54 protein-coding genes, 7 tRNA genes and 2 rRNA genes (2 of these 63 running past the window's edge) are annotated in these 57,671 nt (G+C 45.9%); 50 read left to right on the top strand and 13 right to left on the bottom strand.

The features are described from left to right. The 4 genes in view from isdG to MKY75_RS20790 are tightly spaced (at most 9 nt apart) and all read right to left on the bottom strand, a layout consistent with a single transcriptional unit that may run on beyond the window. Window positions 1-232, bottom strand: partial view of a heme oxygenase gene (gene isdG, locus MKY75_RS20805; protein ID WP_029519194.1) — the 5' portion only. 119 nt of this gene lie to the left of the window's left edge; only the first 232 of its 351 coding nucleotides appear in the window; it begins with the start codon at window positions 230-232; its stop codon lies beyond the left edge, outside the window. Between the two features lies 1 nt (window position 233). Beyond that, window positions 234-1,025, bottom strand: a complete 792-nt coding sequence (locus tag MKY75_RS20800; protein ID WP_069012157.1) for an ABC transporter ATP-binding protein — start codon at window positions 1,023-1,025, stop codon at window positions 234-236. Then, window positions 1,022-2,020 carry a FecCD family ABC transporter permease gene (locus MKY75_RS20795; RefSeq protein ID WP_029519191.1) on the bottom strand — a complete coding sequence of 333 codons (999 nt, stop codon included), beginning with the start codon at window positions 2,018-2,020 and terminating at the stop codon, window positions 1,022-1,024. Before MKY75_RS20795 ends, MKY75_RS20800 begins: the two co-directional genes overlap by 4 nt. A 9-nt stretch (window positions 2,021-2,029) precedes the next feature. Next, the gene (locus MKY75_RS20790; protein ID WP_340886376.1) at window positions 2,030-3,010 is read right to left on the bottom strand and encodes an ABC transporter substrate-binding protein; all 981 of its coding nucleotides are present in this window, start codon (window positions 3,008-3,010) and stop codon (window positions 2,030-2,032) included. Window positions 3,011-3,407: 397 nt separating this feature from the next. On the opposite strand from MKY75_RS20790, the gene isdC reads away from it, so the two are divergent. From isdC to MKY75_RS20750, 8 genes are all read left to right on the top strand, one after another. Beyond that, window positions 3,408-3,923, top strand: a complete 516-nt coding sequence (isdC, locus tag MKY75_RS20785) for a heme uptake protein IsdC (protein ID WP_029519188.1) — start codon at window positions 3,408-3,410, stop codon at window positions 3,921-3,923. A gap of 72 nt (window positions 3,924-3,995) precedes the next feature. Then, window positions 3,996-4,463: an NEAT domain-containing protein gene (locus tag MKY75_RS20780; protein ID WP_029519187.1), complete on the top strand. Its 468-nt coding sequence runs from the start codon at window positions 3,996-3,998 to the stop codon at window positions 4,461-4,463. Window positions 4,464-4,495: 32 nt separating this feature from the next. Continuing rightward, window positions 4,496-4,993 (top strand): NEAT domain-containing protein, encoded by a 498-nt coding sequence (locus MKY75_RS20775; RefSeq protein ID WP_039273678.1) that lies wholly within the window; start codon window positions 4,496-4,498, stop codon window positions 4,991-4,993. A gap of 98 nt (window positions 4,994-5,091) precedes the next feature. Further along, complete coding sequence (locus MKY75_RS20770) at window positions 5,092-9,075, top strand: NEAT domain-containing protein (protein WP_318628072.1); 3,984 nt, start codon at window positions 5,092-5,094, stop codon at window positions 9,073-9,075. Window positions 9,076-9,355: 280 nt separating this feature from the next. Next, the gene (isdE, locus tag MKY75_RS20765) at window positions 9,356-10,315 is read left to right on the top strand and encodes a heme ABC transporter substrate-binding protein IsdE (protein ID WP_165149420.1); all 960 of its coding nucleotides are present in this window, start codon (window positions 9,356-9,358) and stop codon (window positions 10,313-10,315) included. A gap of 14 nt (window positions 10,316-10,329) precedes the next feature. After that, window positions 10,330-11,313, top strand: a complete 984-nt coding sequence (locus tag MKY75_RS20760; RefSeq protein ID WP_241113419.1) for a FecCD family ABC transporter permease — start codon at window positions 10,330-10,332, stop codon at window positions 11,311-11,313. Continuing rightward, complete coding sequence (locus tag MKY75_RS20755) at window positions 11,303-12,082, top strand: ABC transporter ATP-binding protein (protein ID WP_029517161.1); 780 nt, start codon at window positions 11,303-11,305, stop codon at window positions 12,080-12,082. Before MKY75_RS20760 ends, MKY75_RS20755 begins: the two co-directional genes overlap by 11 nt. A gap of 283 nt (window positions 12,083-12,365) precedes the next feature. Beyond that, window positions 12,366-13,994, top strand: a complete 1,629-nt coding sequence (locus tag MKY75_RS20750; protein WP_013311942.1) for an ABC-F family ATP-binding cassette domain-containing protein — start codon at window positions 12,366-12,368, stop codon at window positions 13,992-13,994. Between the two features lie 182 nt (window positions 13,995-14,176). Here the strand turns inward: MKY75_RS20750 and MKY75_RS20745 are convergent, their stop codons facing one another. Continuing rightward, the gene (locus tag MKY75_RS20745) at window positions 14,177-14,362 is read right to left on the bottom strand and encodes a hypothetical protein (RefSeq protein ID WP_029517162.1); all 186 of its coding nucleotides are present in this window, start codon (window positions 14,360-14,362) and stop codon (window positions 14,177-14,179) included. A gap of 454 nt (window positions 14,363-14,816) precedes the next feature. Here MKY75_RS20745 and MKY75_RS20740 point away from each other — a divergent pair, with 454 nt between their 5' ends. Both MKY75_RS20740 and MKY75_RS20735 read left to right on the top strand, forming a co-directional pair. Then, window positions 14,817-15,686, top strand: coding sequence for a cation diffusion facilitator family transporter (locus MKY75_RS20740; protein ID WP_340886375.1), 870 nt, complete (start codon window positions 14,817-14,819; stop codon window positions 15,684-15,686). A gap of 191 nt (window positions 15,687-15,877) precedes the next feature. Then, window positions 15,878-17,044 carry a C40 family peptidase gene (locus MKY75_RS20735; protein ID WP_029517165.1) on the top strand — a complete coding sequence of 389 codons (1,167 nt, stop codon included), beginning with the start codon at window positions 15,878-15,880 and terminating at the stop codon, window positions 17,042-17,044. A 126-nt stretch (window positions 17,045-17,170) separates the two neighbouring features. Here MKY75_RS20735 and MKY75_RS20730 read toward each other — a convergent pair whose 3' ends face one another. Further along, window positions 17,171-17,338 (bottom strand): DUF1328 domain-containing protein, encoded by a 168-nt coding sequence (locus tag MKY75_RS20730; RefSeq protein ID WP_029517166.1) that lies wholly within the window; start codon window positions 17,336-17,338, stop codon window positions 17,171-17,173. Between the two features lie 260 nt (window positions 17,339-17,598). Here MKY75_RS20730 and MKY75_RS20725 point away from each other — a divergent pair, with 260 nt between their 5' ends. The 11 genes from MKY75_RS20725 to MKY75_RS20675 all read left to right on the top strand — a co-directional run bounded on the left by MKY75_RS20725 (window position 17,599) and on the right by MKY75_RS20675 (window position 29,646). Next, on the top strand, window positions 17,599-18,120 hold the full coding sequence (locus MKY75_RS20725) for a DUF948 domain-containing protein (RefSeq protein WP_029517167.1): 522 nt from the start codon (window positions 17,599-17,601) through the stop codon (window positions 18,118-18,120). A 51-nt stretch (window positions 18,121-18,171) separates the two neighbouring features. Next, window positions 18,172-18,690 carry a hypothetical protein gene (locus tag MKY75_RS20720; RefSeq protein ID WP_029517168.1) on the top strand — a complete coding sequence of 173 codons (519 nt, stop codon included), beginning with the start codon at window positions 18,172-18,174 and terminating at the stop codon, window positions 18,688-18,690. Window positions 18,691-18,786: 96 nt separating this feature from the next. Next, window positions 18,787-19,128, top strand: a complete 342-nt coding sequence (locus MKY75_RS20715; protein WP_023990277.1) for a general stress protein — start codon at window positions 18,787-18,789, stop codon at window positions 19,126-19,128. 234 nt (window positions 19,129-19,362) lie between these two features. Next, window positions 19,363-20,544 (top strand): PP2C family protein-serine/threonine phosphatase, encoded by a 1,182-nt coding sequence (locus MKY75_RS20710; protein ID WP_340886373.1) that lies wholly within the window; start codon window positions 19,363-19,365, stop codon window positions 20,542-20,544. Continuing rightward, window positions 20,528-24,247: a response regulator gene (locus MKY75_RS20705; protein ID WP_340886371.1), complete on the top strand. Its 3,720-nt coding sequence runs from the start codon at window positions 20,528-20,530 to the stop codon at window positions 24,245-24,247. Before MKY75_RS20710 ends, MKY75_RS20705 begins: the two co-directional genes overlap by 17 nt. Before the next feature lie 79 nt (window positions 24,248-24,326). Next, window positions 24,327-25,196 carry a CheR family methyltransferase gene (locus tag MKY75_RS20700; protein ID WP_029517171.1) on the top strand — a complete coding sequence of 290 codons (870 nt, stop codon included), beginning with the start codon at window positions 24,327-24,329 and terminating at the stop codon, window positions 25,194-25,196. Window positions 25,197-25,215: 19 nt separating this feature from the next. After that, the gene (locus MKY75_RS20695; RefSeq protein ID WP_029517172.1) at window positions 25,216-26,886 is read left to right on the top strand and encodes a response regulator; all 1,671 of its coding nucleotides are present in this window, start codon (window positions 25,216-25,218) and stop codon (window positions 26,884-26,886) included. A gap of 99 nt (window positions 26,887-26,985) precedes the next feature. Beyond that, window positions 26,986-27,324, top strand: a complete 339-nt coding sequence (locus MKY75_RS20690; protein ID WP_023990272.1) for an STAS domain-containing protein — start codon at window positions 26,986-26,988, stop codon at window positions 27,322-27,324. A gap of 18 nt (window positions 27,325-27,342) precedes the next feature. Beyond that, the gene (gene rsbW, locus MKY75_RS20685; RefSeq protein WP_013311930.1) at window positions 27,343-27,795 is read left to right on the top strand and encodes an anti-sigma B factor RsbW; all 453 of its coding nucleotides are present in this window, start codon (window positions 27,343-27,345) and stop codon (window positions 27,793-27,795) included. Beyond that, on the top strand, window positions 27,792-28,565 hold the full coding sequence (locus MKY75_RS20680) for a sigma-70 family RNA polymerase sigma factor (protein WP_013311929.1): 774 nt from the start codon (window positions 27,792-27,794) through the stop codon (window positions 28,563-28,565). The genes rsbW and MKY75_RS20680 overlap by 4 nt, the downstream gene beginning before the upstream one ends. Before the next feature lie 121 nt (window positions 28,566-28,686). Beyond that, entirely contained in the window at window positions 28,687-29,646 is a 960-nt protein-coding gene (locus MKY75_RS20675) for a magnesium transporter CorA family protein (RefSeq protein WP_029517173.1), read from the top strand. Between the two features lie 113 nt (window positions 29,647-29,759). Here MKY75_RS20675 and MKY75_RS20670 read toward each other — a convergent pair whose 3' ends face one another. The 4 genes from MKY75_RS20670 to MKY75_RS20655 all read right to left on the bottom strand — a co-directional run bounded on the left by MKY75_RS20670 (window position 29,760) and on the right by MKY75_RS20655 (window position 31,871). Continuing rightward, a complete protein-coding gene (locus MKY75_RS20670; protein WP_307353656.1) occupies window positions 29,760-30,236 on the bottom strand; it encodes a DUF5665 domain-containing protein in 477 nt (158 codons plus the stop codon). 94 nt (window positions 30,237-30,330) lie between these two features. Then, the gene (locus MKY75_RS20665; protein ID WP_039273640.1) at window positions 30,331-30,732 is read right to left on the bottom strand and encodes a YtxH domain-containing protein; all 402 of its coding nucleotides are present in this window, start codon (window positions 30,730-30,732) and stop codon (window positions 30,331-30,333) included. Between the two features lie 41 nt (window positions 30,733-30,773). Beyond that, the gene (locus MKY75_RS20660; protein WP_013311925.1) at window positions 30,774-31,031 is read right to left on the bottom strand and encodes a GlsB/YeaQ/YmgE family stress response membrane protein; all 258 of its coding nucleotides are present in this window, start codon (window positions 31,029-31,031) and stop codon (window positions 30,774-30,776) included. 135 nt (window positions 31,032-31,166) lie between these two features. Next, entirely contained in the window at window positions 31,167-31,871 is a 705-nt protein-coding gene (locus MKY75_RS20655; protein WP_069011993.1) for a phosphatase PAP2 family protein, read from the bottom strand. Between the two features lie 231 nt (window positions 31,872-32,102). On the opposite strand from MKY75_RS20655, the gene MKY75_RS20650 reads away from it, so the two are divergent. Further along, complete coding sequence (locus MKY75_RS20650; protein WP_340886368.1) at window positions 32,103-32,822, top strand: pirin family protein; 720 nt, start codon at window positions 32,103-32,105, stop codon at window positions 32,820-32,822. Between the two features lie 192 nt (window positions 32,823-33,014). Here the strand turns inward: MKY75_RS20650 and MKY75_RS20645 are convergent, their stop codons facing one another. Further along, window positions 33,015-33,242, bottom strand: coding sequence for a DUF1128 domain-containing protein (locus MKY75_RS20645; protein ID WP_029517178.1), 228 nt, complete (start codon window positions 33,240-33,242; stop codon window positions 33,015-33,017). A gap of 120 nt (window positions 33,243-33,362) precedes the next feature. Here MKY75_RS20645 and yyaC point away from each other — a divergent pair, with 120 nt between their 5' ends. After that, window positions 33,363-33,953 (top strand): spore protease YyaC, encoded by a 591-nt coding sequence (gene yyaC, locus MKY75_RS20640; RefSeq protein WP_039273804.1) that lies wholly within the window; start codon window positions 33,363-33,365, stop codon window positions 33,951-33,953. A gap of 88 nt (window positions 33,954-34,041) precedes the next feature. Further along, on the top strand, window positions 34,042-34,836 hold the full coding sequence (locus MKY75_RS20635; protein ID WP_029517180.1) for an alpha/beta fold hydrolase: 795 nt from the start codon (window positions 34,042-34,044) through the stop codon (window positions 34,834-34,836). A 154-nt stretch (window positions 34,837-34,990) separates the two neighbouring features. Here MKY75_RS20635 and MKY75_RS20630 read toward each other — a convergent pair whose 3' ends face one another. Further along, window positions 34,991-35,557, bottom strand: a complete 567-nt coding sequence (locus MKY75_RS20630; RefSeq protein WP_069011999.1) for a pyridoxamine 5'-phosphate oxidase family protein — start codon at window positions 35,555-35,557, stop codon at window positions 34,991-34,993. 394 nt (window positions 35,558-35,951) lie between these two features. On the opposite strand from MKY75_RS20630, the gene MKY75_RS20625 reads away from it, so the two are divergent. Both MKY75_RS20625 and MKY75_RS20620 read left to right on the top strand, forming a co-directional pair. Further along, a complete protein-coding gene (locus MKY75_RS20625; protein ID WP_069012001.1) occupies window positions 35,952-36,608 on the top strand; it encodes a DUF6483 family protein in 657 nt (218 codons plus the stop codon). Beyond that, window positions 36,595-37,809 carry a class I SAM-dependent methyltransferase gene (locus MKY75_RS20620; protein ID WP_029517183.1) on the top strand — a complete coding sequence of 405 codons (1,215 nt, stop codon included), beginning with the start codon at window positions 36,595-36,597 and terminating at the stop codon, window positions 37,807-37,809. The genes MKY75_RS20625 and MKY75_RS20620 overlap by 14 nt, the downstream gene beginning before the upstream one ends. Before the next feature lie 80 nt (window positions 37,810-37,889). On the opposite strand, the gene MKY75_RS20615 is transcribed toward MKY75_RS20620, so the two are convergent. Next, the gene (locus MKY75_RS20615) at window positions 37,890-38,213 is read right to left on the bottom strand and encodes a hypothetical protein (RefSeq protein ID WP_029517184.1); all 324 of its coding nucleotides are present in this window, start codon (window positions 38,211-38,213) and stop codon (window positions 37,890-37,892) included. A 145-nt stretch (window positions 38,214-38,358) separates the two neighbouring features. Here MKY75_RS20615 and MKY75_RS20610 point away from each other — a divergent pair, with 145 nt between their 5' ends. The 24 genes from MKY75_RS20610 to MKY75_RS20495 all read left to right on the top strand — a co-directional run. Then, window positions 38,359-38,973, top strand: coding sequence for a DedA family protein (locus MKY75_RS20610; protein WP_029517185.1), 615 nt, complete (start codon window positions 38,359-38,361; stop codon window positions 38,971-38,973). Window position 38,974: 1 nt separating this feature from the next. After that, window positions 38,975-39,544 (top strand): thioredoxin family protein, encoded by a 570-nt coding sequence (locus tag MKY75_RS20605; RefSeq protein WP_029517186.1) that lies wholly within the window; start codon window positions 38,975-38,977, stop codon window positions 39,542-39,544. Between the two features lie 3 nt (window positions 39,545-39,547). Continuing rightward, entirely contained in the window at window positions 39,548-40,177 is a 630-nt protein-coding gene (locus MKY75_RS20600; RefSeq protein ID WP_069012005.1) for an MBL fold metallo-hydrolase, read from the top strand. Between the two features lie 241 nt (window positions 40,178-40,418). Further along, window positions 40,419-40,628: a hypothetical protein gene (locus MKY75_RS20595; RefSeq protein WP_069012007.1), complete on the top strand. Its 210-nt coding sequence runs from the start codon at window positions 40,419-40,421 to the stop codon at window positions 40,626-40,628. Window positions 40,629-40,708: 80 nt separating this feature from the next. Further along, window positions 40,709-41,095, top strand: a complete 387-nt coding sequence (locus MKY75_RS20590; protein ID WP_025675434.1) for a hypothetical protein — start codon at window positions 40,709-40,711, stop codon at window positions 41,093-41,095. A 304-nt stretch (window positions 41,096-41,399) separates the two neighbouring features. After that, the gene (gatC, locus tag MKY75_RS20585; protein WP_013311910.1) at window positions 41,400-41,687 is read left to right on the top strand and encodes an Asp-tRNA(Asn)/Glu-tRNA(Gln) amidotransferase subunit GatC; all 288 of its coding nucleotides are present in this window, start codon (window positions 41,400-41,402) and stop codon (window positions 41,685-41,687) included. Between the two features lie 27 nt (window positions 41,688-41,714). Next, a complete protein-coding gene (gene gatA, locus MKY75_RS20580; RefSeq protein WP_023990257.1) occupies window positions 41,715-43,172 on the top strand; it encodes an Asp-tRNA(Asn)/Glu-tRNA(Gln) amidotransferase subunit GatA in 1,458 nt (485 codons plus the stop codon). A gap of 26 nt (window positions 43,173-43,198) precedes the next feature. Then, entirely contained in the window at window positions 43,199-44,644 is a 1,446-nt protein-coding gene (gene gatB, locus MKY75_RS20575; protein WP_013311908.1) for an Asp-tRNA(Asn)/Glu-tRNA(Gln) amidotransferase subunit GatB, read from the top strand. A gap of 129 nt (window positions 44,645-44,773) precedes the next feature. Then, the gene (locus MKY75_RS20570; protein WP_029517189.1) at window positions 44,774-45,235 is read left to right on the top strand and encodes a GNAT family N-acetyltransferase; all 462 of its coding nucleotides are present in this window, start codon (window positions 44,774-44,776) and stop codon (window positions 45,233-45,235) included. Between the two features lie 95 nt (window positions 45,236-45,330). Next, window positions 45,331-46,044, top strand: a complete 714-nt coding sequence (locus tag MKY75_RS20565; protein ID WP_029517190.1) for an MgtC/SapB family protein — start codon at window positions 45,331-45,333, stop codon at window positions 46,042-46,044. 83 nt (window positions 46,045-46,127) lie between these two features. Beyond that, window positions 46,128-46,781 carry a hypothetical protein gene (locus MKY75_RS20560; RefSeq protein ID WP_029517191.1) on the top strand — a complete coding sequence of 218 codons (654 nt, stop codon included), beginning with the start codon at window positions 46,128-46,130 and terminating at the stop codon, window positions 46,779-46,781. 7 nt (window positions 46,782-46,788) lie between these two features. Next, window positions 46,789-48,192 (top strand): DUF4097 family beta strand repeat-containing protein, encoded by a 1,404-nt coding sequence (locus tag MKY75_RS20555; RefSeq protein WP_029517192.1) that lies wholly within the window; start codon window positions 46,789-46,791, stop codon window positions 48,190-48,192. A gap of 108 nt (window positions 48,193-48,300) precedes the next feature. Further along, the gene (locus MKY75_RS20550; RefSeq protein WP_029517193.1) at window positions 48,301-48,732 is read left to right on the top strand and encodes a Fur family transcriptional regulator; all 432 of its coding nucleotides are present in this window, start codon (window positions 48,301-48,303) and stop codon (window positions 48,730-48,732) included. A gap of 184 nt (window positions 48,733-48,916) precedes the next feature. Then, the gene (locus MKY75_RS20545) at window positions 48,917-50,635 is read left to right on the top strand and encodes a glycosyl hydrolase family 18 protein (RefSeq protein WP_340886365.1); all 1,719 of its coding nucleotides are present in this window, start codon (window positions 48,917-48,919) and stop codon (window positions 50,633-50,635) included. A gap of 112 nt (window positions 50,636-50,747) precedes the next feature. Next, window positions 50,748-51,626: a nucleotidyltransferase-like protein gene (locus MKY75_RS20540; RefSeq protein ID WP_029517195.1), complete on the top strand. Its 879-nt coding sequence runs from the start codon at window positions 50,748-50,750 to the stop codon at window positions 51,624-51,626. 456 nt (window positions 51,627-52,082) lie between these two features. Next, window positions 52,083-53,638, top strand: a 16S ribosomal RNA gene (locus MKY75_RS20535). A gap of 402 nt (window positions 53,639-54,040) precedes the next feature. Then, window positions 54,041-56,966 (top strand): 23S ribosomal RNA (locus tag MKY75_RS20530). Together the 16S and 23S rRNA genes with 7 tRNA genes alongside form the textbook arrangement of a ribosomal RNA operon. Before the next feature lie 67 nt (window positions 56,967-57,033). Continuing rightward, window positions 57,034-57,109: transfer RNA gene (locus tag MKY75_RS20525), tRNA-Asn, on the top strand. Window positions 57,110-57,112: 3 nt separating this feature from the next. Continuing rightward, window positions 57,113-57,204, top strand: a tRNA-Ser gene (locus MKY75_RS20520). 17 nt (window positions 57,205-57,221) lie between these two features. After that, a tRNA-Glu gene (locus tag MKY75_RS20515) sits at window positions 57,222-57,293 on the top strand. A 69-nt stretch (window positions 57,294-57,362) separates the two neighbouring features. Then, window positions 57,363-57,438, top strand: a tRNA-Val gene (locus MKY75_RS20510). A gap of 26 nt (window positions 57,439-57,464) precedes the next feature. Then, window positions 57,465-57,541: transfer RNA gene (locus MKY75_RS20505), tRNA-Met, on the top strand. Between the two features lie 15 nt (window positions 57,542-57,556). Then, window positions 57,557-57,633 (top strand) — tRNA-Asp (locus MKY75_RS20500). A gap of 37 nt (window positions 57,634-57,670) precedes the next feature. Then, window position 57,671: transfer RNA gene (locus MKY75_RS20495), tRNA-Phe, on the top strand (it continues 72 nt past the right edge of the window).

Here is a 57,671-nt window from a genome sequence, read left to right as displayed (position 1 = left end):
GGCTATGGGATTCGCGGAATGCTTCGCTTTTCGTCCAGCCTTGGAAGTTCTCTTTTTCTTTCCAGCGTGTACTGATCGTTACTTCCTCATAATCCTCCGTGTTTTCAGTCAGCAGCACTTCCAGACCGAGAAAGCCTTCCATTTTTTCAACTTTTCCTTCTTTGTTAAATCTTTCGATGAGTAGATGTGCATTGCCCGGTGTGATTTTAGATGTATTTGTTACGATAACCATATTAAATTCCTCCTGAATGATGTGGTATGGTCGGTATAATAACCGGATAGCCATCCTCAAATTTGATGGTAGCGTTCATTTCATAAATGTCGCGAAGAAAAGCAGACGTCAAAATCTCATGGGGTTCGCCGACAACGGCGATTCGTCCCTTTTTAAGCGCAATCATATGATGACAATAGGCCGCAGCTTGCTGCAAATCATGTAGTACCATAACAATCGTCAAGCCGGACTCGTGATTGATACGCCGCAGCATATCCATAACTTCAAATTGGTGGGCGATATCCAGAAAAGTGGTCGGTTCATCGAGCAAAAGAATACCCGTTTGTTGGGCCAAGGCCATTGCAATTCGCGCTTTTTGTTGTTCACCTCCCGATAGAGTATGGAACATCCGATCCGCATAGGGCTGGATACCCGTGATCTTCATGACATGGTCCACGATTTGCTGGTCCTGTCCGGTATAGCGTACCTTCAAGCCCTTGGCATGAGGAGATCTTCCGTAAGCGACCAGCTCGCGGACCGTCAATAACGGCAGCATATCCTTCATTTGCGGTAGCATTGTAATCGTCTGGGCAAAATCACGCCGCTTGTATTCCTGCACGGGCTTGCCCAATACGGAAACCTGACCCTGATCCTGCTTGAGCAACCGGGTCATAATCCGCAAAAGCGTGGATTTGCCTGAACCGTTCGGCCCGACGATCGCGGTGAGCTGACCAGCAGGCAAGGTGATATTCACATCGACCAGCTTGAAATACCCACGTTGTAAGGAGATATGCTCACCCTGAATGGCTGTCATCCGAAATTCCCCCGTTTCTTGAGTAAGATTAAGAAGAACGGTGCCCCAATGACGGCCAGCAAAATACCTACAGGCAGTTCAATCGGGTCAAACCAGGATCGCGCCACCGTATCTGCGAGAACAACCAGCGTTCCGCCGCCCACAATGGAAAGGGGAAGGAGGAAACGATAATCTTCCCCGATTAGCAGCCGTATGACATGGGGAACGACCAGTCCTACAAAGCCGATCAACCCGGCTACACTGACTGCTGTACCGGCCAGCAGGGCAGAAAGCAGGATAATGAGCATACGTTGAAGCTCTACTCGCTGGCCCAGCAGCTGTGCTGAATCGTCGCCCAGTAGCAGTAAATTAGCAGGTTTAATCGCAAAGAAAGAGGCGATTAATCCAATGATGGCGTAAGGCGCCATGAACTCCAGATGATGCCAGCTTCTTCCGTTTAATCCGCCGGATAGCCAAGGAAGAACGGCCTGTACGCGGTCGCTGAACATGACCATTACGCCGTTGGTGAGTGCGCCCAGCAGCGCATTGATCGCAACGCCAGCCAGCACAATTTTGACAGGCGACGCCCCTCGGTCCCAAGCCAGCAGATAAATGACGATTGCGCTCAGAAAGGCTCCCAAAAAGGCGGTTATCGGAAGAAGGTAGCTAAGCTGGGGAAGCATCACCATCGTAATGACGGCGGCCAGTCCACCTCCAGCCGATACACCAATAATGCCAGGGTCAGCCAATGGATTTTTCATGACACCTTGAAGAAGGGCTCCGGAAGCTGCAAGACAAGCTCCTACCAGTAAACCTACTAATACTCTGGGTAGCCGGAGATCCATCAGGATCGTGCGATATGTAGATTCATCATTATGTAGCAAAACATGATTGATTTCTTGAAGTGGAATCGACACCGAACCGTAGGCCAGACCGTACACAGAGACGGTCAGCAGTAGAATCGGAAGGGTGATCCAGGCGATGGTGCGTCTTCTGGCGCGCTGTAGTTTGTTCATTGCCATCGCCTATTTCGCCGGATACAGCTTTTGATGCATCAAATCCAGCGCTTTAGTGACCCGTGTGCCCGGATTCGTACCGAATAGATCTGAAGGTAAAACCTCGACCTGATTGTTTTTGACTGCTCGGATTCCGTTCCAAGCTGCATTTTCCTGCATTTCCTTTATAAATGCAGCTTTAACATCTTCTGTATTGCCATGAGTTATGATGAAGATGTAGTCAGGGTCAGCCTGTATGATGCGTTCTGTGTTCAGCTGCGCATATTGCGGGAAATTTTGCAGGCCCGGAAAATCAGCGGCGATGTTAGAGCCACCCGCAGCTTCCAGAATGTTTCCACTCAGTGAATTCGGCAGTGCCGCCATGTACGTAGCCGGGGCTCCGTAGACGAGCAACACCTTCGGTTTGGAGGCAGAAGCGGTTTCCTTTTGTAGCTTGGTTACTTGTTGGTCAATTTGCTGGTTCAGCTTTACGGCCCCGGCTTGCTTTTGTAGTAATTGTCCGAACAGTGTAATTTGTGTCTGGATATCCTGAACTGAATTGGCACTAGTCAGCAGCAGCTGTGAACCTACTCCTTCAATGGCTGGAATGTCTTTTTCATTCATAGGATAATTGCCTAGCACGACATCCGGTTTGAGCATCGTAATTTTCTCCAAATCTACTTCATGAGTGGAGCCTATTTGCTGAACGTTCTCAGCAGCAGGTACGACGACAGGTCCATTGGAGTTGGGTCTTCCTACGGCTGTCCCGCCCAATGCGTATATAATATCCAGATCGCCATTGCTGAGCGCAACGATATGTTGAGGAACCTTTTGAAACGCCAACGTCCGTTTTGAAAAATCAGTAACTTGGATGGCTGCACTGCTTGTCGTGCCAGAAGTGGCAGATACGGAGGCACTGGTTGGTTTATGATCTGTGGTCGGGGCACCATTACTACATCCGGTAACTGCCAATAAAAGCACTGCGGACGACCACAACATATAAGATTTCATGTTATTCCTCCTGCAATTTTCGAGTTAAACAATAATGATAATCATTTTCAATTATATATAAGAGAATGATAATGAATATCACTGGGCAATGTCAATTAAAAAAACAAAATTTTTAAATAAATTTTGAACTAAAAATAAAAGGGATATATTCGAATTAAAGAAGAAGGAACTACAAATTTTTCTTAAAAAATAGCATATATCAAGGGATTATGTACACGCAAATACATATTGACATTTTCGAAAAGTGTAAGATATATTGGTGATGGGTTTACTTTATTTTGCGAAATTATGGAATAGGGAGGTGGGGAGACAAGCTCGAAAAGAGCTATTTTTTTAAATTATCAATTGAGAATGATAATCAATTAGTTTATTCTCGTGGGGAGGGACTGCTGTCAAAATGAAGAAGGGGTATTCTGCAATTATTGCTGTGTTTCTGCTGGTGAGTGTGCTGAGCTTTTGGCCAACTTCGTCATCTGTAGGAGCCGCTACGGCTTCTCCAAAATTGGCGGATGGTACATACACGCTCAAATACAATATCCTCAAGGCAGAAAATGACTCGGTGTCCATGGCTAATGATTATTTTGAAAAACCAGCTAAGTTGTATGTGAAAAAAGGTCATATGACCATGCAAATTAAGCTGAATCATAGCGAATGGACAACCGGGTTTAAAGTAGATTACAAAGGCAAAATCATCGATACCAAGGTCATCCATAAGGATGCCAAAACCGATACCCGCACCGTACAATTTCCAATTACGAGTGTGAACAGCCCGCTAATCTCTAAAATCCATGTTACTGTCCCTGCGTATAACTACGATCATGACTATACGATCCGCTTCGCTTTTGATTCCAAAAGTGCCAAAAAAGTAGCAGCCGTCCAGTCAGCAAAATCAACTAAATCTTCCAAGAAGTAAATTCAAGCCATCTCTATCGTTCATAAAATCAACACAAATTCAAGCATAAAAAATGGAGGAGTGTGTGTAGATATGAATATGGTAATGAATCGCTTTGAGCAATTTTCTTTTAAGAAGGTATTCGTAGCATTGATCATGACAGCGCTTGTTTTTGCACTTGTTGCTCCATTCTCAGCTAAAGCGGCAGCAGCCGACGGCACGTACAACGTAGACTACACCGTTCTGAAGGATCAAACCAATGAGACTTCTCGATTGGATAGCTACCTGACGAAGCCTGCTCAGGTTACGGTAGCTAACGGCAAAAATGTCGTTCGTCTGACTGTGAAAAGCAGCAATCTGATTACAACGTTCAAAGTAGAGCAAAATGGCGTACTGCAAGATGCGACTGTAGTGAGCACAGATACTGCTAGCAACACTCGTGTAGTGGAATTCGAGGTTGCTGATCTGAATGCAAAAGTGAATGCTTACGCTGAAATCACAATCCCAGTAATCGGCTACACAGGCAAGTATGATGTACAACTGCAATTCGACGAAATATAATCCAAAAATAAAACGTAAAGGAGATTAAGAACATGAACATGATTATGAATCGTATGGAAAAATTGTCTTTGAAAAAAGTAATGCTTACTGTACTGATGGCAGCGCTTGTTTTTGTGGTACTGGCCCCATTTTCTGCCAATAAGGCGAATGCGGCTTTGCCTAATGGAACGTATCAATTGCCTTATACCGTTTATAAAGATGGAACCACTCAGCCATCTTACATGGATACAAATGGTTATGTGAAAAAACCAGCCACACTGATTGTTACGAATGGTCAATATAAAGTGAGAGTAGCTATTACCAAGAGTGCATGGGTTACTGAATTCAAAACTCAACAAAACGGTCAGTATGTGAATGCGACTGTGGTAAGCACATCAGGGGATACAAGAATAGTCGAATTCCCTGTAACTAGCCCGTCTCAAAAATTGAACGTTAAACTGCATGTAAGTGTGCCTGCAGAATACACTGGTGGTATTCCGTACGATCACGACTATGTTGTTCAATTCCAATTCGACGACAGCGATATCTAAGGCTTCTTTTTGAAAATATAATTTTGAATTGAATACTCATTTGGAGCTTACTTTCAATGCCCCAAATGAGTATATTTTAAGTAGGGGGATACATCACCTTGAAAAGCCGATTTAACAAATACATTACGACATTCGCTGCTATTCTAATGTTGTTTTCTTTATTTTCACCATACGTAGGAGCAACCCCTGAAGTTGATTCCACTTCCCAAAATTTGCCCGATTCAAGCACTACAGTCACTAGTGCTACTTATGCTACTTATGAGATGCCGGTAGAAGTACCTAGCACATATGCTGAGCCTACCAATGCTGTAACTACCACAGATGCGACCTATGCAGATGGAGAATACCTGATTGATTACAAACCTTTAAGAAAGACAGTCAGCGGTAACACCAGAGATTCGAGTTTCAAAACAAACTATACCTATCCTGGAGATTTGATCATTAAGGATGGAAAATACCATTTTTCATTTAAGTTTGCGGAAACTCAAGGGCTATCGAAATTTTTAGTAGAACAAAACGGGGAAACAGTTCCCGCAAAAATAGAGGTGGATTCTGGGAAAGCTTCCGGTACTGTAAGCTTCGATGTTTATGATTTTCATCAAAATGTAAATACGGAGTTTGGATTTAATAGCAGTTCTCCGTGGTATGTAGATACCGATCCAGATCGTTCAGTGAAGGAATGGATTGAGTTTGATCCTTCCAGCTTGAGACTTAAAAACTCAACGGAGAATCCAACGGTTCCACCTGTAACACCACCGGTGACGCCTCCTAATGCAGGAGAAAAACTTTCTGATTTGGACTTTACCCTTTTGAAAGATGGAACCAATGAAAAGTCTATGATGGATGGGTATACGGAGAAACCAGGCTCACTAATTGAGCGTGGAGGTAAACAATATGCCCAGTTCACATTAAAGAACAGCAAACAGATTGATGGTTTTAAGGTAGAGCAAAATGGGGTGTTAACCGACACTTCTGTTGTAAGTGAAGATCAAACTGCGAATACACGAGTGATCGAGTTTGAAGTGAAAGAACTGCCTGCCAAGCTCAACGCATGGGTGAGCATCAACTGGCCTGAGCTGGGCTACGTGCATACTTATAATGTAGATCTTCAGATGTCTTCTGCACCCGCCCCATCAGATTTGGCGGATGGAACGTATTCTATTAATTTTAATACCCTGCACGCCACAAAAGATCAGCCATCAGCCATGGCACAGTATCTGTTGTCTCCGGCAACTTTGACGGTAGCGAAGGGACAAAAAGAAGTTTCCTTCACCATTAAAGACAGCACTACAGTGACGGAATTCAAAACTGAACAAAATGGAACGTTGACGGATGCAGATATTGTAAGTGTGGACAAGACCGCCAATACACGTATTGTGAAATTCAAAGTAGCGGATTTGGACGCGATTTTGAATGCGCAGGTACATGTGAGCACGACCTATCCAGGTGGGGTTTATGAGATGGACCATAAACTTCGGCTTCAGTTCGATAAAAACAGTATCTCGGGAACGGACAACGGTTCAACTCCAGTAACGTCAAATCTGGACTTCACGCTGTTAAAAGACGGTTCAAGTGAAAAGTCTATGATGGATGGATATACAGAAAAACCGGGTACTCTGGTTGAACGTAAAGGCAAGAAATATGTACAGTTCACTTTGAAAAACAGCAAACAAATTGACGGCTTTAAAGTAGAACAAAATGGAGTATTGACCAACACGACCGTAGTAAGTGAAGATCAAACGGCGAATACACGTGTTATCGAATTTGAGGTTAAGGAAGTGCCTGCCAAACTGAATGCATGGGTAAGCATCAACTGGCCTGAGCTGAACTATGTAGAAACCTATGATGTCGATCTTCAATTAGGAGCGGCAACAACCCCGGTTGATCCTGGGACGCCAGGCACACCAGGCACGCCCGGAAAGAATTTAGCTGATGGAACGTATTCAATCAACTTCGATGCGCTGCACGCAATCAAAGATCAAAAATCGGCCATGGCGCAATATTTATTGTCTCCGGCCACACTGACGGTATCAAAAGGCAAGTATGAAGCCTCCTTTACCATCAAAGACAGCACCACCGTGACAGAGTTTAAAACAGAACAAAGCGGGACACTTACGGATGCAGATATCGTTAGTGAGGACAGGAATGCTAATACACGTGTTGTGAAATTCAAAGTGGCGGATTTGGACGCTATTCTGAATGCACAGGTACATGTGAGCACGACCTATCCAGGTGGGGTTTATGAGATGGATCATAAGCTTCGTCTGCAATTTGACCGCAGCAGCATTACAGCTAAAGGACCGGATAACGGAACCACAACCCCAGTTGAAAATGGCAGATACAGCATTGATTTCTCCGTACTCAAAAACGGAAGCAATGAAATATCTGTGATGGATGGATATATGCAAAAGCCAGCCACACTGTTAAAACAGTCTGGTAAAAATATCATTCAGATCAAAATGGACAAGAGCAGCTGGATCAAAACGTTCAAAGTAAATGGTGCAGAGGCTCAGGTTGTCGATCAATCAAGCTCCGCAAATACAAGAACAGTACAATTTGAAGTGCCAAATCTGTCGGATAAAGTGACAGTGAATACGCATGTCATCGTACCTGGATTGGATTTGAGTGGTATCCCATATGATCACGTGTATGATGTGCAGTTCCAATTCGAGCCTGCTACCATTCGAAGCTTTGTTGAGCCTACCTCTTCAGGGGCGGCTGATCCCATGATTAAACTGGATTTTGACAAGCTTGCCAATGGTAAATATGCTTTGAAATTCAGTATTGTTTTGTCAGATGGCTCAACAGCAGCAGATTCACAGGCTCAACGCTTCATCACTGACGAACCGGCGCAATTGGTCGTGGAAGGCGACAAACGGTTTGTAGGTCTGAAGCTGCAAAACAGCAATGAAGTGAAGGCGCTGCGTATTTGGGACAACGCAAGCGGGGACTACCGAGATGCAGAAGTGACCCAGGAAGATGCAGCAAGCAATACGAAGCATGTTCGTTTTAGCGTAAGTGACTTTAAGAGCAATGTAAAAGGCCAACTGGTTGTCTACGAAGCTCCTAAAGTGGCAAGTAGCGCTCAGATGGTTTTCAAGGCGGAGGATCGAGTAGAAAAGGTATATGATTTTGAATTTAAATTCGATACCAGCAATGTATCTTATCACAACGAAACCAAAGCAGACGAAGTAGAACAGGGGAAAAATAACTTGGCCGATGGAGAGTACACTGCGAACTTCCGTGTACTGGCGAACGGAACAGACAAGGATTCTCTAGTGGCTCCTTTTGTGCAGAGTCTAGCGAAGTTGATTGTGAAAAATGGCAAGGTTCAGGCTCATGTAACCGTTACGGACAACCAGGCTTTGAAGCTATTCCAAACGGATTTTGAAGGCCGTTATGCCAATCCGATGATTATGGGTTCGGACACTAAAGGTGACACGCACACGATTGCGTTCGAAGTACCTGATCTGGATAAGAAGTTAAGTGTGTACACACAGGTATATCTGCCTGAGAAATACATTCTAAATGAGAAATTCGGCGGACAGATTCAATTTGACCGTGCATCGCTTAAAGGTGAGGGGGTCAATACAGCTACAACCGTAACCCCTACTGAACCGATAGTAGCTTCTACGGACAAGGCAGCAGAAACAACTGCATCTGTAGCTGAAACCAAACCAGTAGTTGAGCAACCGGTTCAAATGGCTTCCGAGAAGCAATACACGATTAATTACAACGTATTTAAAGACAAAACGAGTGAAGCTTCCGTTATGGACGGTTATCTCGACAAGCCAGCCACACTGATTGAAAAGGGAGACAAGCGCTATATCCAAGTGACATTGAAAAATAGTTCTTGGATGCCAACTTTACAAGTGGAGCAAAACGGTACCCTGAAAGATGTAGAAGTGATCTCGACATCCGGCGATACACGTGTCGTTCAATTCGAGGTAGGGGACTTGTCCCAGAAAATCAGTGCTTACACACACGTTATTGTGCCTGGCTTGGTTCTTGGCGGAGTGCCGTATGATCACTGGTATACAGTTCAGTTCCAATTTGATGAAGCAAGCCTGAAAGCGAAGTAGCCTCAGGTTGTGACCTCAATGAAGCCCGAATAACAGCAAAGTTTGTATGCAAGCAAGTCTTGGTGCCTCGGCGTCAAGACTTGTCAGCATTTACATACCCGAGGAATTTGCAAAAATCCAATAAGCGACTTCTAGTGAACAATATGTAGATCAAACAGTCTAGTTCGTCTATATATTGCACTTTGGAGCGACTGGAGTCGAATTTTGCTAAATCCTGATACCCGAAAAGTTAGGGTTCCTAATGCAGTTCTATATTTTGAATTGAGGTGACTGGATTTTCATGAAACGATATATAGCATGGGCTCAAGGAAGATCGTTTTGTTTGTATATGTTAATCGGCATCGTGATCTTGTTGCTGGCCGGATGTTCGGGAGGAGGACAGGCTGGACAGAATCAGAGCGATGGTTCGAAATCAGCGGCAACATCTGATGCAACCGGAAAGTCGTCTGACGGTAAAGCTCAAGCTCCTCGTATTGTGGCGACTACGGTAGCCATTGCGGAAATCACGGATGCGCTGGGCCTGGATTTGGCAGGTAAGCCGACAAGCACGAAAGTGCTGCCTGACCGTTACAAGGATGTGCCTGATGTGGGTAATCCGATGAGTCCCGACATGGAAAAAGTGATGTCACTGAAGCCGACGGATGTACTGTCGGTGACGACACTGAAATATGATCTGGAGCCTAAATTTAAAGATTTGAACATCAATGCCGAATTTTTGAATTTTGAAAGTCTCGCGAATATGCAAAAAGAAATTCAAAAGCTGGGAGACACGTTTGGCAAAGCCGAAAAGGCTAAAGAGATTAATGGAGCGTTGGATGCCAAAGTAACTGAGATTCAACAAAAGATCAAAGGGAAGAAATCTCCTAAAGTATTGATTTTGCTGGGAGTACCGGGAAGCTATCTGGTGGCTACCGAGCATTCCTATATTGGGGATCTGGTTAAAATTGCAGGCGGAACAAATGTGGTTCAGGGCGAGAAGGTGGAGTTCATTGCCCACAATACCGAAGCCTTGCAGCAATCCAACCCTGATATCATTTTGCGCGCTGCACACGGGATGCCGGATGAAGTAGTGAAAATGTTCGATGAAGAGTTCAAAACCAACGATATCTGGAAGCATTTCAACGCTGTGAAAAATGGGCATGTCTATGATCTGCCTGAACCGTTGTTTGGCACAACAGGGAATCTAGCGGCAAACTCGGCGCTAGATGAGCTGATGAAAATGCTGTATCCTTCGAATTAAAGGAGGCTGATGACATGTCCAAAAAAGGTTGGAGTCTTATTGTTGTAATGGTCTTGCTCGTCGGCGTCATGTTATATTCAGCGATGACAGGTAGTCTCAAGGTGGATTTGAGTCAGTTGGTCACCGGATTGTGGACAGGTACAGATGATCAGGTAAATGTGGTCAAGGACCTGAGACTACCGAGAATTATCGTAGCCGTGATGGCAGGTGCAGCACTTGCAGTGGCGGGTGTCTTGCTGCAAGCTGTTATGAAAAACCCGCTGGCAGATGCCGGAGTTATCGGCATTTCTTCGGGAGCAGCATTGATCTCGCTGATTGCGGTGACGGTCTTTCCAATGCTTTATTTCTGGATGCCGTTCTTTTCATTTATTGGCGGTGCGATAGCTTGTTTAATGGTTTATGGATTTTCATGGAGATCCGGCTTGCATCCGATTCGTCTCATTCTGATCGGGGTAGCTGTGAATGCCATTTTTTCTGGTTTAGGTCAGTCATTTAATTATCGAGGCAGCTATGCGGTCACCAGCATTAACCAGGTTACTACTTCAACCTTGTCTATGAAAAAATGGGTAGATGTCGAGGTTATTGTGACCTATGGCGGGATTGGACTAATTTTGGCCATGCTCGTGTTCTCTTGGTGCAATTTCTTGTCCCTTCAAGATAAAACAGCTAAAAATCTGGGATTCAATGTAACACGCGCACGACTTTTGATTTCTGTGATTGCAGTGCTGCTTGCAGCAACGGCTACAGCCATCGCAGGAGTGATTGCCTTTATCGGCCTGCTCGTTCCGCATTGTGCCCGCTACCTAGTTGGCTCGGATCATAAGTGGTTGATTCCATTTTCAGCCTTATGCGGTGGCTTGTTGCTGCTGCTCGCGGATACTCTGGGGCGGACGGTGCTTGCTCCCAATGAAATCCCGGCTTCTATTATTATGGCCGTCATTGGCGGGCCGTTCCTGATATTCCTGATCAGAAAGGCGGATCGCAGCTATGGACATTAAGGATATAACCTTCTCATATGATCGGAAAACAGATCGTCTGCACGCTATTCATGCTGTTATTGAGTCAGGACGGATTACGACCATTATTGGTCCCAACGGATGCGGCAAATCGACGCTGCTCAGCGTGATGTCCAACAATGCTGTTCCCCGCTTGGGACAGGTGATTCTGGACGGCAAAGAAATAGCCCACTACAAGCCCAAGGAGCTGGCCCGTCAATTGGCGGTAGTCCATCAGCAGAACGAGGCACCTTCCGACCTGACTGTAGAAAAGCTCGTAAGCTTCGGCAGGTTGCCGCATAAGAACATGTTCACAGCGAGGCGTGACGAGGATGAGGAGGCGATTGAGTGGGCGATAGCCTGTACTAACCTGAACGAACGTAGAACTCGCACGTTGGATCAACTCTCAGGAGGAGAACGGCAGCGTGTATGGATTGCAATGGCCTTGGCACAGCGGACTCCCATTTTATTTTTGGATGAGCCGACCACCTATTTGGATATGTACTACCAGCTTGAAATTTTAGAGCTCATTCGGCAGTTAAACCAGGAACATGGACTGACAATCGTGATGGTGCTGCATGATATCAATCAGGCTATTCGGTATAGCGATGTAATGATTGCCATGAAGGAAGGGCGTATTATAGCGAACGGCCCACCTACAGAGGTCGTTACATCTGAACTGATCCAGGCAGTTTATGATGTGGAGGTCGTAATCAAACAGGATGATGAAGCGGGCATGTATCTCATTCCGATAGGAGTCGGGGCTTCCTGACATTTACAAGCATACGGAACATTATTGCTGCGACTGAATAACGCGTTTGTCCTCACGGCATTTCAACGAATTTAAAACATGAAAATGGCTCTGGTCCATGTGTTTTGTCAGGTGACAACCGTGGAGACAGAAGCATTTTTTATTTTATTTATAAGATATTGGATGAGATTCAGGGACGGTTATGCTTATACTACGGTTCGAATCCGATCTTTTGTGTGTTATACTATTGCCGTCGGTAATTTTGTGTTTAGCACTTAACTAATGATAAGGATGGTATGCTTATATGATCAGTACAAGCGGCGTAACGCTTCGTTATGGGAAACGCCCACTTTTTGAAGACGTAAATATCAAATTTACTCCTGGGAACTGCTACGGCCTGATTGGGGCGAATGGCGCGGGCAAATCCACTTTTTTGAAAATTCTTTCCGGTGAAATCGAAGCCAATTCAGGCGAGGTTCACATGACACCGGGCGAACGGATGGCAGTGCTCAAGCAGAACCATTATGAATACGATGAATTCCCGGTTCTGGAAACCGTTATTATGGGTCATACGCGTCTGTATGAAATCATGAAGGAAAAAGATGCGCTGTATGCCAAAACAGAATTTACTGAAGCAGACGGCCTGCGTGCCGGTGAACTGGAAGGCGAATTTGCGGAGCTGAACGGTTGGGATGCTGAGCCGGATGCAGCTTCCTTGCTGATCGGTCTTGGTATTCCTCGCGACCTGCATGACAAGAACATGTCTGAGCTGAGTGGTAATGACAAGGTACGTGTTCTCCTGGCTCAAGCGTTGTTTGGTCGTCCGAACAATTTGCTGCTTGATGAGCCTACCAACCATTTGGACCTCGAATCCATTCAATGGCTGGAAAATTTCTTGATGGACTATGAAGGCACCGTCATCGTCGTATCCCATGATCGTCACTTCCTGAACAAGGTATGTACGCATATTGCGGATATCGATTTTGGCAAAATCCAGATGTACGTCGGCAACTACGACTTCTGGTATGAGTCCAGCCAGCTTGCGCTTGCCTTGACGCGTGATGCCAACAAGAAAAAGGAAGAGAAGATCAAGGAACTGCAAGCCTTTATTCAGCGCTTTTCCGCGAATGCTTCCAAGTCCAAACAAGCTACTTCACGTAAAAAACAACTGGATAAAATTACGCTGGACGACATCCGTCCATCGAACCGTAAATATCCTTTCCTGAACTTCAAGCCTGAACGCGAAGCAGGCAAACAACTCTTGACAGTAGACCGCCTCAGTAAAACCGTTGAAGGCGAGCAAGTGCTGAATGAGTTCAGTCTGGTTGTGAACAAAGGCGATAAAATCGCGTTTGTTGGGCCGAACGGTTTGCCTAAATCGACGCTCTTCCAAGTATTGATGAACGAGATCGAAGCAGACAGCGGAGAATTTTCTTGGGGGATTACAACTAGCCAAGCTTATTTCCCGAAAGATAATTCCACCTATTTTGAAGGTGTGGACATGAATCTTGTGGAATGGCTCCGTCAATATTCCAAGGATCAGGACGAAACGTTCCTGCGTGGTTTCTTGGGACGTATGCTTTTCTCTGGTGAAGAAGCACTTAAGAAAGCAAGTGTACTGTCCGGGGGCGAAAAGGTTCGCTGTATGCTGGCGAAAATGATGCTGAACGGTGCCAATGTGCTGTTGCTGGAAGAACCGACCAACCACTTGGATTTGGAGTCCATTACAGCGCTGAACAATGGTCTGATTGATTTTGACGGTACTATATTGTTCACATCTCATGACCATCAGTTTATTCAAACGATTGCGAACCGCATTGTGGAAATTACACCAAACGGCGTAATCGACCGTACGATGAGCTATGATGAATACTTGGAAAATGAAGAAATCGCGAAATTGCGTGAACGTATGTATCCGGTAGAAATCGGCTAAAATTCCAACCGGCTATCTTCAACAACTAGATAAACGAAAGAGGAGCTCCTTTAGGCCATTGAGATGGCAGGGAGACTCCTCTTTTTCGTTTTTGTGCCATGCCCATAGCTTACTTGGCTCTGGCCGTGAGGTAAGATAGACCTCGCCAGACCTTTGGTACCCTATAAAGGCTATGAGGTGGCTTATGATCCGCCTGTACGACGGCGTTGGTTGTTCGGCTTCTTCGTATTTTGGCTTTTCAGTGTTTTGGTGGAACCGCCTTGAAAGCCGCCCTGCTGTGAAGCACCGGACTGCTGTTTTTTTTGTGCCAGCTTTTCCCGAATGGCATCTGCGAGATTAACTTTACGTGGTTCATTGGCATCGCTCATGAATAAATTCCTCCTGTTGCCGCCAGATTCATGTCAATCATGTTGGATTGAAGAAAAACGCGGCTGTGTCCTCATTTTATACGTTTTTAAAAGAAGGGACAAGGGCAACAATGATAACACCCATCTGGGGTGGGGCGGGAGAGAAAACGTCTGTTTTTTGTGTGAAGGAAAAAATGTTTTGTGTAACCTACAGGAATGGGGCCTGGCAATACTTTTTCGTTGTTCCTACAGCGATGCAGAGCGGAAAGACTGTTTCTCTAGACCCACACAAAGTTCGTCTGCTATCCTGAAAATAACAGTTACCCAAAGGTGAATTGTTATTTTCAGGATAGCTACGCTGCTTGTTTGAAAAGTTAATGTTGAGGGTTCAAGGCAGCGATGCTGCTATTTTTATTTTTGGGCCCGGTGAGGTCGTTCTGCTGGGAACTATATATTTGAAGGAGTGTCCTACGTTGTGGTAAATGTCTATGATGAAATCCGAAAAGGTGAGCGTGGGGCGTGGGTAAGCATTGCTGCTTATCTCTTGCTGTCCGCCTTTAAGCTGATTAGCGGGTATATATTTGCTTCTAGCGCATTGCGGGCGGATGGCTTCAATAATGTCACCGATATTGTAGTGTCGGTTGCTGTACTGGTTGGACTGAGAATTTCCCAAAAGCCACCGGACTCTGATCATGCCTATGGACATTTTCGGGCAGAAACGATCGCGGCGCTGCTGGCGTCCTTTATTATGGCTGTCGTCGGTTTGCAGGTGCTTATTGATGGGATCGGCAGCATTTTCAAGGGCGGAAAGCAAATACCGGATATCACCTCCGCGGGTGTAGCTGTGATTTGTGCCATGATTATGCTGGGAGTGTACTTGTACAATAACAGGCTGGCACGGCAAATTAACAATAAGGCTTTGCTGGCAGCGGCCAAGGATAATCTATCGGATGCACTTGTCAGTGTTGGGGCAGCAGTTGGCATTATCGGCGCACAGTTCGGGCTACCCTGGCTGGATACTGTAGCTGCGATCGCGGTAGGATGTATCATTTGCAAAACAGCGTGGGATATTTTTAAGGATTCCACACACAGCTTGACCGATGGATTTGATGAGCAAGAACTGTCTGACTTACGAAGTACGATTGCCCGTATACCTGGAGTAGAGGGGATTCGGGACGTTAAGGCACGTGTACACGGCAATCATGCACTAGTGGATGTGGTCATTGAGGTGAATCCGCAACTCAGCCTGATTGAAGGGCATCGGATCAGCGACCGGATTGAGGAGCGCCTACAAGAGGTTCATAATACGATGCATGTCCATGTCCATGTAGAACCCAAATTATAGATTAATTATTAAATAGTTAGTATTAAAAGTGACTTTAGACCTATATGTAAAAGGCGTATACGCTTCCTTTTGTGACGTTTGGATTATATCTCTCTTCCTGCTGCTTTTACTATAATGAAGGCATGTCCGGCTATATTCGTCGGAATTGGATATGCTCTTCAAATTCGTAAAAACAGCCAGGAGGTGCAACATTGAGAAGACGCGTGATGGGAATGCTCATGACGTCAGCCGCGCTGTTGACAGCAATTCATGTGGCGCCGGGTCAGGTTGACGCAGCGGCATCAACAGCATCCACGGGACAGAAGGCGGTTATTCAGGCGGCTGTAAAGCTTAGATCCGGTCCTTCGACTACAGGGGATGTAGTCAGCTTTATGAAGCAGGGAGAGGCCGTAACGGTATTGGAGAAAACCAACAGCTATTGGTATAAGATCAAGACTTCTGATGGAGTAACCGGATACACTAGCAGCTCCGACAAGTACATAAAAGTTGGCGCTACCAGCGTCGCTGCTGCTGTCACCCCGTCTACCACTCGTAAATCGGAAGCCACAGAGTCAGTTAAAAATGTTTCAGCTAAAGAGGCTGTGGCCTCAGTGAATAGTTCTGCCGGTCAAACGAAAGCTACGATTCAAACGTCCGTTCGTTTGCGGGCGGAGGCATCCACTTCTTCCGAGGTCTTGGGCTATTTGAATGCAGGGGATGTCGTTACGATTACCGATCCAAGTAATGCCTATTGGTTCAAGGTTACCAATGCTGGTGGTACGGTGGGTTACGTCAGCTCGTCTCCACAGTATATTCGTATTGGTGAGGGCGTTGTTGTGCAGCAGCCTGTGTCTGCTCCGGTGACAACCACTCCTGATACTACTGCAATACCTGTGACAGCCTCTCCTGCGTCAACTATGAACATATTTTCCGGTGATGCAGCGGCTGCAATAGAGCAGGTTATTAACACGGGGATGACTTATCTCGGAACTCCATATGAATATGGTTCGGATCGTAGCAGTACGGCTACTTTTGATTGCTCGGCATTTACCCGTCAAATTTTCCGTCAGGCTGTAGGTATCCAGCTTCCGGCAGATTCTCGTTCACAGGGTGAGTGGATCAAGCAAAACAGTCAGCCGAATACGGACATGACTACGCTGAAGCGTGGCGATTTGCTCTTCTTTACAAATTATAATGCATCTTCCGGGGCGTACACGTCCTTGGATAACTCCTCCCAAACGATTACACACGTAGCTGTATATTTGGGAGACAACAAGCTTCTCCATACGTTTTCTGTAGCGGGTGGCGGTGTAAAAGTTACGGATTTCAGCAAGCCTTGGCAGGACCGTTTCCTGTTTGGGGGCAGCGTGATTCAATAAAAGCGCCGCTAACTGTTAAAAAGCTGCATCAAAAAAGGATGTTCCACAGCCCTGTTGACCAGGGTGGGAACATCCTTTTTTTATAGACATTTAGAATATTGCTTTTGTGCAGCTAGCATCCGATAACTATGAAACCCGTTTTCTTCTGGTGAAGAGTGAAATGACGAACAACACCAGAAATATCACAAATAATATTTTAGCGATTGTAGCAGCTACGGACACGACGATACCAAAAAAACCTAAGATACCGGCGATCACAGCAAAAATTAAGAATAAAGCGGACCATTTTAGCATGTTCTGTATCCTCCTTTAATTGTATATAATGTGGCATACTCACGCCCCGATAGAGCATGGTTGCAGATGATGGAGACTTCTATAGAATATTCGTGTCTGTGCCATCGTTATACGTTGTTTTAAACGGTGTGAGAGTCCGTGAATCATAACGTTTGGAGCGGAGAAGAAGCCAGCCTGGACGTTGTTTCGTGTCTGAATCTAAAGGGTAACTATGCAGTAATCATAAACATCATCGTGAAAGACGAAAGAGAGGTTACGCTATGTTAACACAGGTCAGCATTTTTATTATTGCTATCGCATTTGCAGTTCTCGTTATTTTCCTCATTAAAACGTTGAAAGCAGCACAAGGCTCTTTGGATAAGGTGACTCAAACCTTGCAGGATGTACAAAAAACGATTGATGAACTGAGTTATGAAGTAAAACAAACGGTTCGACATGCGAATGACATCACCGCAGATGTTGATCATAAATTGAAGCAAGTGGAGCCAGTGATGGAATCGGTTAGAAATTTGGGGGAGGTACTCAGCGAAGTGACGTTGGCTGCCAAGCAGGCTTCAACAGCCTTAATGACACGGTTTCAGAAATCGCATAGCGCTGCGAGTAATACTTCCAGAACGGATAACGCGATCAAGGCAACGACATCGAATAGACCTTTGACCGCAACGGAGCGGACGGTTCAGAGCTACAATGCGACTTATGAGGAGCCTGCGGCCAAGCCAGGTAAAAACTGGTTGGGTTATGTAGACATCGCTGCTGGGGTGTGGCAGAAAATGCGTCAGTAGCATAGTGGCTGAACCGTAAACTACAGGAAATTCATTGAAAGGGTGAGATTTATGATGAAGACGTTATTACTAGCTGCTGGTTTGCTCACTCCCTTTTCTGGACAGGATACGGTTCAGCAAACCGTTTCCCCGCAAATAGCGGGACATGTGGTTAGGACTGTGCAGACGATACCCGCTCCACATGCTGTACCAGCAGATTTTCATACCTTAAATGGCATATCTTTGGATGATACACGTGCTGATGTATTGAAAAAGCTGGGCAAGCCACAGCGAGTCAAAAAGGATAAGTTGCTGCTTTCTACAGAATACCAATATCCAGATGTTGTGGTAGGTATGCGTGAGGACGTCGTTTCTTATGTGCATGTAGATCCTGCTGCCGGTCGAATCAAGGTGAATGATAAGTGGCTGCCGCTGCAACGGAAAACGCTCGATCAGGCGCTGGGTGGCTCGCAATTCACGGCGGAAGACGGAGAGGTATATGTACGCGGACAACGTGCAATCAAAGTGTTTATGGATGAGACGTCTGATAAACCTAAGTATGTTGAGTTTTTTGATGAAACGGAATGGTAATTGATTTTTTTAAGGCATGACATAACATGGAAGTTTCAAATGGATATGTGAAGTGTAATAGTCAGAGAAGTCAATCCTTAAAGGAGCGTGAGAAACATGAATCAGACCAATCATAAATCTTATGCCAAAGTGGTAGATAACGGTGTACAAGCCGTTGAAGCAGTAAATGAGTTGCGTAACACAGGCTATCGTTATGAGGATGTGTTCGTGCTCGCTCATGATCAGGATCGGACAGATCGTATTGCCGATACGGTGGATGCCAAGGAAATCGGGATTAAGGAAGAGGGCGTTTTCGATTCATTAGCCAACTTGTTCCGTTCCCGCGGCGATGAGCTTCGCGCTAAAATTACTTCCTTGGGATTTACAGATACGGAAGCTGACTTTTATGAAAAAGAACTGGATCAGGGGAAAGTGCTGGTCATTGCTAAAAAAGCGTGATATCGCTGTTCACTATAAGAGCAGCGTGACATTAGATTCGAAAAAGAGGAAGTTGACCGCAGCACAAGTGTTTCGCGGGTCCTCCAAAAACATAGATAAGGAATGGGGTTCAGCCTCATTCCTTATCTATGTTTTTGGAATGCCTTCTTACGGAAACACTACTACTAATCAACAAGGGTGTTGCCGTTTAAGTAGGTATAGTATAATACATGAGTTACAGATAAGGAGAAGCCAATGAGAATTCTAATTGTTGACGATAACCCGACGAATATCATTATTATTCGTGAGATACTAAAAAAAGAAAATTATCGGGATGTGATCTCTGCTAACTCGGCCGCAGAAATGTTAGAGCATCTGGGAATAGGCGATCGTACCATTAGTCTCAGGCCCCGTTCTTCAGATATTGATCTGGTGCTGCTGGATATGATGATGCCTGAAATGGACGGCATTGAAGCTTGCAGTATTGTGCAGGAATATGAGCATTTAAAAGATATCCCGATTATTATGGTAACGGCTGTAGGTGATTCTAAAAAATTGGCTGAAGCTCTGGATGTGGGAGCCGTCGATTACGTCACGAAGCCGATCAACAAGGTAGAGCTAATGGCGCGAATCCGATCTGCCTTGCGTCTCAAATTGGAGAAGGACTGGCATAAGGATCGGGATCAGCGAATTCAGGATGAGTTGAAGCTGGCCGCGATGGTGCAGCAAGCGGTACTTAGTCCTGCCATTCAGGACCCGGTGCTGCAAGTAAATGCGCTCTATCAGCCTTCCTTTGAACTGGCAGGGGATTTATATTCTTGGTATCCGTTAGGGGAGGGGCGATATGCCATCATTTTGCTGGATATGATGGGACATGGCATTTCTTCTTCGCTGTTCTGCATGTTCATTGCATCTGTACTTAAGGACACGGTGACCACGTATGTGGAGCCTGAGAAGGTCATACAAGAGCTGAATCGTCGTTTTAATCAACTGGATCTGGGCAAACAGCTGGTACAGTATTATTTTACGGCGATTTATATGGTGATTGATACCCGTGCACGGCGAATTGACTATGTAAATGCGGGACATCCTCCCGGTTTGCTGTTCAACCAGGATGGTAGCATTACCAAATTTGACCGTGCATGCAGCCCGGTTGGTTTATTTGATAAGATTGATGCAGAAATGCACACGATTCATTATGAAGGAACAGGGCATATCGCTTTGTATACGGATGGCTTGCTGGAGGCGGTGGAAGGTGAATATGAGGAGCAGTTGGAGTATCTGACTGAGTGTCTGCGTAAATATGAGCAATGGAATGAAGAAGCGATGCTGGATGCTTTTTTTCGTAAAGAGGCGCCACAAGATCGTGATGATGATAAATGCCTGATCTGGATTTCGTTGAAAGAGGGAGAGAGCTTGCATGAAAATCAGAAATAAACTGCTGATTGGCTTTGGATCGCTTATGGCGATCCTCCTTGTGCTGACACTAATCAGCTATGACCGGATGGGGAGCCTGAATGAGCAGTTGAATCAGGTTTATCAGGATCGATATATGAAAGTCCGGAAAACAACAGCTATTCGCGGGCAGGTGAACGATATGGCCAAAGTGATGGCCAATCTGATCTTGAATCCAGGTTCCTCCGTTAGTGAGACCAAACGCGAGCTGGACGATATTTCGGCTACTGGAACGAAAGTGCTGGCTAGTCTGCAAACGAATTCCGGCACCAGTGAAGAGCAACAGCAGGTTGATCGGGTAGCCGTCGCGTGGAATGAATTTTTAAGTTACGAACAAAGACTGGTCTCTTTGTTGGGGCAAGATCGTATTGATGAGGCTAACGCTTTCCGCAATAGTACTGGTTTGCCTGCCCAAGAGGAGGCGATGGATAGTATTAATGCCCTTGCCGTTTTTCAGGATCGGGAAATTGATAGCGACATGAAGCAAGCCAATTTGGCGTATGAAGAATCTGTGCAGATTACCACAATTCTGATGGCCGCCGGCCTGATCATGGGCTTACTGGTTATTTTGTGGGTGCTCCCAAGTATTGCCAAAGGTCTAAATGTCGTGAATCTCATGATTAATGGTTTTGGCAAGGGAAAGTACAGGGCCATCAGCCGAATGAGTGTTGCCTCCAAAGATGAAATCGGTGAGGTCGCTCGTGTATTTCAACAAATGGCCGGAGACTTGGAAGAAAAGCGGAAATTTGAACATTCCGTCCTTCAAACGCAGAAGGACCAAACTTGGCTTAATGCCAATACTGCTCGAGTGACTGAGTTGTTCCGTGGCGTAAATTCACTGGAGCAGGTTGCTCAGATGTTCATTAGTGAGTTTACGCCCATCTTGGGAGGCAGTTATGGAGCCATCTATTTGCAAGGAAAAGATGTAGAAGACAACCGATTTAAGTTATACGGCTCCTATGCAAAGGTGACTGGCGAAAATTCGATTAGAGACGTTATCCAGGTAGGCGAAGGGTTGCTCGGACAATGTGTTTTGGATCGTAAGCCGATCTTGATTACAGAGGCTCCTGACGGATATTTGTCCATAGGCTCTGCCTTAGGAGAAAGTAAGCCAGTGGGAATTATGATTTTCCCTATTTTGTTCGAAGATGAGTGCATCGGTGCTATAGAAATAGCGTCACTTGATCGCTTCAGTGATCTGGAAACGAAGCTGTTTGCTCAATTAGTAGAGAGCATGGGGATCATTCTGAACAATATCAAGGGACGGATGCGTGTAGAGCAATTGCTGCGCGAGTCCCAGGCACTTACTGAGGAATTGCAATGCCAGTCCGAGGAGCTACAAACTCAGCAAGAGGAACTCAAGCGCTCCAACGAAAATTTGGAGGAGCAAACAGAGGAACTCAAGCGTTCAGAGGAATTGTTACAGCGTCAACAAGAAGAATTGGAGCATTTTAATACTGAACTAATTGCCAAAACCAGAGCGCTAGAAGAACAGGTACGAGAAGTGGAAGAAAAGAACGACGAGATTGAACATGCACGAGCTCAGTTGGAACAACAGGCCATGCAGCTAGGAATCACAAGCAAATACAAATCTGAGTTTTTGGCCAATATGTCTCATGAGCTGCGTACTCCGCTAAATAGCTTGCTCATTCTTTCTCAGCTCTTGTCTGAGAACAAGGAAGGCAATCTCAAGCCGAAGCAGGTGGAATATGCACAAACCATTTATATGTCAGGCGCGGATTTGCTGAAAATGATTGATGAAATTCTGGATTTATCCAAAGTGGACGCTGGAAAAATGGATATTAACCATGAAGCGGTCCACTTGAAGGAACTGGAACTGTTTGTGGAGCAGAATTTTGCTCCGGTCGCAGCCCAACGTGGGCTTCAACTGCATACCGAGATCGAAGAGAACTTGCCAGATGCCATTATCAGTGACGGTTATCGTCTCAAACAAATTTTACGTAATTTGTTGTCCAATGCATTCAAGTTCACCACGGAAGGATCTATTCGTTTCAGTGTATCTCGGGCAAATGGAGAACAGCTTCCGGGTCTGCTAAATCCACGAAGATCCTATCTGGCTCTATCTGTGCATGATACGGGCATTGGGATTGCTTCCGATAAAACGGATCTGATCTTCGAAGCCTTCCAGCAGGTAGACGGTACAACCAGCCGGAAATATGGGGGGACAGGACTAGGTCTGTCAATCAGCCGCGAGCTTTCCAGATTGTTGGGCGGTGTGATTACGGTGGAATCCGAGCAGGGACAGGGCAGTTGCTTCACACTGTATTTGCCGGAACAAACGCCTACGGCTGAGGATATGGATTCTCATTCGAGAGAGGAATTTAACGGTACGGATGTGAATTCGAATTTTGAGAATGTTGCAGCCTCGGCAGAAACGGACCTTCCCATGATTATGCCTGCTAAACAGTTGCCATTATATCAGATACCTTCGAAAAACAAAGCGGAGGACATTATACATCCAGGGGACGACCGAAACGAGATTACCTCGCAGGATAAAGTGCTGCTGATTATTGAGGATGATATTAATTTTGCTAATATTTTGTACGATATGGCTCGTAGCCGGGGCTTTAAGGCACTGATCGCTCTCCAAGGAGACGATGGGCTCAACATGGCTCAGTCTTATTTGCCGGACGCTATTATATTAGATATTCAATTACCTGTGATGGATGGCTGGTCCATTTTAGGCGAGCTAAAAGGAAATTCATCGACACGTCATATTCCAGTGCATGTTATTTCAGTCATAGATGATGTGAAGCAGGGCTTAATGATGGGCGCGATTGCCTATCTCAAAAAGCCTTCCTCGAAGGAAAGTCTGGATAAGGCATTTTCACATATAAAATCGTATACAGACCAAATGGTCAAACGTCTTCTTGTGGTTGAAGATGACGATAATCAGCGTAAATCCATTATTGAGCTGATCGATCATGATGATGTTGCCATTACGGCGGTATCGACAGGTCAGGAAGCACTGAATGAGCTGGCCACTCAGCGGTATGACTGCATGGTACTGGATCTGATGCTGAGCGACATGACTGGTTTTGAGCTGCTGGATCGTATTCGAGAGAACGAGCAGCTAGCTGATCTGCCGATCATTATTTATACAGGCAAAGATCTGGATAACAAAGAAGAAACGCAACTTCGCAAATATGCAGAGTCTATTATTATTAAAGATGTTAAATCGCCGGAACGGCTTTTGGACGAAACAACGCTGTTCTTGCATCGTGTAGAGGCGAATCTTCCTGAGGACAAACGCAAAATTTTGCAAAAGCTATACAACAAGGAAGAGCTGTTTGAAGGTAAAAAAATATTGTTGGTAGACGATGATATTCGCAATGTATTTGCTCTGTCCAGTGTGCTGGAAAGCTATCGTATGGATGTTACCTTTGCGGAAAATGGAAGAGAAGCACTGGAACTGCTGGAACAGACACCTGATTTTGATCTGGTGCTGATGGATATGATGATGCCGGAAATGGATGGATATGAAGCGATGCGACGTATCCGGCTAATGCCACAATTCGAGAAGATGCCTATTATTGCCCTGACAGCCAAGGCCATGAAGGATGATCGTTCCAAGTGTATTGAGGCAGGCGCTTCCGATTATGTGAAAAAACCGATTCAAACCGAACAACTTTTATCATTAATGCGGGTGTGGTTGTATTCGTAACCCAAAAAAATGGGTAATATAAATCGACACATGATGGGAGCGGCACAGGCAAAACCTATTTAGGAATTGGAGAGAGATTATGACATCTAAGGATATGGCGGATAATGCTGCTAATGAAGTGAAATCGAATGATGCTGAGCGGGAATTGATTGAGATTGAGCTGTTGCTGGAAGGTATACATCGGCTGTACGGCTACGATTTCCGTAACTACGCTCTGCCTTCGATTAAGCGGCGTGTTTATTATCATGCGCAGTCCGAGAATGTAAGCACGATATCAGGACTTCAGGAGAAGGTGCTGCATGATCGCAGCGCCTTCGATAGGCTGGTTCAGAGCCTTTCCATTCCGGTGACCGAGATGTTCCGTGACCCGGAGCTGTTTCTGAATTTTAGACAGAAAATCATTCCTATTTTGCGAACGTATCCGTATATTCGAATATGGCATGCAGGTTGCTCCACGGGTGAGGAAGTATATTCTATGGCGATCTTGCTGCATGAGGAAGGCTTATATGATAAGGCCCGCATTTATGCGACGGATATGAATAACCTGTCTTTACAGCAGGCGAAGGAAGGCGTATACGGGATCGACCGAATGAAGCTGTATACCAAAAATTATTTGGAGTCCGGGGGCACACAATCGTTCTCTGAATATTATACAGCCAAGTATGATTCAGTGATGTTTCATCCTTTTTTACGGAAAAATATTATTTTTGCGGAGCACAACTTAGCGACAGACCGGTCCTTTAACGAGTTCAATGTTATTTTTTGCCGGAATGTCATGATCTATTTTAACGACGAACTTCGCAACCATGTACATGGGTTGTTTTATGATAGCTTGAGTCATTTTGGCGTGTTGGTGCTTGGGGCCAAGGAATCCATACATTTTACCGATTATAGTGATTCCTACGAGCCGCTGGACCGGATAGAAAAAATATACCGGAAGATTAAATAGAGATGCTTAGGAGGATTCCATGGGGCTTCATGAACCGATTCATATATTGCTGGTAGATGACAGACCTGAGAACCTGCTCGCTCTTGAGGCGGTGCTGGAGAGTGAACAATATAATCTGGTAAAGGCCACATCCGGGGAAGAAGCGCTGCGATGTCTATTAAAAGATGAATTTGCACTCGTAGTCCTGGATGTGCAGATGCCGGGTATGGATGGTATTGAGACCGCAAAGCTAATCAAGGCCAGAGAGAAAACGAAGGATATTCCGATTATCTTCATTTCAGCTAACAGCAAGGAAGCGGAGCATTTATTTGCGGGATATTCAGCAGGCGGTATTGATTATATGGTTAAGCCGTTCATCCCTCAAATTCTCAAGTCCAAAATTGAAGGTTTCGTGCAAATGTATCTGACAAATAAGCGTTTGAAGACACAGTCCCATCTGCTTCATCAGAAGACCCAGCAGCTGGAGAAGATGAACAGCGAACTGATTGCCGCCAAGGAGGCAGCGGAGATTGCTGCCAATGCCAAAACGGAATTTCTGGCGATGATGAGCCATGAGATCCGCACACCTATGAACGGCGTCATTGGAATGATTGATTTGCTGATGGAGACGGAGCTGCAAAGCGACCAACAGGAATATGCCGATATCATCCGTCGTAGTGCAGACGCACTGGTAGCAGTCATTAATGATATTCTGGACTTCACTAAGCTGGAGTCAGGCAAAATGGAGGTAGAGGAATATCCTTTTGATCTGGTTTCCTGTATCAAGGAAGTTTTCAGCCTATTTACGGTAGAAGTGAACCGAAAGAACTTGGAACTGGTTTATTTTCTCGATGAACAGATGCCTCCTGTGTTATATGGAGATATGGGAAGATTGCGTCAAGTACTGATTAACCTGATATCCAATGCTGTCAAATTTACAGACCGGGGCGGGGTGTATGTCTTCGCATCTGTCAAAGAGCAAAGCGATAATGGACTTACCGTTGAGTTTTCTGTGAAGGATACAGGCATTGGTATTGATCCGGCTAAGGTTGGAAGGTTGTTTCAGCCCTTTTCCCAACTGGATTCTTCAATGACACGTAAATATGGTGGAACCGGGTTAGGACTCGCCATTTGTAAAACCTTAGTGAATATGATGGGCGGAGATATCCGTGTAGATACGAGCGGAGAACAGGGCGTGACGTTTCATTTCACAATGAAGCTTGGCTTTGCTCAGGAAAATGAACTGGAGGGAGAGTCCAGCCACGATTGGGAAATTCCACATCAGGAATCTCCAAGTCGTAGACCTGTACTGGTCGTTGATGATCATCCGATTAACCAGAAGCTGATGGTTAATATACTGGATAAGCTCGGTCTGGCTTCAGATGTGGCAGCAGATGGACAGCAGGCGCTTGATATGGTCACGGCTAATCAGGACTATGACTATATCTTTATGGACTTGCAGATGCCTGTGATGGACGGTCTGGAGTGCACAGGGAGAGTGCGTGAACAATTGGCGGGAAGATCGCAACCTGCCATTATCGCCATGACGGCTAATGTGATGGAGGGTATTCAGCCTCGATGTATTGAAGCGGGGATGAACGATTATATTAGTAAGCCCGTTAAAATCAGCAGTGTAAAACAGGCATTGCTACGGCATTCTCCGGACCATTTTCCAATGCAACCGGGTAAAGATCAGATCAATGAAGCTTAGATGGTGGCATTTGGTAGTGTTTAAAAAGTTATACCGTGATTCAAACGCTCGTATAATGGGTTAGTATGTAGGGAAATCTTTTTTTGGGAGAGTAGGCCTATGAATACAAATAAAAATGAGAAGTTTAATGCAATTACGGAAACAACCGATGGCGTAAATACCGTTTATCTGAGTGGAGAGTTGGATCTTTCGGTAGCACCTGATTTTCGTCTGGTGATGGAGCCTTTGGTGGGGGAATCCAGCCAAGATTTGATTATTAACTTGAGAGACCTTAAATACATTGACAGCACAGGTATTGGAATCTTGTTATCCATTTTAAAAGCAAGGCATGGGATGGAGTCTCGCTTTGCTGTTCAAGAGGTACCGCCTCAAATTCAAAAGCTATTTGATATGACTGGTATTGCCAAATTCTTTGTCCCCCAGGAGAATTCCCAATAGGAAAGGAAAGAAAAAGAAATGAACGCTCAAATTCAAAAAGTAGTTCTTAATTTGCCGGCAACTGCTGACTTTGTTGATATTGTAAGATTAAATTTATACGGTATTGCCGCGAAAATGGGATTCTCTTATGAGGATATTGAAGACATGAAAGTGGCTGTATCGGAAGCCTGTAATAACTCTGTCCTTTATGCATATGGTCATGAGGGGGGAGTCGTGGAAGTGACATTCGAATTTGATGAAGTTTCGCTGTCCATTCGTGTCAAAGATGAAGGGGAGAGCTTTGAACGCGTGGAGGACCCGTCCCGTATCGCATCCTTGCATGACAAGGAGTTGAATGATGCACAGATAGGCGGATTAGGCTTTTATCTCATGCAGGCGCTTATGGACGATGTCCATATCTTGAATGAGACAGGAAAAGGCACCGAAGTGGTGCTGGTAAAGCGCTTGACCAGAAGTGAGGAAAGAGTATGAATGAAAAGGTAACTCCCCCGGAGTCGATGGATGAAGCCGTTGGTCTAATCTGGGAGTACCAGCAAACCAAGGATAACGAGATTGCTACCGTGCTGATCCGCAAGTATGAGCCGATGGTCAAGATGGCTGCCGGGAAAATCTCCCGTAACCGTCCGGACTTATACGAGGATTTATATCAGACCGGTCAGATGGCTTTGATACGTCTGCTTCAGCAATACGATATCAGCTTGGGTATCCCATTTGAACCGTACGCTATGAAAAGTATGCTGGGACATATGAAAAATTATTTGCGCGACAAATCCTGGTACATCCAGGTTCCTCGCCGCATTAAGGAAAAGGGTGCGCTTGTTCAACATGCTATTGATGAACTGACCGTTAAGTTGGAACGCTCACCCAATGTGGACGAGATTGCGACCTATTTGGATCTAACCGTGGAAGAAACGATCGAGGTGCTTGCTGGTCGTGAGTGCTATCACTATGTTTCACTGGACTCGCCTTTATCCCAGGAAGAGAGTGCAGCTACGTTAGGCGAGCTCATTAGCTCGGATGCTAACGATTATGACACTGTGGAAAAACGAATGGATTTGCAGCAGGCTTTAAGCCAACTGAAGGAGCAGGAACAGAAGGTGCTTCTTCTGGCATTTCAGGACGGTCAATCTCAACGTGCGATTGCCCAGACGTTGGGCGTATCACAGATGAGCGTTTCCCGTATTCAGAAGCGGGCTACGGAAAAGCTGAAGCAGATTATGTCTAATTCCTCTATTTCATGAGAAAAACGCGGAATTCTTGGTTTAACATATTTGATGTCACATCGTAAGGACACGTTATTCCGATTTGGGGAAACGTGTCCTTTTTATAAAGCGAAAAAGGTTGGGAGGAAGGTTGGAATCCATGACAGCATTTGAACAGATTTCTTCCTTTCGTGGAGGATGGGAATGGTGGGACATCAGTGCTGGGAATTGGCAAGATTCGGTCATACAGCATTTGAAGGAGAAGCTCCCAGAAGCCGCAGAATGGCTGGACAAGGTAGAGGACATTCCATCCAGCTTTATATCTGTACGCTTTCCAGATGGCAATCAGCCCTTAATGTACGGGTCGCTGATCTACTCCGTTCAAGAGGAAATCGATAGTCAACGCAATTGCAACAAGTTTTATTTTCTGGTTCTAAACCAGAAGCTGGTGACGTTAAATTTGGATCAAAACACCCGTGAAATTATGCACACCGCGGAACGCCAAAAAATGCTGGAACAGTGTGAGGATGCAGCTGACGGCATGTTTGTATTGGCGAGAGCTGTGCTTCATTATTTTCATACAGGTATGGATAAGTTCGAGATCAACCTTAGAAGACTGGAAGAGGACATGGAGAAAAGAAATGCCCGTACACTGATGGATTCTATATTGAATGCACGTTTCGAACTGTTGTATTGGAGCAATATGTTCATTCCTTTTTCAGAGCTGGTAACGGCTTCTCGGGAGGCATATTTGGATAAACTGGAGGAGAATCGCTTTTTTAAGCAGTTACTTTACCGTGTGACTCGGATGGAAGGACTTTTCCTGCATTATGAAAAGGAAATCGACACCCTGATCTCTATTGACGAGGCCATTTCCGCTTTTAGGGGCAATGAGATTACGAAGACGCTCACCATTGTGACCGCCGTTTTTACACCTGCCACTGTAGTGGGGGCCATTTGGGGCATGAACTTTGAAAATCTGCCTTGGATTAAAACAGGCTGGGGTTTTACCGCCGTGATTATTGCCACATTGCTCAGTATGGCGGGAATGTACGGCTGGCTGATGATGAAGGGGTGGACAGGTGACTTATTGAAAACTAACAAGCGCAACAAATTGTAGCGGCTGATTACGGCTGTTATAATTTACAAATAAAAAACGATCCATTGTAACAGGAGGCTCTTTGGGGAGTCTATATCGTTACGATGGATCGTTTTTAATTGAGATAGGGACAATTACTTAGTACCTTGGCTCATTTTGATATATCCTAATAATTCGGCGATGAAATCTCCGATGACCGGAAGATTTAACTGTACCAGGAAACTGAGCAACCAAGCGAGCAAGGCGAGTATGACCACTGTACCCAGCGTAAGGCCGAGACCACGTGCAATCCCTGCAGTCAGATTGCTCATAATTCTTCTTTTCGTGCTGGAGTAGTTCTCTATAATATCTTTGAATTCTGCTTTTTCCAATGTATCTGCGATTTGATCTAGGCGTTTGTTAAGCCGCTTGACCTCATGGCGAAGTTCAAAAGGATGCTCATTTACATCAAAGTCTCTCTCCGGATCATGTGTTTTAACATGATGATGAGTAGAAGAGGTCTGCTTGGATGAAACCTCATCTGGCTGATCTTGAGCCTGGAGGGGGTGAAAGGTTCTCTTGTTGTTCCGAGCAAGATCATCTCCATAGGAGTTTGGTTTGTTCATTGTCATCCCAGCCTTTCTATCATTTAAAAACAGCCAGCTTCTTGCATGCTGGCTGTTCAGTGTTTGGATATTAGTTTGGTTGTAATCGGAATGTGTCCTATTAGGAATTTGCATTTAATTGTTTTTGAGTGTCCTTGGCTGCTTGAGCGGTTGCATCCATAACTTCTTTATCCGCTTTGGCCGCTTCATTAGCGACATCGGCAGAAGCTTTGGTTACGCTGGATATGATGTTGTCTTTACTCTCGGATACCGTTTTGGCTACATCTGCTGTTTTAGTGGAAACGGTTTTGGCCAAATCTGTCGCTTTGCTGCTAACTACAGATGCGACATCCTTCGTTTTATCGGAGACAACAGTCATTTTTTCGGACAGATCACTACGTAAATCGCGACCCGGCTTTGGAGCGAACAGCAGGGCTGCCGCAGCACCAATCAAACCTCCAATGAATAAACCCTTTGCAAAACCTGAAGTGCTTGCCATATTTTGATTGTCAATGTTACTCATGATATATCACTCCTTTTATAGAATAAAAATATATATAAATGTTAGGTAGCCCTTCTCAATAGCCTGGACACAAGTCCGAGCAAGAATACGAACAATGCGGTTCCAAGTATGGCTGGAATGACTGCAAAATCTCCGATGACCGGGCCCCAGTCTCCCAACAGCATGACACCTAGCCAAGCTCCTACAAATCCAGCAATCATAGAGCCTGCAATGCCGCCAGGCATTTCATGTCCAGCTAGTGCATCGCCAATCAATCCGATAATAATGGCCATTACAATACTTAGTACAATTCCCCACACAAGGATCGCCTCCCTTATCCTAAGTTCACAAACGATAACGTTTTTGATAAATGCTGAGCTTCGATATTGCTGTGCCTTGCTTACTTCGTATATAAACGTCATGACCCGGAGTGAAACAAAAAGCCGAATCGGACGTTATGGGCGGGGGGGAGAAGAAAGTTGCATTTTCGCTCGCCAATAGATCATAGGAACGGTAAACGCCAGCCAAATGATGCCTGCAATATAACCACCCACAATATCTGTAGGAAAGTGAACTCCTAAATATATACGGCTTAGTCCAATCAATATAATGAGCAGTGCGCCAAGAACGCACGGGAGGAAGAGCGAACGCTCACGAATCTTTCGTTCTATAGCCCAGATGGCAAATATCATGCCGTAAAATCCCATGGAAATCATCGCATGACCGCTGGGAAAACTGTAGCCCCCGGCTTCAACCAAATGTTGAAGTGACGGGCGTTCCCGTTGCAGAATTTCTTTAATGAGCGTATTCAGCACCCACATCGCCGTAAAGCTGCTTAGGATCGCAAAGGAATAAGCTTTTGAACGAAGAAAGACCCAGCATAAGGTAGCAGCACCGAGGGCGATAATTAACGACATGCTGAATGAACCGAAAGACGTAATGAATATAGCGATGGTTAGCAATTGGTCATGAGTAGCTGCTGTGTCTGGAAAAATAGCATCCTGTATACGCTCATCCCAATATAGAAAAGGAGCCGTGCCAATCCATTGCACAGAGTAGGCGATGAGAAGCATCACAGCGATCATGATAATAGATGCATACAGACTACGACGCAAATAGCTTGGTAGGAACCGGGATGGTTGGGGTTTATGGGATAGCATATGTAATAAATCTCCTCCTTATGGCTGTAATAGATTTAATTTTTCGTACTATTAACTTAACTAATAATGAACTTAAGAGCAAAACTCGACGGAGACGACAGGCTGATTGAGGCATTTAAGCCCGGGGTAAAGGGATCGTATCACAGTGTTTGCAATGCCAGGGCCGAAAGTGGAATAATCATCACGAAGCAAGGCTGCTTTACGGAACTGTAATCCATGGAGGTGTTAAGGATGATTAAAATAGTGACATCGGCAGAAAGACATACCTCAAATAAAGGATGGATTCATAGTGAGTTTAGCTTTTCATTTGCCGATTATGAAGATCCGAGCAATGCCCATTTTGGTTGTATGCTAGCCCATAATGATAACAAACTTGAACCGCAGCAAGGCTTCAAAAGACATCCGCATCACGATTTGGAAATCGTCACTTATGTAATTGAAGGCCAATTGCATCATAGCGACAGCTTGGGACATGAGCAGGATTTAAAAAGCGGCTCGATTCAGGTTCTGAGTGCAGGCACCGGGATTGAACATGAAGAGCGAAATACTGGGGATGAAAGACCGGTTCGCTTTTTGCAAATGTGGTTTTTACCCGAGAGCCCTGGCATTCAGCCTTCTTATCAGGTGCAAAGATTCAAGCACAGTGAACGCCTAAATCGGCTTCAGCCTGTTGTGTCTGGTTCAGAAGTGGAGGGAACGTTATCCATCGCGCAGGATATAAATCTGTATCTGAGCAGATTGGAAAAAGGCCAGCAGCTTGAATATCCGCAGCAAGAGGAGCGCCGCACCCACATTTATGTAGTTAGCGGTCATGTGGAAGTTACGTGCCAGGATGGAGATTTTCAGTTAGGGCCTGGTGATGCTGCACGAATTCAAAAAAGTTGTGCATTAAAGATACTAGCTACAGGTAATGAGGATATATCTGAACTGGTGTTAGCAGATTTACCTTGAAGCATCCTTGAGTGAAGAAGTGTATGAAAATGCGTATATGCAATCGAAAAATAAAGCTCGTATCCCCGTTGCGCGTCTGTTGAAGCGAGCGGAGGTACGAGCTTTATTTACGGTGACAGGGCCACTGGCATGAAGGCTGTTGCTCATGATGATAGGTTGTAATACAGCTAAGCTGTATTCCTATAGGCTGATTCAGGAGGACTTACGCAATCTACCCAGTTCAGAAACAATAGCTTCAACCTCGGAAATGCTCAGGTTAGGCTTGTTTATCACCATATCATAGACATCATGGATGTCCTCGTATTGCTCCAGCGAGAAAGCGGAAGCTTGCATAGCAGCACCACTCGCCATACGGAGCTTGGTTTTAATGCCCTCAATCATATACTCAATGTTGGCATGAGACGGTACAGACAAATCCATCGTTAATTTTCCATCCTTTCATAACAGGGGAAGTTGCCTGTATTGTATCATGTTTTTGTTGTAGAATGTACTGAAAGCCAGATTACCAATATACAACCGAATCAAGGAGGATGGGCAAAGTTGTCTTTGTATAATCGAGCTTCCGCACCCGGACGCTCGTCCTTAGAACATAATGTAAAGAAAACAGATCGAGATGGACTCGCGCCGTTTTTCCGAGAAATTCATCATCAGCATGCTATAGATAAGTTGACTTTTGTTTGTATCGGTACAGATCGCTCGTCGGGTGATTCACTGGGGCCACTGGTAGGCACCATGCTCAAGGAGCAAGGTTTTCCGCACGTGATTGGGACAATGTCGGAGCCCTGTGATGCGGATCATCTGGTTCCATACTTGGAGTGCATTCCCCAAGATCATCATGTGATCGCCATAGATGCTTGTCTTGGACAGCACGGCTCAACGGGAATGTTTCTTATTGCGTGTGAACCGCTAACTCCTGCGCGATCGGTAGGGCTGTCTCTGCCGTCTGTGGGTCATTATAGTGTTGCAGCGATTGTGAATGAGCGCAGTCCCAAACCCTATTGGACACTCCAAATGACTTCGCTTCACTTGGTCATGACAATGGCTGCGCATATTGCTAATGCGGCGGCTTGTGAATTTGGCTTAAAAACAGCTTCGCAAGATTTTCCAGAGGGTTACCGTTTCAGATATTGATCGTCTGCTTAATAATATACATCAGCATGTTCTACTCACTAATATATTCAGATCCAATAGATTATATACAGAGAAGGAAGGGTTCCACATGGAAAAGGTATTATGCGAAGGAACGACGATCTGCTATGCCGAACAGGGAAAAGGAGATCCGATCATTCTATTGCACGGATTTTGCGGAAGCTCCTCCTATTGGGATGAGGTTGTTCCCTTGCTGTCCCCAAGCTATCGTTGTATTGTTCCAGACTTGCGTGGACACGGACGCAGCGATGCTCCACTAGGAGCCTATACGATTGATCAAATGGCAGATGATGTGCTTAAACTTCAAGAACAATTGGACATCCCTCAGGCTGCCTGGTTTGGTCACTCCCTAGGAGGCTATTTAGCCCTTTCGGCAGTGCAGAGACATGCAGAGCGCCTTACAGCCTTTGGACTGATTCATTCCACAGCTTATGCAGATACGGACGAAGGTAAAGAAAAGCGTAACAAGGCTGTATCTACCATCCAAACGGAGGGGATTACCAACTTTGTAGATGGACTCGTACCGGGACTGTTTGCTCCTGATCATGTGGAGTCGATGTCCAGCCAATTACTTAAAGTCAAAGAAATTGGCTACAAAACACCTCCGCAAGGAGCTGTAGGAGCATCATTGGCTATGCGCGAGCGTCCTGACCGACGGGATGTGTTGTCGGCTTCTGCCTTGCCAGCTCTTTTAGTAGCGGGGGAGCAGGATCAGGCGGTTCCTCCAGCGCGGACGTTTACAACAGATCGGGCCGGAGTAACTCAGGTTACCCTGCCGGAAGCAGGTCACATGAGCCTGTTTGAGGCACCGGAGCTATTAGCTAATGCTATCTTGGCGTTTTTGGAGCAAAACTTGAAAAAGTAGACTAAGGTAAGCCCAAAAACCGGAACCCTTTGATGTGATCGTCAGAAGGTTCCGGTTTCTTGTATGCAAATTGTTTTTAGATGTGGTCACTATACATTCAGTTTATTTGAATTTTGCTGACTTGTTGTATCATATCGGTTATTGTGCAGAATACCTAAGTCATATTATTTTTGTTCAAGGCAAACGCCGTCGGCAAACCATCAATACTCTCTAAACTTTTCTCGTATGCATACTTTTTAAGTACTTCTTCGCCCATCTGAATCGCCACGTCCTTCAGCTTTTCCCGTTCGCTCGTGTAAGTCATGAAGGGAACTGCAAAACCACATGAATCCTGCACCATATGAACATCAACTACTATGATTTGTCTTGCTCCAGGAAGTGGATTAAAGAGAGGATACAGCTCATTCCAACGCTTTGTATTGGGCAACACGACTGTGCCAGTACCATAGAGTCTTAATACACTGGGCTCGCCTTCAAATGCACAGAACATGATGGTTACCCGTCCGTTCTCTATAATGTGCGCACTTGTTTCGTTGCCACTTCCCGACAAGTCGAGATAGGCTACCTCCTGATCTGACAAAATACGAAAGGAATCATATCCCTTGGGGGAAATATTCACATGCCCCGTCTCGGATATCGGTGCTGATCCTACAAAGAAAATATGCTGTCGCTGTATGAACTCTTTATATTCCGGTAGTATCGCACTGAATTTTTTTCCCATACTTAAACGTCCTCCCCTGTAAAATATCAATGCATAATTTTGTTTCGAATGAAAATAAATATTTTATTTTATTATATGAATCAATAAATAATAAAGATTATTTTTGTTTCGTATGAAACAAAAATAACACGAGACTAACGGAGAATCAATATCAAATTTTCAAATACTCTATTTCGTTAGTCCATGATCGGCTACAAAACACTGTACTAACGGAATGTTACGTGCCATACGTGATTTCTGAGTGTCGAATCTTTGATGCTATAAAGTATTTGTAATTGTGTTAAATGAAATTGCGGCATGGCGGTGGCATTTGGCTTTTAGACAAGGATGTCATACAATCAGAAGACAGAAGTTTCTGGTTGTCTAGGCATCGGGATGAAAGGAAGGAAACGGCTTGCTTAGAAAAGACTATTTGCTCAGTATGATGGAAGAATTGACATCCGCAGTAGCATCGGTGCTCGGTCTTAGGCGCGAAAATAAACACATCGAAGCGCTGAAACAGCTAGATGACCTGCTCAACAAGCAGTTTCGTCTTCGTTCAGATCTGCTCAGACGATTGCCGCCGGAACAAATTATTGAGCTTTTCCGATTGGGCCCTGGAATTGAAGCGGATAAGCTTCAGCAGGTGGCTCGCATTTTGGAGGAAGAAGCCGCGATTTACCTGGAAACCAGCAGAACAGACGAAGGTATACGAATCTTGATGAAATCTCTTCATTTATATTTGTACAGCGATACGAATGGCGCGACTCGTGATCTGCAGGTCCTGCCTGAACGAATAGCGTGTATCGTAAAGCTGGTGCGCGAATATGAGCTCCCCCCTGAAACCAGCAAGCTGCTGGCTGTTCATTACGAGCGAGAAAACAGGTTGGACGAAGCCGCCGATGTCTGGTTTGGATTGGCATGGGAGCAGCCAGAGCTGCTAGCGGAAGCGGAGACGTTTTATAGTCAATTACTGGATAAGACCAATGCAGAGCTGGAGCTGGGTGGAATTTCACGCCAGGAAGTCACCGAGGGTTTGACCGAGATCACCCAATTACATGAAAGAAAGTGAGATGTACCTTTTGGATTCACTGCGCGAACTTATATACCAATTGACCACGGGAGGATCCCTCATAACAGCGACGCTGAGTCAGCTTCGCAAACGGGAGGATGCTTCTTTTACTAAAGTACAAATTAAACCTGTAGAATTGAAAAACAAACTGCATTACCAGTTTGCTTTTCATTACAGCAACAAAGTCATTCATGAAAATCTGACCCCTGACGAAGCTAACGAGCGTATGACTGCCTTGTTTGAGGACACGTTCCGCCAAGGACTTTTATGCGCCAAGGATGCAGACTACCAAGTGCTGATCAGTAAAAAATATAAAGTATCCATTCTGACAAAGTCACCGAGCAAAAGTAAAGCGGACCTGTCTCATAATCGCAAAAAGCAATATGTGCTCGAAGAAGGGGAACGAATTCCTTTCCTGATTGAGCTGGGGATTATGAATGAGGATGGTAAGGTACTGGCCCGCAAGTATGATAAGTTTCGTCAAATTAACCGGTTTCTCGAAATGGTGCAGGATGTATTACCTAGCCTTCCGGTAGGCCGCCCATTGACGATTGTGGATTTTGGCTGTGGCAAATCGTATTTGACCTTTGCGTTGTATCACTATTTGGCTGTACAGCAAAAGCGACCATTGCAGATCGTTGGTTTGGACTTGAAGGCAGATGTCATTGAAGCCTGTAATGTTCTGGCTCAAAAGCTGCAATATCGACAGTTGGAGTTTCTGGTCGGTGATATCGCAGACTATAACGAACTGGAACAGGTGGATATGGTTGTTACCTTGCACGCTTGTGATACTGCAACAGATGCGGCGCTGGAAAAGGCTGTTCGCTGGGGTGCTTCCGTCATTTTGTCGGTTCCGTGTTGCCAGCATGAGCTGTTTAACCAACTGGAAAATCCGGTATTGGAGCCGTTGCTTTCCCACGGCATTTTAAAGGAGCGTTTTTCTGCACTGGCAACGGATGGAATCCGGGCCAAACTGCTGGATATGATGGGATATCGGACACAGCTATTGGAATTTATCGACATGGAGCATACACCTAAAAATATTCTGATTCGTGCCGTCAAAGGGCAAGCGGGAGAACAATCCGTTCTGTGGCGTGAATACACAGCATTTCGGGATTTTATTCATGCTGATCCTTATTTGGAACGCGCTTGTGCGGACTTGCTTCCCGAAGGAGCGGGGAAAAAGCAGACACATAGCTAGGAATATAGTAAAAGTGGAGCCACTGCGGGGTGGCTCCACTTTTTTGTAGTTCACAGTTCATGATTGCAGTACACAAACATCTATCCGCCATAGGCATTTCTAAAAGCGGTGCACAAGACATCGCGATCCACCTTCCACAATGCCGCGAGCTCCTCGCTGACATCTTCATCCCACCAGTCGCACAGTAGTTTGCGATTACTATGGTTTTCCGCAATCCAGATAAGGTGTCCGACGACCTTGCGGCAGTATAGTTCTTCGCCCTGCTTGACCAGATCAGGAGCAATGTGAACAGGCAGACGTTTGCAGGTTCGATACAACTCTTTGGTACATGCGCGGCGGATACCACGAGCCGTGGGTAATCGGGATTGTGAATTGTCATGTTTGGGGAATTTGCCGGGAGGCATATTGTACCCCCTCCTCTCTCTCACAACTTATGCGGGCAGAGGATCCGGGGTCACTGACTTCCCTTTTTGGACGAAGTGGCGACTTGTTCTGCCGCTGTGATACACTAAATGAAAATAGAGAAACAGGCAGGGAGTGGGAAGAGAGATGGACCAAATATCTAGTATCATTAATTATTTGTTTGAGATCATTCGTAGTCTTGGGTATTTTGGTATTATGCTAGGCTTGATGGTGGAGGTCATTCCAAGTGAAATAGTCCTCGCTTATGGCGGTTTTTTAGTGTCCTCGGGTCATATTAATTTTTTTGGCGCAGTCGTGTTTGGAACGATTGGCGGGGTGCTGGCCCAGTTGTTCATTTACTGGATTGGACGCTATGGCGGCAGACCCGTTTTAGATAAGTATGGGAAATACATACTCATCAAAAAAAGTCATGTTGACCACGCTGAAGCCTGGTTCAATAAATATGGCACAGGGGTCATTTTTACAGCTCGCTTTATCCCTGTTGTTCGTCACGCGATCTCAATCCCTGCCGGGTTGGCTCGAATGAACGTATGGCGCTTTATTATTTTGACAACGCTGGCGATTATACCTTGGTCTGTTTTGTTTATATATTTAGGTATGCTGTTGGGAGACAAGTGGGAACAAATTGACGAAGTGGCAGCACCTTACATCAAACCGATTTTGCTCGTTGCTCTTGCGCTCTTGATCATTTATTTTGTTATCAAATGGATTGTAGCCAAAAACAAAAAAGGAAGTGTATAACATGAGCCGTACTAACGTATCGCAATATTTCGGAAAGGGCTTGAGTCCTGAACAATTTATGGAGGGCATGGAAAAGAACAAAGAAGCCTTCCGCTCTGGATACGATCAGTTTGTGTGGAGCAGCGAAGAGGATCGGGAGTTTTTTGAAAGCCTGAACCATCGTGATGATCTGCGTGTGCTTATATTGGCTGCCGACTGGTGTGGGGATGTAGTACGCAATGTGCCAGTTGTGTTCCGCGCGTTGGAGAATAGCGGGATTCCAACCGAAGTATTGATTCTGGAAAATCATCAGGCGCTGATGGACGACTTCCTGACAATGGGCGGACGTGCTGTGCCGATTGTGATTTTTGCGGATACGGGAGGTCATGTACTTGGCCACTGGGGACCACGCCCTGCACATGTTCAACAAATTATGATCGCATTCAAACGTGAAAATCCAGATCGGGAAGCCGATGATTATCAAGAAAAAATCGCAGTTGCTCGTAAAGAAATGGCTGGAAAATATGGGGAGGGAACCGAGGTCCATCCTGTAATTGTTCAGGAATTACGCGAGCTGATCTCGGGATTTTAACTTATGACATTATCTATTCGCAGTTTTAATCTCGGCCCGCTCCAGACGAATGCTTATTTGCTTCAAGGAGATGATCCGAAGCGCGCTGTTATTATTGATCCAGGGATGAATCCGGGTCCTTTGCTGAGAGCCATTGAGCCACTGACGATTGAAGCTATCCTGCTGACGCATGCCCATTTTGACCATATCGGAGGAGTAGAGGAGATTCGCAATGCCAAAGACTGCCCGGTTTATCTGCACGCCTTGGAGCAAGACTGGCTTACATCTCCTAAGCTGAATGGCTCCTTGATGTGGCCAGAGGCATCCCCTCCGATCTCGACGGAACCAGCCGAATATGACTTGGCAGAAGGTCAACAATTGAACCTGATCGGTCACACGTTCCGGGTTTTCCATACACCGGGCCATTCACCCGGAAGTGTCAGCTTTTTATGCGGCAAAGATCTTTTTTCCGGGGATGTGCTATTTCGTCAGGGCGTTGGACGCACGGATCTGGCGGGCGGCCGCGAACGGGATCTATACGATTCTATTCAGAACAAATTGTTTCCACTCGGAGATGACGTTACAGTCTATTCCGGTCACGGTCCCAAAACGTCCATCGGTTATGAGAAAGCTAACAATCCGTATATCCGGTAAATGTGATGAATGTTCAGTAGGGGCAAAATCAAAGGTGTGACAGGTTTTGCCCCATTTCGACAACAAATTATAAATTATGTATAGACAAAGGTTTTTATTTTTGTTAACATAAATTTATTGAAGTTACATACTAAACTCGCGAAGCACGCAAGCTGTGGATGAATCCCGGTTTGCGTTCTTTTTTTTGCCCATTAAGAGGATAAAGAGGCATGAGGCCGTCAGATCACAAGGGGGAGCAAGAATGAAAAGAAAACATATATATGGGGTACAACGTGAGATTGGAGGTAGTTTCCGGGTTCCCAATATAATAGATATTGAAGATTCTGTGGCAGATTCCGAGCCGAAGATCATAACTTGGAAAAAGGTGAAACGACGGGGCGGAATCCCTACACAAAACTGGCATGTGAGGCTGAATGAACACAGGTTGGGACGTGGAGACGGTCGATTATGAAGATACATAGATGATATAGACAAGCTACTTTTTTTTTAGTAGACTTAGCAGATAAGTTCAGACAAACGGGGGGGCTAACGATGCATCATTTAGGAGCTAGAATTATGATCGTCGCGGATGCTTTTGAGCAGAATCTTCCTGTGGGCGAACATGGTTATATCATTGCTTACGACCGTAATGCGGACAATGCTTTTGACTATGTCATTCGCGTACCGAAGGTGAACCGCAATTTTTTTGTACCATCCGGAGACATCGAGCTGGAAGAGAGTATTCTCAAGCTGGAAGCCGAGCGGATTGAGCGTGAAGCGCTGATAGATTACGCCCTTGCTACCCATAATGAGCAACTGTTCATGCATGTGATGAACGGTGGTATTGATTCGGTAGAGACTGAGGAAGAAGAAACCGCGGCGGAGTTGTTGTCACAGGCTGATTTTATCAGACAAGTCAATTTGCGTGCTTGGATATAGAAGTCGGCTACGGTCGATTCTTTTTAAGAATATATAAAGGGCACAATCTCAGCTCCTATAGTTTTCACGAAAGAGCACCGAAAGGTGCTTTTTTTATATTCTTTTAGCAACATTTACCTCATCGAAGTGCAGTTTGCTTCTGTACCGCGTCAAAGATTGAATTGTAAAGGGTTCTATCCTATAATTAAAAACGTTATTTCAAAGTTCGGTGCAGCATTTTTTAATATCAGGATTTTGCAAAATTCGATTTCAGTCGCTTATTGGATTTTTTGCAAAATCCTCATATACATGAGGAGGGTTTTGTATGAACATTTCCACGGAAGATGTCCGTCACGTAGCCAAGCTGTCCAGGTTGAATCTGACCGCGGCTGAGGAAGAAACGATGACAGGACAATTAAACGCCATTCTCCATTATGCGGAGAAGCTGAATGAGCTGGATACGGAGCAGGTAAAGCCGACCACTCATGTGCTGCACGTCAGCAATGTCATGCGAGACGACGAAGTTCGCGAAAGTTTGACACATGAGCAAGTGATGCGCAATGCACCTGAAGAAGAAGACGGACAGTTTAAGGTTCCTGCTGTTCTGGAATAGATCTCATATTTGAAAGGAGGATGCAAATTGAGCTTGTTCAATAACACATTGCCCGAGATACATAACAAGCTGCATCAAAAGGAAATTTCCGTGAGTGATCTGGTAGGACACGCTCTGGAGACAATTGGTGCGCGGGAAGACAAGATCAGAGCTTATATTACCGTTGACGAGGAACAGGCCCGTGCATCCGCACGTCAGCTGGATGATCAACTGATTTCCGGGGAGGAAAGAGGGTTGTTGTTTGGCCTGCCAGTTGGCATTAAGGATAATATTGTGACAGAAGGGCTGCGTACAACATGTGGCAGTCAGTTTTTGAAAAATTTTGATCCCGTTTACGATGCCACAGTTGTTAGCAAGTTACGCGCAGCGCAAACCGTGACACTCGGTAAAATGAACATGGACGAATTCGCCATGGGCGGCTCTAACGAGAACTCCAGCTTTTTCCCTGCACGTAACCCTTGGGATTTAGAACGTGTTCCCGGTGGTTCCAGTGGCGGCTCGGCTGCGGCTGTTGCAGCGGGTGAGGCTTATTTCACGCTCGGCTCGGATACAGGGGGTTCCATTCGCCAGCCCGCTTCTTACTGCGGAGTAGTTGGCCTGAAACCAACCTATGGTCTAGTATCCCGCTTTGGACTGGTGGCTTTTGCCTCCTCTTTAGACCAAATTGGACCCATTACTAAAAATGTTCAGGATTCGGCCTATGTCCTACAAGCCATTGCAGGTTATGACCAGAAGGACTCCACTTCTGCAAAGGTAGACATTCCTGATTATTTGAACGCTTTAACCGGGGATGTAAAAGGACTACGTATCGCTGTGCCTAAAGAGTATCTTGGTGAGGGCGTCGATCCTCAGGTCAAGGAGAAGGTGCTGGATGCACTGAAAACGCTGGAAGGATTGGGCGCTGTATGGGAAGAGGTATCTCTTCCACACACGGAATATGCGGTTGCGACATACTACCTGCTGGCTTCATCCGAAGCGTCATCCAATCTGGCACGTTTTGACGGCGTGCGCTATGGTGTACGTTCTGACAATCCAGACAACCTGCTTGATCTATACCATCAGTCCCGTACGCAGGGTTTTGGTCCTGAGGTGAAGCGTCGGATTATGCTAGGTACCTATGCGCTCAGCTCTGGGTACTACGATGCTTATTATTTGAAAGCTCAAAAAGTGCGCACACTGATTAAACAGGATTTTGATCGTGTATTTGAACAATATGATGTGATTATCGGACCTACTGCACCGACAACTGCTTTCAAAATCGGCTCGCAAGTGGACGATCCATTAACAATGTATTTGAACGATATTTTGACGATTCCGGTGAGCTTGGCTGGTGTGCCAGCCATTAGCATTCCGTGTGGTCTAGCGGATGGAATGCCAGTCGGACTACAAATCATCGGAAAAGCCTTTGACGAGTCTTCCGTGCTACGCGTAGCTCATGCTTTTGAACAAAATACCGAATTTCACAAGCAGCGTCCGCAGCTGTAATTTGCCAAAAAGGAGGGAACCTATTCATGTCTACAACTACATCCAAGTATGAGACGGTCATCGGACTTGAAGTGCACGTGGAATTGCATACGAAGTCTAAAATATTCTGTGGATGCTCGACATCCTTCGGAGCACCACCCAACTCTCATACATGTCCGGTCTGTCTCGGTCACCCAGGGGTATTGCCGGTATTGAACCGTCAGGCCGTTGATTATGCGATGAAAGCAGCAATGGCGCTGAATTGCACCATTGCTGATGTGAGCAAGTTTGACCGCAAGAACTATTTTTACCCCGATTCACCTAAGGCCTACCAAATCTCACAATACGATCAACCCATTGGCGAAAATGGCTGGATTGATATTGAAGTGAATGGTGAGACAAAGCGTATCGGTATTACTCGACTGCATCTGGAAGAGGACGCAGGGAAATTAACACATGTTGATGGTGGCTACGCATCTTTGGTCGATTTTAATCGGGTCGGCACACCATTGGTCGAGATCGTTTCGGAACCGGAAATATCTTCGCCGGAAGAAGCCAAGGCCTATCTCGAAAAAATACGTGCCATTATGCAGTATTGTGACGTATCCGATGTGAAGATGGAGGAAGGATCACTTCGCTGCGACGCGAATATCAGTCTTCGTCCGCATGGACAAAAAGAGCTAGGAACTAAAGCGGAACTGAAAAACATGAACTCCTTCCGTGGCGTACAGCGCGGACTGGAATATGAGCAGTTCAGGCAGGAGCAGACGCTGGACGAAGGCGGAACAATTGTACAGGAGACACGTCGTTGGGATGAAGCACAAGGTAAAACTTTATCCATGCGTGGTAAAGAACAGGCCCATGACTATCGTTATTTCCCAGACCCGGATCTCGTTACTCTTCATATAGACGAGGAATGGAAAGAGCGCATCCGTGCTTCGATTCCTGAATTGCCTGACCAGCGTAAAGCACGCTACACTTCCGAATATGGATTACCTGAGTATGATGCCCAGGTGATTACGTCCTCCAAGCCATTGGCCGATTTGTTCGAGGATAGCCTTCAATTCACCAAGGATGCCAAAGCAGTATCCAACTGGATTATGGGGGATCTACTCGGTTATTTGAACAGTGCCGGTGTTGAACTGTCGCAGGTTAAATTGACCGGTCGGGGCTTGGGTGAAATGATCGGACTGCTGGAGAAGGGAACGATCAATAGCAAAATCGCTAAAACGGTCTTCAAGGAAATGCTGGAAAGTGATAAACTGCCACAGCAAATTGTCGAAGAAAAAGGGCTTGTACAAATCAGTGATGAGGGTGCGATTCTTACAATTGTCGAACAAGTTGTAGCAGCTAACCCGCAATCGGTCGAGGATTACAAAGCTGGCAAGCAAAAGGCCATCGGCTTCCTAGTCGGTCAAGTGATGAAGGAGAGCAAGGGGAAGGCAAACCCTGGCCTTGCTAATAAGTTGCTGACGGAAGTGCTGAACCGCTAATGGCATAGATTTGACAGGGGCTTGTCTTTTAGGGACAGGCCCCTTTTGCATAGCCGCTAAGAATGGTTGGCGCGAACAAGCTTTAGAACCTGATGGCATTTTATGAGTTTCCTTAGGAGGGAAAACAGCATGGTTACCCTATGTTCATTGGAAGATGATGATATCGTCAGTCAGATATGGCGTCTACAGCATGTTGCCTATAGGCTGGAAGCTGAGCTGATTGGGTTTGATGAAATTCCTCCACTGATGGATACATTGGATACGCTGAGAAGCTGTGGAGAGTCTTTTTATGGGTGGCTGGAGGACGGTGAATTGCTAGGAGCACTGGCTGTGCAGTCCGAATCGCCCGATTCGCTTACCCTTACACGTATGATGGTTCACCCAGATCATTTTCGTAAAGGCATTGCAGATTCTTTAATGAAGCATGTTTTGAATGAATATCAAAATATCCCGTTGTTTATCGTCTCTACAGGAACTCTAAATACTCCTGCGGTGGCGTTATATCGAAAACATGGCTTTCGTCCCGTATCTGCGGCTGAGGTCGCTCCAGGCGTGGAATTAACTACCTACCATCTGCATAAGGTGGAATAGCATTGAGGTATCAAATTGACATTAAAAATGCACATAAGCCCACAAACCGCGCACCCGGAGTGGGAAGCACGACATAACCGGGAGGAGAGACTCGAATGAATAATCCGTGGATTATAGACGATTCACATATCATTTTACGGCTTTTACTGTCCATGCTTCTCGGTGGATTCATTGGGTTTGAACGCGAGCGTTCCAATCACGCAGCTGGTTTGAGGACTCATATTATGGTCAGCCTTGGTTCGACGCTGATTATGCTACTCTCCATTTACGGCTTTGCCGATTTTATTAAAGAAGCTAATGTACGCATAGATCCCGCTCGTTTGGCTACCGCTGTGATCACTGGCGTAGGCTTTTTGGGTGCAGGAACGATTATGTTCACAGGTAAATCCATTACCGGACTAACGACTGCGGCTTCCATTTGGGTCGTGGCTGCTATTGGCCTTGGGGTTGGAGCAGGGTTTTATTTCCCATCTATAGCGGCGACAGTGCTCGTATTTTTAAATTTATGGGTGTTTAACAAAGTTGAACTTCGGTATATGCGTGGACGCAAGCGCCATCTTATTACATTGTACGGATTGGCCTCTCACGGATTGCTGGATCAGATTTCGACTTATTTAGAGCAAGAAAAAGTGGAAATACGTAAAATAATGATTAAAGAACATGAAAATGTCCCATTTCACGAATTACATCCAGATCGGCAGAGTATGGAGGTTTCCCTAGAGGTGCTGGCCCGTCATGATTTTAATCCTGTACGTATTGCAGCAGATTTACGACAATGGGAAGATATAGCTGCAGTCTCTGTTGAGTAATAGGGTACCTTTTTTTAACAGTTACTCTTAAATCTGATTGGGGTACTATGTAAGCATTGAAATGTTTTTCAGCGGAACCACGTATGGGATTCAAAGGGGAGGATGGCATGAACTCGGAACAACCGTTACCGTCTGGAGAGGCTGGACAGCTACAAGCATCGGAACAGCTGGAACAACCCAGACAGGGGAAGCGTCTAAAATACGCTAAATTTCGCAAAGTGATTGCCATTATCATGGCGGCATTGTTACCCGGACTGGGACATCTTTTTTTAGGACTGTTTATCAGGGGGCTTAGTTTTATTGTATTGCTCCTGCTAGATATTTTTGCGATGCTGTATGTTTCCTCTGACGGCTTAAGGATCAACATTCCATTACTTATTTTGCTTGGATTGTTCATACCTGTTTTATATTTTTATAATGTATATGATGTCTTACAGTCTGCAGATTATATGGTTCGCTATCGACGTAAGCCTGATCGTTATGTACGAATGGATGCTAGAGGCCAGCAAAGTAGTCCTTTTTATGCGTGGGAGAGAGGCTTTGCTTTTGCTGTGCTGATGGTGGCAGGCGGTGGGCTTATGATTTTGTTTCGCATGAAACCTCGCTGGTTGAGCAATTTCTTTGAGGATTATGGATTCCTTACGCTGGCTATTTTATTAATGATGATCGGTTTATTCCTTTTTCTAAGGGAAGCCTTTCTGACCTTTAAGCGTAAAAAGTTGAAAGAAAGAGGGTGAAGCTGGCGTGCACCGTAAAATAAGAGTCGGGCGCTACACCTCTTCGCTTCTGTTGATGGCTGTAGGCATTTTGCTTATTGTAGATGTGTTTCAAAATACTGAATATATGCTTCAACTCCTCGTTTGGTGGCCCGTAATCTTCGTGCTTTGGGGACTGGAGTATCTAATTTTTTTTGCTGTGTACTTTCGGAAAGAAGGCAAGTCTGACAATGGAAGGCGATTCAGACCTGACCTAAAGGGGATTCTGTCCGCTTTGGTAGTGGCAGCCTCGGTTTTTATCGTGACCCAGCAAAATCATTATATGTATCTGTGGAATCGGGTCAGTCTCAATCTGACGTCAGCCTCTATGGATTTTAGCCAGGCTAAAGAGAATCGGTATGATATGGGTGGTGTGCTGGTACCTGTAACTATGCAGACGTCCGATTTAATAGTTGATTCGGTTAATGGTGATGTAACACTGATCAGACGACCTGTGTCCAATATAGAGGTACGAGGGACTCTATGGGTGGATCAAGCGCCTGCTGCCGAAGCGGACAAGATTGCTCAAGCTTCTTCACTGACTTCTACCGACGGCAAGACTATCCAGATTCGTCCGGAGGCACAGTCATACGGAGCATCAAGCAAACGTCAGCCCCGTGTGAACATGCTGATCACCGTGCCTGAGGACCGACGGTTCAATATGCAGATTAGAACCTCCAACGGGAATATTACCTTGAATGGAGTTGATGCTATTGACAGCATTAGACTCGAGAGCGGTAATGGAAATCTCATCGTTAATGACGCTATCGGCAATGTCAAGGGAGGCACGCTGAACGGTCAGGTTAAATTGCATCGGATTTCTGGAGATGTGGATGTGCGCACGAACCGAGGCGACATGCAGGCAGGCGATATTGAGGGAGCTGTCACACTACATACCATGGTAGGTGACATTCAGCTTGCTCGTTCGGAAGGAGATATCACTGTTGATACTCAGAATGGGGACATGAATGTGTTGAATTCTACAGCCAAGCTGAATGCTAATTCGCTTAATGGCTCTATCAAAGTGCATAGCGAACAGGTGAGCGGAGATTGGAAAATATACAGTGCTGTCGGTGATATCGTATTGGATCTTCCGTCGAATGGAGATTTTCAGTTAGAGGGTTCAAGCAGTTATGGTAATCTTCAATCCGATTTTCCATTTAAAATAGACAGTAAAAGTATTTCAGGCCAAAACGGGACAGGCAAGTATGCGATCAACGTGGAGGGCAACAGTAATTTAACCATTAAAAAGTTACTGATGCCGTCGTTACCCGACTTGGAAGATTCCGGGGGTACGACTGCGCCCGATACATCTGAAATCTCTCCGGCTGAACCTAGAGCGCCCGAGACAGATACCTCTATAGGAGCATCCGGCGACAATACGGCGCGTTGACAAGAAACTTGAGTAGACCGTACAATGTGAGTAGGTTTAGAAGTAAGTTGTAAATAGATGCGTGGTAATTGATAGGATCGTAAGTAAGGGATAAGGCGGTGGACATATATGGCAGCACGCGTCCAGCATGCTTTGGAACTTCTAAAGAAGACAGGTGTACGCATAACACCCCAGCGTCATGCCATATTAAACTATTTGATGGAAACCATGGGGCATCCGACTGCAGATGAAATATATCGAGCGCTTGAGTCCAAGTTTCCAAGTATGAGTGTGGCTACGGTTTATAATAACTTAAAGATGTTTATAGAAGCGGGTATGGTACATGAGTTGACCTATGGAGATAACGCCAGTCGTTATGATGCCAATATTTCGGAGCACTATCACATCATTTGCGAAAAATGCGGAAAAATTGAAGATTTCAGTTATCCCTATTTGGCTGATGTGGAACGTCATGCTGCGTTGGAAACAGGCTTCGAAGTGCATGGACATCGTATGGAGTTACACGGAGTATGCAAAACTTGTAGTAACAAACAAACGTAACGAAACAAGGAATAGAGTTTTTTTGTGCGGTATGTATATATTGTAATGGATTGGAAACGTGAGCAATTCTCCGTAAGCGGGGATTTACCGCGTTTTTTTGTTTAAATCACTTTACTTTTGTTTCAAGTAATCTGTTGAGGTTACAAAATACGGAATTCAAAGTTCATACAATGGAGGTTCAATATTGGCCAGAAATCATTCCAGACGCCGCCGTAAACGTTCACGATTCAAAGGAGCGGCAAGCCTGCTATTATTTGCAGCGATTATATGCGCAATTACTGTCGTATGGTTTGGTAATCCCCTTCATGAGAAACCCGATTGGCAGGGCAGTGTCCGTCCTATTTTTATGCAGGGCAAGTTGACTGGGTATGAAGCTCAAAGCTCCGGCAAGAACATGCTGATGCCGCTTAAATTGGTGCAAAGTCAAATTGATCCTTCGGTTCGCTATGAGGATGACAGCCAAACCGTCATTATGGCGACGAGACAAAGCTTGCTCTATATGAAGGTTTCGAAGGCACAAGGGGAATTGAATGGTAAAACATATGCGCTGAGCGCAGCCCCCCAGGTGATCAGTGGAGAGGTATATATCCCGATAGAGGCTGTACGTGAAGTATACGGCGTTTCTATACACGAAGACTCTGTAACGGGTGCCGTTATCTTGATGAAGGCCGGCGAGAAGGTCAGGCTGGGTAATGTAGAAAAGAAGGATGGGCAACAGGATGCTAGAATTGCCTTACGTAAAGAAGCCTCTAGCCTATCTTTTATTTTGACAGATGTACCTCAGCGGACGAAAGTACGTATCTGGTCCCAACAGGGTGATTGGTATTTTGTGCAGTTAGACAATGGCTATGCAGGATACATTAAATCAGACCATATCGCTGAAGGAGAAGAGCTTGTGATTCCTTCGGTTAAGGACGATTTGTCCATATCGGAGAAGCATTGGGAGGGTAGACCAGTGAATCTCGCTTGGGAAGCCGTCTATAATCGCAAGCCCGATCCTTCCAAGTTTGATCCTATGCCTGGAGTAAATGTGGTGAGCCCTACGTGGTTCAGTGTCGTCGATCATGAGGGCACTGTAGAAAGCAAAGCGGATCCTTCTTATGTCAGCTGGGCACATCGCAAGGGTATGGAGGTTTGGGGGTTGTTGAGCAACAGTTTTAATCCCGAACTAACAACAGAAGCTTTGTCTACCTTTGAACGTCGAAAGTCGATTGTAGATCAGATGATTTCACTTGCTCAACAAAATGATCTGGACGGTATTAATATCGACTTTGAAAATGTTCATACAAAGGATGGTCCCAATGTCACCCAATTTTTGCGTGAACTTAAACCGATGGCTCGGGAACATGATTTGATACTGTCCATTGATGTTACGCCTAAATCTCAAAGTGAGATGTGGTCTGTTTTTTTGGATCGAAAAGCATTGGGGACTATAACAGATTATCTCATGGTAATGGCGTATGATGAGCATTGGGCGGCTAGTCCAAAAGCTGGTTCCGTCGCCTCGTTACCATGGACGGAAGCGTCAATTAAGCGAATTATTCGGGAAGATGAAGTGCCGTCTCAAAAAGTGGTTTTAGGTATTCCGTTATATACTCGCGTGTGGTCCGAGACTCCCAAAGAAGGGAAGATTAAGGTCACCTCCAAATCACTTGGTATGGAGTCAGCAGCCAATATCATAGCCCAATTTAAGTTGAATCCCAAGTTTAGAGCTTCCGAAGGCCAGAATTATGTCGAGTATACAGAAGACGGCGTAGTCAAAAAGATTTGGCTGGAGGATCAGGTATCTCTGAAGGCAAGAGTAGAACTTGCCAAATCGCTGAAGCTCGGAGGAATTGGTGTGTGGAATCGAAGCTTTGCAGATAAAGACGCTTGGATAACACTGAAAAAAATAAGTGAATAAGATAAAAAAATTTACAATTGAAGAAGGAAGTTTCTTATTTATGTAGAAATGATCACATGTATCCAAATATCCAATTTGCGGTCATAGCCGCCTTGCAGGTATGGAGGGAGAAGTGCAGCTAACCAAATTAAACCTGATATATGATGAATTGTTGCAGGAGGATTCGATAGGTATTATTTCGTACAGAAAACCGGGAGAGTATTTTCACGGTTCGATGTTGTATGACTTTGATGAACTCATTCTAATTATTGGAGAAGGCACCAAGCCAGTCCGTTCTATTCAACACTTATTTATGAATGGTTTAAGATGCCAAGTGTTGTACGCAACGCTCAGTTGTCTGAAGGAATGGATTATCGCTGGTGAACAAGCCAACATTATAGATTATGTGCTAGAAGGGCGTATTGTCTGGGAAAGGGATGACAGGGTTCGCTTTTTAAGACAGGAAATTGTTGATTTTAACGATCCACTGCGGGAGCAGAAGCGATTTCATGAGTTCTCCCGCTTTCTGGTCAATTACGTTCATGGTAAAAGAGCGGTGCGAGAAGGGCGGATCATTGACGCTTATCAAAGTGTTCTGAAAGCATTGGATCATTGGGCATCTATTGAACTCATTGAACGGGGGATTTATCCAAAGGTTCACTTATGGGTTCAGGTACAGCCTCTGGATCGAACAATTGACAAACTGTATAACGAACTCACATTAAGTACGGAAACCTTGGAACAACGGGTTGAACTAGTACTGCTTGCTTGTGAATTTTCAGTTATGTCAAAAATGGAGGAGTGCTCCTCTCCGCTATTCCGTATATTAGGCAGCAGACGGGAACCTTGGTCTATAAATGAACTTATTAACCATCCTGAGCTAAAGAATCTCCAATTGGATCTTACCGTCGTGCTCCGTAAACTGGTATATCGTTCACTTATTAGAGAAACAGCTGCCGGGGATTTTAGGGATCGCGGGCAAAATCGTGAACTGCGTTACTCCCTTATTTGATGTACAGGGGTTGATTTGTCAGGAAGAAAGGTTGTTAAACCGACTTTTCTTCCTTTTTTTGCACATGATCTAGTATTTATAAATAGTTAAAAAATATAAATTATTAATTTAGGTTGACGAGTATATAAAATATGTGATAAGTTATAACTCGCCCCATTAAGCAGCATGAATAGTTTTGAACTGTTTAAAGCAGGATAAACGTGTTGCATCAAGCGGAAAAAATAAGTTTTCAAAAAAAAGCTTGACGAAAAATGAGGTTATGTGTTACATTATTTAAGTCGCCGCTGAGACGCGGTGGTGAAACAAAGTAAGATGTTATGTAGGTTTGATCTTTGAAAACTGAACAACGAGTGAGTAAAACGATTTTGTTCGCAAAATCAAACAAGAGATATTTTTTATCTCGTCAGTTTCAAAATGAGCTTATCGCTCTTTCTATAAACCAGCTTCGGTTGGTCTTTAATGGAGAGTTTGATCCTGGCTCAGGACGAACGCTGGCGGCGTGCCTAATACATGCAAGTCGAGCGGGGTTATGTAGAAGCTTGCTTCTACATAACCTAGCGGCGGACGGGTGAGTAACACGTAGGCAACCTGCCCACAAGACAGGGATAACTACCGGAAACGGTAGCTAATACCCGATACATCCTTTTCCTGCATGGGCGAGGGAGGAAAGACGGAGCAATCTGTCACTTGTGGATGGGCCTGCGGCGCATTAGCTAGTTGGTGGGGTAAAGGCCTACCAAGGCGACGATGCGTAGCCGACCTGAGAGGGTGATCGGCCACACTGGGACTGAGACACGGCCCAGACTCCTACGGGAGGCAGCAGTAGGGAATCTTCCGCAATGGGCGAAAGCCTGACGGAGCAACGCCGCGTGAGTGATGAAGGTTTTCGGATCGTAAAGCTCTGTTGCCAGGGAAGAACGTCTTGTAGAGTAACTGCTACAAGAGTGACGGTACCTGAGAAGAAAGCCCCGGCTAACTACGTGCCAGCAGCCGCGGTAATACGTAGGGGGCAAGCGTTGTCCGGAATTATTGGGCGTAAAGCGCGCGCAGGCGGCTCTTTAAGTCTGGTGTTTAATCCCGAGGCTCAACTTCGGGTCGCACTGGAAACTGGGGAGCTTGAGTGCAGAAGAGGAGAGTGGAATTCCACGTGTAGCGGTGAAATGCGTAGAGATGTGGAGGAACACCAGTGGCGAAGGCGACTCTCTGGGCTGTAACTGACGCTGAGGCGCGAAAGCGTGGGGAGCAAACAGGATTAGATACCCTGGTAGTCCACGCCGTAAACGATGAATGCTAGGTGTTAGGGGTTTCGATACCCTTGGTGCCGAAGTTAACACATTAAGCATTCCGCCTGGGGAGTACGGTCGCAAGACTGAAACTCAAAGGAATTGACGGGGACCCGCACAAGCAGTGGAGTATGTGGTTTAATTCGAAGCAACGCGAAGAACCTTACCAGGTCTTGACATCCCTCTGACCGCTGTAGAGATATGGCTTTCCTTCGGGACAGAGGAGACAGGTGGTGCATGGTTGTCGTCAGCTCGTGTCGTGAGATGTTGGGTTAAGTCCCGCAACGAGCGCAACCCTTATGCTTAGTTGCCAGCAGGTCAAGCTGGGCACTCTAAGCAGACTGCCGGTGACAAACCGGAGGAAGGTGGGGATGACGTCAAATCATCATGCCCCTTATGACCTGGGCTACACACGTACTACAATGGCCGGTACAACGGGAAGCGAAATCGCGAGGTGGAGCCAATCCTAGAAAAGCCGGTCTCAGTTCGGATTGTAGGCTGCAACTCGCCTACATGAAGTCGGAATTGCTAGTAATCGCGGATCAGCATGCCGCGGTGAATACGTTCCCGGGTCTTGTACACACCGCCCGTCACACCACGAGAGTTTACAACACCCGAAGTCGGTGGGGTAACCCGCAAGGGAGCCAGCCGCCGAAGGTGGGGTAGATGATTGGGGTGAAGTCGTAACAAGGTAGCCGTATCGGAAGGTGCGGCTGGATCACCTCCTTTCTATGGAGAATCGTTTCCTGAAATGGAAACATTCAAATTAGCAGGTACATGTACCTGCGATCGGATATTCAATTCGGTTCATCACATTCGTGTGAATGAAATGAATATCCTGAACTTACTCACTCGTTGCTCAGTTTTGAGAGCTCAAACTCTCAAGTTTCGACGAATACTTCGTTCACACATCCGTGTGGAACCGAAATATTCATCGGGTTTCGCTTCGATGAAGCGAATTGCACCTTGAAAACTGGATACCGAAACGAAATTGCGTTTTAGAATATTCCTTTAAGCTGATCTTGTGTAAACAAGTGAAATAAAGGTAGCAGGTAGGGAAAGATCTTTTGCCTTTGGCAAAAATCATTCTTTATCGAACATCGACATTTTCTTTTATCAAAGAAAAGTCTAGGTTAAGCTACAAAGAGCACACGGAGGATGCCTAGGCGCCAGGAGCCGACGAAGGACGTGGCGAACAACGATAAAGCCTCGGGGAGCTGTAAGCAAGCTTTGATCCGGGGATGTCCGAATGGGGAAACCCGGCTGTCTTCATCGACAGTCACTTTCTGCTGAATACATAGGCAGAATAGAGGCAGACCAGGGGAACTGAAACATCTAAGTACCCTGAGGAAGAGAAAACAATAGTGATTCCGTCAGTAGCGGCGAGCGAACGCGGATTAGCCCAAACCAAGGAGCTTGCTCCTTGGGGTTGTGGGACGTCTCATATGGAGTTACAAAGGAACCGGTTAGATGAAGAGGTCTGGAAAGGCCCGCCAGAGAAGGTAAAAGCCCTGTAGTTCAAAACTTGTTCCCTCCGAGACGGATCCCGAGTAGTGCGGGGCACGTGAAACCCCGTATGAATCCGGCAGGACCATCTGCCAAGGCTAAATACTCCCTGGCGACCGATAGTGAAGCAGTACCGTGAGGGAAAGGTGAAAAGCACCCCGGAAGGGGAGTGAAATAGATCCTGAAACCGTGTGCTTACAAGAAGTCAGAGCCCGATCTAGGGGTGATGGCGTGCCTTTTGTAGAATGAACCGGCGAGTTACGTTCCCGTGCAAGGTTAAGGTGAAGAGCTGAAGCCGCAGCGAAAGCGAGTCTGAATAGGGCGAATGAGTACGTGGACGTAGACCCGAAACCGGGTGATCTACCCCTGTCCAGGGTGAAGGTGCGGTAACACGCACTGGAGGCCCGAACCCACGCATGTTGAAAAATGCGGGGATGAGGTGGGGGTAGCGGAGAAATTCCAATCGAACCCGGAGATAGCTGGTTCTCCCCGAAATAGCTTTAGGGCTAGCCTCGGAAAGAAGAATCGTGGAGGTAGAGCACTGATTGGGTGCGGGGCCCGCAAGGGTTACCAAGCTCAGTCAAACTCCGAATGCCATAGATTTAGTTCCGGGAGTCAGACAGTGAGTGCTAAGATCCATTGTCGAAAGGGAAACAGCCCAGACCATCAGCTAAGGTCCCCAAGTGTGTGTTAAGTGGGAAAGGATGTGGAGTTGCACAGACAACCAGGATGTTGGCTTAGAAGCAGCCACCATTGAAAGAGTGCGTAATAGCTCACTGGTCGAGTGACTCTGCGCCGAAAATGTAACGGGGCTAAACACACCACCGAAGCTATGGCTTGATGCTTGCATCAGGGGTAGGGGAGCGTTGAATGCGGGTTGAAGGTGTACCGTAAGGAGCGCTGGACTGCATTCAAGTGAGAATGCCGGTATGAGTAACGAAAAGATCTGTGAGAATCAGATCCGCCGAAAGCCTAAGGGTTCCTGAGGAAGGTTCGTCCGCTCAGGGTAAGTCGGGACCTAAGGCGAGGCCGATAGGCGTAGTCGAAGGACAACAGGTCGAAATTCCTGTACCACCGTAATCCGTTATGAGCGATGGGGTGACGCAGTAGGGTAGTGACGCGGACGGATGGATGTCCGTCTAAGCAGTGAGGCTGATGTGTAGGCAAATCCGCACATCGTTAAGGCTGGGCTGTGATGGGGAGCGAAAATTGTAGTAGCGAAGGTCATGATCTCAGACTGCCAAGAAAAGCCTCTAGCCAGGAGAAGGTGCCCGTACCGCAAACCGACACAGGTAGGCGAGAAGAGAATTCTAAGGCGCGCGGAAGAACTCTCGTTAAGGAACTCGGCAAAATGACCCCGTAACTTCGGGAGAAGGGGTGCCTCGGTAGGGTGAATAGCCCGAGGGGGCCGCAGTGAAAAGGCCCAAGCGACTGTTTAGCAAAAACACAGGTCTGTGCGAAGCCGCAAGGCGAAGTATACGGGCTGACGCCTGCCCGGTGCTGGAAGGTTAAGGGGAGTGGTAAGCCTTCGGGCGAAGCTATGAACCGAAGCCCCAGTAAACGGCGGCCGTAACTATAACGGTCCTAAGGTAGCGAAATTCCTTGTCAGGTAAATTCTGACCCGCACGAATGGCGTAACGACTTGGGCGCTGTCTCAACGAGAGATCCGGTGAAATTTTAATACCTGTGAAGATGCAGGTTACCCGCGACAAGACGGAAAGACCCCATGGAGCTTTACTGCAGCTTGATATTGAATTTGGGTACGATCTGTACAGGATAGGTGGGAGCCGTAGAACTTTGAGCGCCAGCTTGAAGGGAGGCATCCTTGGGATACCACCCTGATCGTATCTAGGTTCTAACTTGGTACCGTGAACCGGTGCGAGGACAGTGTCAGGTGGGCAGTTTGACTGGGGCGGTCGCCTCCTAAAGAGTAACGGAGGCGCCCCAAGGTTCCCTCAGAATGGTTGGAAATCATTCGAAGAGTGCAAAGGCAGAAGGGAGCTTGACTGCGAGACCTACAAGTCGAGCAGGGACGAAAGTCGGGCTTAGTGATCCGGTGGTACCGCATGGAAGGGCCATCGCTCAACGGATAAAAGCTACCCTGGGGATAACAGGCTTATCTCCCCCAAGAGTCCACATCGACGGGGAGGTTTGGCACCTCGATGTCGGCTCATCGCATCCTGGGGCTGAAGTAGGTCCCAAGGGTTGGGCTGTTCGCCCATTAAAGCGGTACGCGAGCTGGGTTCAGAACGTCGTGAGACAGTTCGGTCCCTATCTGTCGTGGGCGTAGGAAATTTGAGAGGAGCTGTCCTTAGTACGAGAGGACCGGGATGGACGTACCGCTGGTGTACCAGTTGTTCCGCCAGGAGCACCGCTGGGTAGCTATGTACGGAAGGGATAAGCGCTGAAAGCATCTAAGCGTGAAGCCCCCCTCAAGATGAGATTTCCCAGTATGTAAGACCCCTTGAAGACGACGAGGTAGATAGGTTGGGGGTGGAAGTGCAGTAATGCATGGAGCTGACCAATACTAATCGGTCGAGGGCTTATCCTAAAGATAAAACGCAAATGAGTTTCGGATCCAGTTTTCAGGGTGTAACCTTGAAACAAATGCTTAATATTCCCTGATAGCTCAGTTGGTAGAGCACTCGACTGTTAATCGAGTTGTCACAGGTTCGAGTCCTGTTCGGGGAGCCATATGGAGAGGTGTCCGAGTTGGCCGAAGGAGCACGATTGGAAATCGTGTAGGCGCCAAAAGCGTCTCGAGGGTTCGAATCCCTCTCTCTCCGCCATAATTCATTTGTAGCATGGCCCGTTGGTCAAGGGGTTAAGACACCTCCCTTTCACGGAGGTAACAGGGGTTCGAATCCCCTACGGGTCATAAAAATATCATAAAAAAAACTTGCAATAAAAATTTTATTATGGTATAATATGAAAAGTGTTTCGGTGTGGAGGCTTAGCTCAGCTGGGAGAGCATCTGCCTTACAAGCAGAGGGTCGGGGGTTCGAGCCCCTCAGCCTCCACCATTTGAAAATTTAATATTTATTATTGTCGCGGGGTGGAGCAGTTCGGTAGCTCGTCGGGCTCATAACCCGAAGGTCGCAGGTTCAAATCCTGCCCCCGCAACCAATTAAAAATTATTATGGAACTGTGGTGTAGAGGCCTAACATGCCTGCCTGTCACGCAGGAGATCGCGGGTTCGAATCCCGTCAGTTCCGCCATTAGTATTATAACGTGTAATGAAGAGCCTTATTCTAAG

Origin of the sequence: Paenibacillus sp. FSL L8-0663 (assembly GCF_038008125.1) — a bacterium.
GTDB lineage: Bacteria > Bacillota > Bacilli > Paenibacillales > Paenibacillaceae > Paenibacillus > Paenibacillus polymyxa_D.
This window is presented reverse-complemented; position numbering and strand designations above follow the sequence as displayed.

Excerpts from the sequence above, each read along its gene's own strand:
- MKY75_RS20720 (WP_029517168.1), top strand. The coding sequence starts at position 18,172 with ATGATGAAGACGTTATTACTAGCTGCTGGTTTGCTCACTCCCTTTTCT.
- MKY75_RS20655 (WP_069011993.1), bottom strand. The coding sequence starts at position 31,871 with ATGCTATCCCATAAACCCCAACCATCCCGGTTCCTACCAAGCTATTTG.
- MKY75_RS20635 (WP_029517180.1), top strand. The coding sequence starts at position 34,042 with ATGGAAAAGGTATTATGCGAAGGAACGACGATCTGCTATGCCGAACAG.
- MKY75_RS20705 (WP_340886371.1), top strand. The coding sequence starts at position 20,528 with ATGAAAATCAGAAATAAACTGCTGATTGGCTTTGGATCGCTTATGGCG.
- MKY75_RS20715 (WP_023990277.1), top strand. The coding sequence starts at position 18,787 with ATGAATCAGACCAATCATAAATCTTATGCCAAAGTGGTAGATAACGGT.
- MKY75_RS20675 (WP_029517173.1), top strand. The coding sequence starts at position 28,687 with ATGACAGCATTTGAACAGATTTCTTCCTTTCGTGGAGGATGGGAATGG.
- MKY75_RS20695 (WP_029517172.1), top strand. The coding sequence starts at position 25,216 with ATGGGGCTTCATGAACCGATTCATATATTGCTGGTAGATGACAGACCT.
- MKY75_RS20680 (WP_013311929.1), top strand. The coding sequence starts at position 27,792 with ATGAATGAAAAGGTAACTCCCCCGGAGTCGATGGATGAAGCCGTTGGT.
- MKY75_RS20595 (WP_069012007.1), top strand. The coding sequence starts at position 40,419 with ATGAAAAGAAAACATATATATGGGGTACAACGTGAGATTGGAGGTAGT.
- MKY75_RS20565 (WP_029517190.1), top strand. The coding sequence starts at position 45,331 with ATGAATAATCCGTGGATTATAGACGATTCACATATCATTTTACGGCTT.
- MKY75_RS20590 (WP_025675434.1), top strand. The coding sequence starts at position 40,709 with ATGCATCATTTAGGAGCTAGAATTATGATCGTCGCGGATGCTTTTGAG.
- MKY75_RS20725 (WP_029517167.1), top strand. The coding sequence starts at position 17,599 with ATGTTAACACAGGTCAGCATTTTTATTATTGCTATCGCATTTGCAGTT.
- gatC (WP_013311910.1), top strand. The coding sequence starts at position 41,400 with ATGAACATTTCCACGGAAGATGTCCGTCACGTAGCCAAGCTGTCCAGG.
- MKY75_RS20650 (WP_340886368.1), top strand. The coding sequence starts at position 32,103 with ATGATTAAAATAGTGACATCGGCAGAAAGACATACCTCAAATAAAGGA.
- MKY75_RS20560 (WP_029517191.1), top strand. The coding sequence starts at position 46,128 with ATGGGATTCAAAGGGGAGGATGGCATGAACTCGGAACAACCGTTACCG.
- gatB (WP_013311908.1), top strand. The coding sequence starts at position 43,199 with ATGTCTACAACTACATCCAAGTATGAGACGGTCATCGGACTTGAAGTG.
- MKY75_RS20790 (WP_340886376.1), bottom strand. The coding sequence starts at position 3,010 with ATGAAATCTTATATGTTGTGGTCGTCCGCAGTGCTTTTATTGGCAGTT.
- MKY75_RS20800 (WP_069012157.1), bottom strand. The coding sequence starts at position 1,025 with ATGACAGCCATTCAGGGTGAGCATATCTCCTTACAACGTGGGTATTTC.
- MKY75_RS20550 (WP_029517193.1), top strand. The coding sequence starts at position 48,301 with ATGGCAGCACGCGTCCAGCATGCTTTGGAACTTCTAAAGAAGACAGGT.
- MKY75_RS20630 (WP_069011999.1), bottom strand. The coding sequence starts at position 35,557 with ATGGGAAAAAAATTCAGTGCGATACTACCGGAATATAAAGAGTTCATA.
- isdE (WP_165149420.1), top strand. The coding sequence starts at position 9,356 with ATGAAACGATATATAGCATGGGCTCAAGGAAGATCGTTTTGTTTGTAT.
- MKY75_RS20750 (WP_013311942.1), top strand. The coding sequence starts at position 12,366 with ATGATCAGTACAAGCGGCGTAACGCTTCGTTATGGGAAACGCCCACTT.
- MKY75_RS20665 (WP_039273640.1), bottom strand. The coding sequence starts at position 30,732 with ATGAGTAACATTGACAATCAAAATATGGCAAGCACTTCAGGTTTTGCA.
- MKY75_RS20620 (WP_029517183.1), top strand. The coding sequence starts at position 36,595 with ATGAAAGAAAGTGAGATGTACCTTTTGGATTCACTGCGCGAACTTATA.
- MKY75_RS20710 (WP_340886373.1), top strand. The coding sequence starts at position 19,363 with ATGAGAATTCTAATTGTTGACGATAACCCGACGAATATCATTATTATT.
- MKY75_RS20745 (WP_029517162.1), bottom strand. The coding sequence starts at position 14,362 with ATGAGCGATGCCAATGAACCACGTAAAGTTAATCTCGCAGATGCCATT.
- MKY75_RS20610 (WP_029517185.1), top strand. The coding sequence starts at position 38,359 with ATGGACCAAATATCTAGTATCATTAATTATTTGTTTGAGATCATTCGT.
- MKY75_RS20780 (WP_029519187.1), top strand. The coding sequence starts at position 3,996 with ATGAATATGGTAATGAATCGCTTTGAGCAATTTTCTTTTAAGAAGGTA.
- MKY75_RS20600 (WP_069012005.1), top strand. The coding sequence starts at position 39,548 with ATGACATTATCTATTCGCAGTTTTAATCTCGGCCCGCTCCAGACGAAT.
- MKY75_RS20795 (WP_029519191.1), bottom strand. The coding sequence starts at position 2,020 with ATGAACAAACTACAGCGCGCCAGAAGACGCACCATCGCCTGGATCACC.
- rsbW (WP_013311930.1), top strand. The coding sequence starts at position 27,343 with ATGAACGCTCAAATTCAAAAAGTAGTTCTTAATTTGCCGGCAACTGCT.
- MKY75_RS20700 (WP_029517171.1), top strand. The coding sequence starts at position 24,327 with ATGACATCTAAGGATATGGCGGATAATGCTGCTAATGAAGTGAAATCG.
- MKY75_RS20730 (WP_029517166.1), bottom strand. The coding sequence starts at position 17,338 with ATGCTAAAATGGTCCGCTTTATTCTTAATTTTTGCTGTGATCGCCGGT.
- MKY75_RS20755 (WP_029517161.1), top strand. The coding sequence starts at position 11,303 with ATGGACATTAAGGATATAACCTTCTCATATGATCGGAAAACAGATCGT.
- MKY75_RS20645 (WP_029517178.1), bottom strand. The coding sequence starts at position 33,242 with ATGGATTTGTCTGTACCGTCTCATGCCAACATTGAGTATATGATTGAG.
- MKY75_RS20760 (WP_241113419.1), top strand. The coding sequence starts at position 10,330 with ATGTCCAAAAAAGGTTGGAGTCTTATTGTTGTAATGGTCTTGCTCGTC.
- isdC (WP_029519188.1), top strand. The coding sequence starts at position 3,408 with ATGAAGAAGGGGTATTCTGCAATTATTGCTGTGTTTCTGCTGGTGAGT.
- MKY75_RS20690 (WP_023990272.1), top strand. The coding sequence starts at position 26,986 with ATGAATACAAATAAAAATGAGAAGTTTAATGCAATTACGGAAACAACC.
- MKY75_RS20775 (WP_039273678.1), top strand. The coding sequence starts at position 4,496 with ATGAACATGATTATGAATCGTATGGAAAAATTGTCTTTGAAAAAAGTA.
- MKY75_RS20670 (WP_307353656.1), bottom strand. The coding sequence starts at position 30,236 with ATGACAATGAACAAACCAAACTCCTATGGAGATGATCTTGCTCGGAAC.
- MKY75_RS20615 (WP_029517184.1), bottom strand. The coding sequence starts at position 38,213 with ATGCCTCCCGGCAAATTCCCCAAACATGACAATTCACAATCCCGATTA.
- MKY75_RS20605 (WP_029517186.1), top strand. The coding sequence starts at position 38,975 with ATGAGCCGTACTAACGTATCGCAATATTTCGGAAAGGGCTTGAGTCCT.
- MKY75_RS20570 (WP_029517189.1), top strand. The coding sequence starts at position 44,774 with ATGGTTACCCTATGTTCATTGGAAGATGATGATATCGTCAGTCAGATA.